The sequence below is a fragment of the Neobacillus mesonae genome (assembly GCF_001636315.1).
GTDB classification, from domain to species: domain Bacteria; phylum Bacillota; class Bacilli; order Bacillales; family Cytobacillaceae; genus Neobacillus; species Neobacillus mesonae.
On record NZ_KV440949.1, the window covers coordinates 1620761 to 1678431 of the forward strand.

The following is a 57671-nucleotide window of genomic DNA, read 5'->3' on the forward strand; positions in this document are numbered from 1 at the left end:
CGAACCATGGCACCTCCGCTACGTTGGCAAAAAAATCGCAGCAGACATTACAGACCGCGGCATTACCCTGGAGGAATACTATAGGGCAGTACCGGTAAATAAATAGTAGTAGTGACAGTGGTGTCAGGCACTATGTGAATTTTTCACATGGTGCCTGACACCACTTGAAAAGCCACCGCACAGCGGTGGCTTCTCTTTTTTATTATTTCCCTTTGATTTCTAACAGTTTCACTCGGAGTTCGTTTTCCATGGCGGCGAGGTCTTGTTCGGCGAGGCGGCGTTTGTTGCGGCCTTCTTCTTGGATTCGTAATGTTTCTTCTAATGTGCTGATTAGGTTTTCTTGTGTTTTCTTGAGGGTTTCAATGTCTACCAGACCGCGCTCGTTTTCTTTGGCGGTTTCAATGGTATTGGTTTTTAACATTTCCGCGTTTTTCAGCAGAAGTTCATTGGTTGTTTTCGAAACCTGTTTCTGTGCCTCTACTGCATGGCGCTGACGAATTAACGTTAACGCAATCGCCACTTGGTTTTTCCATAACGGAATGGCTGTGACAATGGACGATTGTATTTTTTCCACAAGCGCTTGGTTCGTATTTTGAATCAAGCGGATTTGCGGCGCACTTTGAATTGTGATTTCCCGGCTTAGTTTTAAATCATAAAGGCGTTTGTCCAAACGGTCGGCAAATTGAATCATGTCATTAACCTCTTGGAACTTCATCTGGTCTTTTGTTGCTTCCGCTTGTTTTTTCAGCTCAGGAATAATCTTTTCATGCATTTCTTCAAGCTTGATTTCCCCTGCTGCAATATACACATTAAGCGCATGGAAATATTCTTTGTTAGTTTCATAGAGCTGTTCGAGCAATTTGATATCAGACAGCAAAACATTTTTACTGCGGTCCAGTTTCACGCTGATGCGGTCGATTTGCGCACCAGTTTTTTGATATTTGGAAAGTGCTTCCTGAAGGGATCCGGAGATTTTTCCAAACATACGTGCAAACAAGGAAGGCTTGCCTTCCTTTAATTCATCCGGATTCACTTGATTGAGGTGCTTCATTAAATCGTTAATGATTTCACCGATTTCACCGACATCTTTTTTCTGAACGTGCTCAAGCATCGTACCAGAGAAAGTCAAAAGCTTCCCCTGAGCCTGCGTGCCGTATTGGATCATCGCTTGATGGTTCGTCGGGTCAATTTGCTCCGCAATTTGATAGGCCTTTGCCCGGTGCTCCTCCGGTATCACATCGATTAACTTTACAGGCTTTGCCTCTGCCGTCTGCGGTACGGGCTGCCTTTTCGGCTCGAGCTCAATTTGGTCGTCGCCAAAGGGATTGGCCAGAATATCGTTTAATAAATCACCGGACTGTTTATTTAACATTGGATTGTTTTCGCTCATTTTAACCACCTATTCTCTTCGGGAAATTTCGAGTCCTTTTGTTTTTTGATTGAATGCTTTGCAACGTCAATTTCAAAATTTAAATGCTCCATGTCATCGGATACAACACGATACAAATCCTGTTCTAGCACCTTTGTCATCTCATTCAGCGTCTGCCGTGTTTCGATGAGGGATTGATTAATCTCCATGCTTTTCTTCGGCTGGGAGGCTAAGAAGCTGTATTTTTCTGTAAGCTCGACGATGGAATCCAGATGTGAAAAATAAAACAGCTCCGCATGGTAAAATCGCTTCGGTTCTTTTATAGCCATTTTCTGTATTTTCTTAGTGACACGAAGAATGTCAATCCTTTGCTTTACTGTCGAAAGGTCACGGATTGAAAAAAGCGATTTATTGAGACGGCTGATTTTCTTGTTCGCCTCTGATAAATGCTTGCGAATGTATCGAAATTCCTTTCTAGTCAGCTGATGTTTTTTCAAAAAACTTCTGCCCATGGTGAAAGAAAGGATGAAATGGATGATTACACCGCCTGCTATAGCATACGCAATCGACGGCAGGAAGTTTTGCTCGAATATGAAAAAGCTGACAACCCCTGTTAACACCGTGACAGGCACAGCCACAAACGATCGAATAACTAACGATAAAATAGGGTTCATGGTTATCGTCTCCTAACTAACGTATGAAGTGCAACTTACTATATATACGAACCATTCAAACGAATGTTTCATTTTTTGGAACACTCTTAGCCCCATCACACAGTAATTTCCACTTATTACTTCAACAATACAATAAAAAACTCCTGCAAGCTATAGACTACAAACGGAAACATTTCTAGGACTTGAGACGTATTTTGGGGTTCGTGTCATTTTAACCCCATTTTAAACCATTTGGTGTCAGGCACCATGTGAAATTTTCACATGGTGCCTGACACCAAAACCAAACCGTTTTATAATGTTGAATATGAAATGAAGAAGAATTTGCGAGGTGAGGCAAATGCTGCCGCAGGAATTGGCTGTTATGAAGGTTTGTGAAAGCTTGAAGGCTGACCCGCTGGTGCAGGTTTAAAAGGTTCGATGGGACGAGGTGAGCATGATGAGTATTCGGATATTGATTTGTATTGTTTAGTTGCGAAGGATGAAGAAAAACTATTTTTACAGCAGCGCCTGGAGCATTTGGAGGCTTACCGGAGAGTGATTTTTTATGATGATTTTTTCATAATTGCACCACAGATGATTGCTGTTTATGACGACTTAATACATATTGACCTGTTTACGGTTACGGCAGATACATTTGTTGAAAAGGATTACTTTAAAGTGTTATATGATCCAAAATATTTACTAGATCCATATAAAGGCACGCAAAGCTTGGAGCTGTCTGAAGATGAGTTCCGTGATGATGTGAATGATGTTGCTTGGTTTCTTTTTCAATATAAGAAGGCGGCCGCAAGGGGAAATAGCATTTGGGCAGTAAAAATGTTAACAAACGTCCTGCATCATTTAACCAGGGTTCTTTTGTGCCGGCACGCACCACACCGCGCACAGCTGGGGTTGAAGACGGTACAGCGGAACCTTGATCATGATATCGTGTTGAAGATTGAAAACATCTTGGAGCACAACACACCGAGCGGGCATCCAATGGCCGCCCGGCTAATTTGCAGCCTCGTGTCTCCTGAGCTTAAGTGGATTTGTCAGCATGTAGCCGGAGCCGACCATATCAAACTATTTCTTGAAAAAATGGTGAAATCACTTTTAGAAGAAACCTCCTAACCATTTTAAAAGAGCGGGCCAGTGGCGGCTTATTGGCTCGCTCTTTTCGCAGTGTCCACCGGAGGCGTACAAATGTCCACGAGTGGTGCCTGACACCATTGCTTTTCTACGCCTAGTACTGGTAAAGCTCAATGGGCAGGCCATCGGGGTCGGCGAAGAAGGTGTATTTTTTGTTGGCGGTGGGGTCAATCCGGATGGGTTCTGGAGTTAATTGCTGTTTTTTTAAATAGGAAACGGCTGACTCTATATCTTCTACCTCAAAGGCAATATGTCTTAACCCCGCCGCTTCCGGGTAGCTTGCTCTTTCTGGCGGGTTTGGGAAGGAAAATAGTTCAATTTGGTACTGCCCTCCTACCTCCAAATCCAGCTTATAAGAGCCCCTCTCCTCCCGGTAAACCTCCCTGATAGGTTTCAATCCCAAAACACGGACATAAAAGTCCTTCGATACTTCATAGTTAGAACAGATAATGGCAACATGATGGATTTTCTTTAACTTCATCGAAATTGTCTCCTAGTCTTTGTTTTCATAATTTGAATCACTCTTCCACCCGAACAATGCCCCTTGTCCACTTAAGGACAAAAGGGGCATTGTCGGGGGCCATTCTTTCTACTTTTCAACCATAAAAACAGGCCAAACCAAATAAAGTAAAACTGTCCACCACACCTGTACAAATGTCCACGAGTGGTGCCTGACACTACAGCAGACATTACGTTAATACCTCCACTAGCCTTTAAAATCAACCGGTCTTTGGTCGAAGTGTCCAAAGTGGTAGAGGATGGCGTCAACGATTCGGCTAGAGGCGCAACCGTCGCCGTATGGGTTGGAGGCTTTGGCCATTTGGTCGTGGGCTGCTTGGTCTGACAACAACTCGTCCGCCAGTTCAAATATACGTTCTTCATCCGTGCCGGCAAGTTTCAATGTGCCCGCGGCAATTCCTTCCGGCCGTTCTGTCGTGTCGCGCAGCACCAGTACCGGTACACCGAGCGACGGCGCCTCCTCTTGAATTCCGCCTGAGTCGGTTAAAATCAAATAGGCCCTTTCGGCGAAATTATGAAAATCAATCACGTCTAAAGGTTCGATCAGATGAATCCGCCCATTGTCCCCCAGCACGCGGTCGGCGATTTCCCGCACGACCGGATTCATATGGACAGGGTAAACGACCTGCACATCTTCATGCTTTTCAACTATCCTTAGTATGGCACGGAACATATTTTCCATCGGTTCCCCTAGGTTTTCCCTTCGGTGCGCCGTCATTAAAACCAACCGGTCAGCGCCAAGCCGCTCTAATACAGAGTGTGAATACTGATCCCTGACGGTCGTTTTTAATGCATCAATTGCGGTATTTCCGGTTATAAAAATGGCATCCTCCTGCTTATTTTCCGCCAACAAATTTTCCTTAGCCTGAACTGTCGGCGCAAAATGCAGGTCAGCGAGAACTCCCGTTAGCTGCCGGTTCATTTCCTCAGGATACGGCGAAAACTTGTTATGCGTTCTGAGCCCCGCCTCAACATGACCTACGGGGATTTGCTGGTAATACGCTGCCAAGCTTGCCACAAAGGTTGTCGTCGTGTCACCGTGTACCAGCACGATATCCGGCTTTGCTTCCTCAAAAACCCGAGTCAGTCCCTCAAGACTGCGTGTGGTCACATCTACCAAGGATTGCCTTTCCTTCATAATATTCAAGTCAAAATCGGGAACGATTTCAAAAATATGCAGCACCTGGTCTAACATTTGACGGTGCTGTGCCGTCACGGTTACAATCGACTTAATTTTATCTGGAAATTTTTCTAATTCTTTTACCATCGGTGCCATTTTAATAGCTTCCGGCCGGGTTCCAAAAACCGTCATGACTTTTAACGGACTCTTTTTCATAAAAACCTCCAAGTGGTTCTGCTTCCGAAACATTATTTTTTCAAAAAAATATTCACTCAACACTTACATGATAACAAATTCATTGGTGATGGGAAAACCAATCTGCGGCTCCGGTTAAATGTGGTTAGAAAATCTGTTGTTTCTCCAAGGAAACATTTCCGAGAGTAGGCATATAAAAATACTATTAAATAAACACACTTATAAGGACGATTCCATTAAAGGAAGTGACATACAAATGACGGCGAATCTGCTATTTGCATTTGGTTTAACATTGTTCGCGGGGCTTGCGACGGGAATAGGGAGTCTGCTTGCGTTTTTTACCTCGCATACCAATACAAAATTCCTTTCCATAACCCTCGGATTTTCCGCTGGGGTCATGATTTATGTGTCAATGGTCGAAATTTTTGTTAAAGCAAAGGGTGCCCTTGTCCACGCTATGGGGGTCGTCCCCGGAAACTGGCTGACTGTCGCCGGCTTTTTCGCTGGAATGCTGCTGATTGCCTCTATTGATAAATTTATCCCAAAACAGAGCAACCCGCATGAGCTTCGTACCGTCGAGGATATGACGGCCCCTAGTGCTGAAAAACAGCCTGATTTATTAAAAATGGGGACATTTACGGCGCTGGCGATTGGGATTCATAACTTTCCTGAAGGGATTGCCACGTTTACCTCCGCACTGCAGGATCCGAAGCTTGGAATTGCTATCGCTGTGGCTATAGCGATTCACAACATTCCAGAAGGGATCGCCGTGTCCGTCCCGGTTTATTTTGCAACTGGTGATAAAAAAAGAGCTTTTAAACTTTCATTCTTGTCGGGGTTATCGGAACCGATCGGGGCGCTTGTAGCCTATTTATTCCTAATGCCTTTTCTAAATGAAGTAATGTTCGGGATTATTTTTGCCGCGGTCGCCGGCATTATGGTGTTTATTTCCCTTGATGAACTGTTACCCGCGGCGAAAAGATATGACGAGGCGCATCTATCCATTTATGGGCTCATCGGCGGGATGGCCGTCATGGCACTAAGTTTGCTGCTGTTTATTTAAAAATTGCGTGGGGCCTTAGGAGCGGTGAAGCAGGCTACAGGAATCTTTAGGCTGGTTGGTCGTCTTAGTGACCGCTATGGGACTCTCTTTTCGTTTGGCGGCACCCCGATTTGTCCCATAGAGCCTCGCTATGGGACTCTCTCGGCTTTACGGCACCCCGATTTGTCCCATAGAGCCTCGCTATGAGACTCTTTCGGCTTCCCGGCACCCCGATCTGTCCCATAGAACCTCGCTATGGGACTCTCTCGGCTTCGAGGCGCCCGGGTTTTTCTCATAGAACCCACCTATGGGATATTTTTACATAAAAGTCTGTATTTTCGTCCCATGGAAGAGGCCTTGATGCTATATTTAAATAAACATAGATTGGCAAAGGGGGTGGTCCTTATAGTTTGGTTGTATTTTGTCTGCTCCTATTTAATTGGCAGCATCATGTTCGGATACATTGTTACGAAAGCCTTTTATCAGCAGGATCTGCGGAAGCTTGGTAGCGGGAACGTTGGAGCCCGTAACGCGGGACGCCTTCACGGGAAAAAGGTCTTTGTCATGACCTTTCTTGGCGATGCCTTAAAAGGAACAGTTGTCGTTGCGGCAGCCCGCTGGGTTCATTTTTCAGATTCCTTCCAGCTTATTGGATTGATGCTTGCTTTAATTGGCCACTTAAAACCTATTACATTAAAATTCAAGGGCGGCAAAGGGATTTCCACCTTTATCGGCGGGATGATCACATTTCAGCCGCTGCTTTCTCTTGTTATTATGGCAGTCTTTATCATTTTATATCCTTTAACCAAAAGCTTTACTTTAGCTGGCCTGGGGGCTTTTCTCTTTATTCCCGTATTCCTATTAATCAGGCAATATGATTGGCTTACTTGTATTCTAGCGGCTGGCATCCTGATACTGATCCTCCTCGCACACTCTGAGAATATTAAAGAAAAAATAAGGCACAACTAACCAGAAGGAGCATCCTCCAAGGGTCTGCCTTAAAAAACCAAAATGTCCACCCCACGTGGACAAATCAGCGAATTTGTCCACGGATGGTGCCTGACACCGTAGATGACACCGGAGACACCGCCAATGAATTTAATTTAATCGCTTGCCAAAGGCTTGCGTCGGTGATTGCGTTTTCTCCTCGTAAATCGTTGATGGTGCGGGCGAGGCGGATGATTTTGATTTGGGTGCGGCTGCTCCAGCCTTTTTTGTAGAGATGCTGTTGGAGTGCATTTTGTTGCCCCTGGGTTAACGGAGTAGTTTTCATCAGCTCATTATATGGCACCCGGCCGTTACAAATTTCTCTGCCGTATCGGTCATATTGTCTCTTTCTCGCCTCTTCCACCCTCTGCCGGACTACACAGGACGACTCGTTCTCCACTCCATCTTCGCCCGCAGTCCTCAAATCAACCGACTTCAGGGATAGATGAATATCAAAGCGATCCCTTAAAGGGCCAGAAAGCTTATTTTGATAAGCAAGGATCTGTTTTTTGGAACATGTACAATAATGGGCATTGTCCCCTGCATACCCGCAGGGACAAGGGTTCATTGCCGCGACCATGATAAACGAAGCTGGATATGTAATGGTAGCGTGGGTACGGCTGATGGTAATCAAACCAGTTTCCAAAGGCTGCCGCAGCATATCCAACGTTTTTTTTGAAAATTCGCCGACTTCGTCCAAAAATAAAACACCGCGATGGGCTAAAGATATTTCCCCCGGCTTTGGATACTGACCGCCTCCAATAATAGATATCCCTGAGGCGGAATGATGCGGATTCCGAAATGGCGGGAAATATGTTTCAGGCTGAGATACATGAGCCAATTGATATAAACTCATAACCTCCAGCCGGAATTCCTTCGATAGCCCCGGCAAAATGGACGGGAAACTCCAGGCCAACAAGCTTTTGCCACACCCCGGCGGTCCGGTCATCAGGACATGATGTTCACCGGCCCCCGCCACTTCCAAAGCATATTTGGCACGAGAATGGCCGATGATTTGCTGGAAATCAGGATACTCTGTGCATCGAACCTCTTCCTGTTTCTTTTTAAAAAATGAAGGTGGTGACCACTGCCCTGATAAATGCCCGATAACGTCTTGAAGCGACTCGACATAAATTAACTCCAGACCTAAAACATCAAGTGACGGCAATTTTTCGTCGAAAGGCAAATAGAGTTTGCGGATGCCGATTTTTTTCGCCGCTAACACTGCCGCAAGCATGCCTTGAACAGATTGAATCGCACCATCCAGCGATAAGGCCCCGATAAAACCGGTATCCTCCGGGATTATTACTTCCAATTCGTGGAGACTCGATAAGACCCCGATCGCCATCGACAGATCAAACATCGAGCCAATCTTCTTCTGGTCGGATGGTGACAGGTTAATAATTATTTTTTGTCCGTTCATAACGTATCCCAGTGTACCAAGTGCTGCAATAATCCGCTCTCTTGCTTCTTTCACCGCGGCGTATGGCAGCCCGACAATTTTAAAAGAATCGGCTCCAACTCGGGTGCTGACCTCAACATTTAGGCGATAACCTTCCATGCCTTTTAAGCCAATGCTTGTTACTTTTGCCCACATGGTATTACCCCGTCTTTGACAGTGAAAAGTTTGCCATCTTTCCAGTAAAGCTTGTCCATCGGTGTGAGTTTCATAAATCGTTGGTAATGCTGGGAAGGCGGTTCAGGAAAATAGGATAGAATGCATTTGGGGTCAACTAGCGGGATTTTTCCGCCGTAGATGAAGGCGCGGTAACTGCTCCAAGGATAATCTTCCGGTGCTTTAACCATTCCTGCCTCAACAGGATTCAAATGAATGTATTTGCTGACATCAATCTCATATTCCGGAGAATTCAGCAATTCGGCTCCATAACGCTTCTCGAAGACATGTCCGGTAAATTCATACTTTTTGTTAATATACTTGGCATAATTGGTGTTAAGCTTCTTCATGATGGTACTGAGCGGGGTTTTCATTGTCTCAATCTGGAGATGAGTGTGGTTCGTCATCAAGCAAAAACTGTGGAGTTTAAATGGGTGTTTGTACATCGTCGCTTCCAGCAGGGAAAGATACTTTTGATAATCTTCATCATCAAAAAAAAGCGAACTACGTCTAATCCCCCTGCTGGTCACATGATACTTCGCCCCTTCAAACCAAATACGACCATTCCGAGCCATACTAATAACAACTCCTTTATTTATTGTTTTATCGGTGTCAGGCACCATGTGAATTTTTCACATGGTGCCTGACACCCGAGGGTCTGCCTGTTATTTATTATACATAGATTTTTCAACCAAATTGGCACTTCAAAGAATTGTAACAAAAAAGACAAAACTTTTTATAGTGACATATCGGGTCAAAAAAGCAACAAGCCCTTTAGCTTGTATGGGCGTATAAAAATTGCTAGGCGCTAATATTTATTACTATAGCTTTTAAAGAGGGGGAGTGTCTCTGAGAGGTATTAGAATAATACAAAGAATTGTTGGTGTTCTGTTTCTGGCCGGAGGTGTTTATCTTATTTTCGTTACCCAAGAGTTCTTCGGTACCATTTTAATTATATTAGCATTTTTAATTTTTCCGACTATTGAAAAGAAAAATAATTCTGATAATCCCGAACACGCATATCAACAAGAACGTTACAATGAATTTGCTAATGATAACGATCATTCCTTTGGAGGCGGAGGCTCAGATGGCGGTACTGATTCAGACGGTAGCGGTGACTAAGCGACGACCTGTAAAATTTCCGAAAGGATTTTTTGCAAAATGCAAAGCCCTTGCCTGCTTGAAAAAACAAGTAGACAAGGGCTTTTTCGGTTTAGCTGTTATTTTGCTTTAGTGAAAAAATACAGAAACCAGACTGCATGATTTTGTTCATCTATCGCTACTCTTCGGAAAGTTCCTTTAATTAACTGATCAGTTGCTGCGTCGGCAATTTCCATATAAAAGTCGACCGTTTTTTGTTCATCCTGCAGGGCAAATTCTAAGCCAGACAAATAACGCCCAGGGCACTCCTCTACTATTTTCGGCTGTGGAACCTTGCCCGTCAGCTCACGGTATATTTGGACAAACTGTTGATAATGCCTGATTTCGTCTTGACGAATTTCAAGGATTCTTTCCCGTTCCTTCTGATTTGGAGCTAAATTAGCCAGCTTGGCATAGCAATCAATAGCACTATACTCACCATTAATAGCTTTTTCAATATCATTGATAAATTTATTGGATTGCCTGTATATAGCATCATGGTAATTGGTAAAAGGATACATAAGGCAGCCCCCCCTGTTTTTCTCATTAATATCATACGTTAGGCGTGCTTCAGGGTGCTGAAATTTTAAAAATAACCTTTGCTTCATTACATTAAAGAAAATATTTTAAAATCCTTTCAAGAATAGCGAAATTTCCCGGGAAACACTCAATCTTCGACATACTTTGCACAAAAAGAAGCAACTCTCCCCCTACAGTAACATCCAGGGACTGCTGCTTCATCTCGTAAAACTGGTTTAATTTATTTTAAATTGCTCTTGCTTTTATCAATCACTTTCCAAAATTCCTTTGCAACAATCTGGTAACCTTCTAGACTTAAATGGATGTTAGCAGGGTTAGGCAGGTACGTCTTGTAATCTTTTGCGATGATATCATAGGTAGGGATAAAGGTATCTCCGTTTGTAGTCGCAGCCATTTTGATTTGATTATTCAATATATCTAACAACGGCAGCAGTACAGCTTGATGGTCCACCGGTAAATATGGGAAGGTATTGTAATACCCCATTACATATACCTTAGCCTTTGGATTTAAGTCATTGATGGTTGATAAAATGGTATTAAGATTTTTCGTAACACCAGCAATCGCGGCTGGCACAGTTGTTTCGCCTGTTGGGTCCACCTTTAATGCAGCTAGAATATCATTACCACCAATATCAATAGTGATAAATTCTGCTTCTTTAATTCCTGATCTCACCTTCTCGTTATAAAGAACATCCCCTACTAATTGTCCCGAAATATACCCTGGAACAGCAAAATTGTCATATCCCACCGTATACTGCGATTGTTCAAAGCGCTTTGTGAGATAATCTGGATACCCAAGACCCATTTGGTTATTAGGCGTAACCCCAGCTGCAAGGGAATCCCCCAGCGCAACATAATCAATAACTTTTTTTACAGGACCCTTGGCCAAAGCAGCTACCGGAAGTGAAACAAGCAACACACCCGTCAATACCAAACTCTTAATCTTTTTGCCAACCATCAAAAACACTCCCTCCTAAAACGTTATAATGAACAATTTAATCATAACAAAGCATATTACCGTTCGCAATTAGGAACAAAATGTTTTACAATGTACTTTTTCACTCAACTGTCCACCACAGGCGTACAAATGTCCACGAGTGGTGTCAGGCACCAAAAAGGCACTCAAAAAAGGACACCAAAAAAGAGCGCCAAGAAAAGTCATCAAAAGGACCGCCTTAAAAAGCTTCCTAAACCATGATTTATCTCACATACAGTTGTTGTTAAATAATTTAAAATATTCGTTAAAACTTTAGAAATCAGGTGGAGGAATGTTAGTGGTAGAAGAGTTTTCGAGAATCGGATTGGTATTTGAATCATTAAGCTTGCTTGGGGTGGAGTGTGTCTTTGGTTGTGATGATGAACGGCTATTGCCGCTGCCAATGGCCACAGAATGTGCAGCACTACGGTATTATCAACTAAAGCATGAGCAGGCGGCTGTTCATGCAGCGGACGGATATGCTCGTGCGACGGGAAAACCCGGTGTGGTTCTTGTTACCACCGCCGCGGGGGTCACAAACGCAATTACCGGAATGGCCACAGCGTACAGTGATTCTGTTCCAGTGGTAATGATCGCAGGTCCGCTGCTCCCTTCTAACCCGCTGCCGAAAGAAGCTATAAAGGAGCTGGATATAAGTGGTGTCACAATGCCAATTACAAAATATGCATGTAAAATTAATGCGCCGAACCAGTCTGATTTTTCCAAAACACTGCAAACGGCCTTATCGATTGCTGGCGAAGGAAGACCTGGTCCGGTTTTAGTAGAAGTAACCGAAGAGCCCGAAGGAGTTAAACAAGCGTCATCAGAGAAACTGATTAATAACAGCAACAGCCGCCATACCAGAACAATCGCAGCTAGACCCCTTATTGAAAAATCACTTGAACCAGCAAAAAAATTAATTGAAACTGCCAGAAAACCAGTATTGTTTATCGGCGGCGGGGTGATTGCCGCCAATGCCGCAGCCGTTTTACGGGAAATAGCCGAAAAAGCACACATTCCAGTTGTCAGTTCCCTTTTAGGCATCGGCGCGATGGATGCGGGAAATCCGCTTTTCCTGGGGATGCTAGGAATGCATGGAACGTTTGCGGCAAATAAAGCGGTCCACCATTGCGATCTTTTAATTAGTATTGGAGTCCGGTTCAGCGACCGTGTGACCGGGAAAATCAGCGGCTTTTCGCCTAAGTCAAAAAAAATCCATGTGGATATCGACCCGGCAGAAATTAATAAAGTAATTCCCGTCGATCTGCCGATAGTCTGCGATGCGAAGGAGTTCCTAGATACGATTAAAGGAGTGCTGGATTATCATAAAATTAGAGACAACTCAGAGGCATGGACAAATGAGGCGTTGGAGTGGAAACGGACTGTCCCAAGGTTTGAAAAATACAACAGCATTTTGAGCCCGCAGTCGGTTATCCAACTGCTGAACGAGTATACCGACAAAGATACAATTGTCGTAACCGATGTCGGCCAGCATCAAATTTGGACTGCACATCATTACAATTTTTCGAGGCCGCGGACACTCATTACCTCAGGCGGTTTAGGGACCATGGGGTATGGGCTCCCTGCAGCAATTGGAGCTGCGGGTGCGTATCCAGGGAAATCTGTTATTTGTGTATCGGGTGATGGCAGCTTCCAAATGAACCTGCAAGAATTAATGACCGCCGTCAAATACCAGCTGCCAATTAAAATTGCTATTTTGAATAATGGTTACTTAGGAATGGTACGTCAGTGGCAGGAGTTGTTTTACCAGGGGAGATATTCCGAGGTGAAAGTGTGTTCGCCAAACTTTGCCCAGCTGGCAGACGCTTACGGAGCGATGGGACTATCAGCGCACACCGATGAAGAAGCACAACATGTAATGAATAAGGCATTCAACTTCACCGGCCCAGTGGTATTGGAATTCGATGTCGTCGAAGAAGAAAACGTCTATCCAATGGTACCGCCAAACCACAACAACCATCAAACCATCCTTTCAAGATAATGGAAAACGGTGTCAGGCACCATGTGAAAAATTCACATGGTCCCTGACACCGCTCCTAAACTTCGCGATTACTACATTTCATTTTATCGCAACACGGCTTTGCTGAGCCACTGTTTCCCTTCAACTAAACGGGTGACCAATAGGGCGCAGACGGTGTTGCCGGTGGAGTTTAAGAGTGTGGCTGGTGCGTCAATGATGGTGGGTGCTGATGACAGCGATGATGGGCAGGGTTTCCGGTGGGAAGCCGTAGACACTGATGATCAGCATCTCGCCCATCTGTACATCAAGAAGCTAACAAAAACTTCAGCCGTTTTTTCAAGAAGAGCCCTTTGCCTTGTACCCCTTGCCCATCATCTCATGGACATTATGGACGGTAACATAGGCAAACTCGTCAATTTCTCGAATAATATGTTTCAACTGGACGATTTCCTGCTTGTTAATCACGAGGTACAATACCTGTTTGTCCTGACCAGTGTAACCGCCGTGTCCGTCTAATACAGTAAGGCCGCGTGACATTTTTTTCGTAATCGCGTTCAAGACCCGTTCTGGCTCATTGGAAATGATTAACACCGCAACACGTTCATCCAAGCCCTCAACAATAAAATCAATCGCCTTCGCACCGATATACACCACTAGAAGCGTGTACATAGCTTTTTCCAGCCCGATAATAAAGACTGAAGCGACAACGACGGCAACATCCAGAAGCAGCATAGCTTTAGCAATGCTCCAGCCAAAATATTGATTCGCCAGCTGTGCTAAAATCGTTGTCCCGCCCGATGTTCCGCCTGAGCGAAAAATCAGCCCCAGCCCTACTCCGACTAAAAAGCCGGCAAACACAGAAGCAAGGAGGGTGTCACCGGTTAATTGTTTCCCCACGTCCTCTGTTAAAAACATAAACAATGAGCAGGCCGCAATCGAAATCAGGGTGTACACAAACGCTCTTTTTTCGAAAAATTTATAGCCTACCACAATGAGCACCGCGTTTAAGACAAAGTTTACTACCCCTGGGGACCAGTCAAACAAATAGTGCGCAACGATGGTAATCCCTAAGATGCCGCCCTCTGACAGCATGTTTGGAATGGTAAAATAATTCACACCAAGGGCAAACACGAAAGCCCCCACAAAAATTAATAATAAATCCTTCAATATTCTTTTCATAATAAGCCATCCTGTGTATCATTTATTCTATTTTCATGATACAACAAGGGAACAATTCGGGGAATAACAAAAGTTTCATTATGATCCATCTTCTTGTTTTCGGAAAATTCAAACCCCTATATGTAAAAAAAAACGGCAAATGGTGTCAGGCACCACTGCCGTTTTTCGGAATAAATTTAAAGATTTCCTTTGATTCAAAGCTGTCAACCAGGCGGTTAAGCCAGTCATAGTATTCGAGTGCGGAGGTGAGTTTTTCGATATCTGCCTGGGCTTGGGCCTTTACCTGTTCTTCCACTTGATCATGTTCTATCAGAAATTGGAGTTCGGCAAGCGACTTTTCCATTGCTGAAACATTAATTGTAACGCCGGCACGCCACTTGATGGTGAAGAAATCGATAAAGGTTTGATACCAGTCAGGCTCGGCTTGGTAAAGATCCTTCCGTACGCCTTTGCGCCAGACTTTACCAACCATTTTCAAATCCACCAAATTCCTAACGGATGTGCTCATGCTCGTCTTGCTCATCCCGAGCTCTTCTTTCATTTCATCTAATGTCATTGGCTCCTCTTGGAAATATAAAGCGCCATATAAACGTCCAACGGATTCTGTTACTCCATATAAATGCATGTTTTGCGAAATCGCATCAATCACCCGTTCACGGGCTTGTTCAAGCCTTTTCTCTCCGTCCATTATTGCTTTTCACACCCATTTCCTATACGTGTCCTCTAATAGACTAAACATGTTTCCTCCAAAAGTAAAGGACTCAAATATGGAGGAATTGGGAGCAATTTGGAGCAATTATAAGAATTATTATAATTCATTACGTACAGTTTTTTCTGTACGTACTTTATGAACGAATATAACTGATTACCAACATTGCCAAACACATCCAATCAAACCTACAATAGGAAGGTCACAACTTTTGGTGTAGGCACACGAAAGTAAAAATTTCCATTTTATGTGTCCACGCCAGGCGGAATAGTGTCCACAGATAGTGTCAGGCACCAAAAAGACACCAAACTGGATCTATATAGATCTAAAAAGGATTTAAATAGGTTTAAAAAAAAGATCTAAATGGCACCAATATGGTACCTCGATAATGTACCAATAGAGAATATACCATTTAGTGAAGGAAGGTGAGTTTATGAAGAAAATTGAGGTTCGGAATGTGACGAAGGTGTTTGGGAAGTCGAAAAAGGCGATTCAGCTTTTGCGTGAAGGTGAGTCGAAGCAGAGTATTTTGAAGAAGACCGGGGCTACGGTCGGAGTGAACCAGGCTAATTTCTCGGTTGAGGCTGGTGAGATTTTCGTCATTATGGGCTTATCCGGGAGCGGTAAATCAACCTTGGTCCGAATGCTGAATCGGCTGATTGATCCTACTGCCGGCCAAGTACTCATTGACGGTGAGGATATCGTCAAGATGAATAAGGAACAATTAAGGCAAGTCCGGCGCAAAAAAATCAGTATGGTCTTCCAAAAGTTCGCACTCCTCCCCCATCGAACCGTGCTTGAAAACACCGAATACGGTTTAGAAATCCAAGGTGTAGCAAAGGATACCCGCACCAAGAAAGCAATGGATGCTCTTAAGGTCGTTGGACTCGAAGGCTATGAAAATCAATATCCTGGACAGCTAAGCGGCGGTATGCAGCAAAGGGTTGGTCTTGCCCGTGCGTTAGCCAATGACGCAGATATCCTGCTGATGGACGAAGCCTTCAGCGCTCTCGACCCATTAATTCGTAAGGACATGCAGGACGAACTGCTCGAGCTGCAAGAGAAAATGAAAAAAACAATCGTCTTCATCACTCATGACTTAGATGAAGCGCTGAGAATCGGTGACCGCATCGCTCTTATGAAGGATGGATCTATTGTCCAGATCGGAACAGCGGAAGAAATCCTGATGAACCCTTCGAACGACTATGTTGAGAGATTCGTAGAAGACGTTGACCTTTCCAAAGTATTAACTGCCGGTCATGTCATGAAACGGGCCGAATCCGTTTCAATCGAAAAAGGTCCTAGAGTTGCCTTGAAAAATATGAAAGAACTAGGAATTTCGAGTATTTATGTCGTGGATAAAAAGAAAACCCTGCTTGGAGCGATTACCGCTTCAGACGCCAATGACGCTCTTGAGCGGAAAGACAACCTGACAGGAATTTTACAGGCGGACGTTCCTACGGTTTCGCCGGATACGCTATTAACTGATCTATTTGATAAAGTTTCGACGGCCTCCATTCCAGTTGCTGTTGTTGACGAAAATAGAAGATTACTAGGAATTTTAGTCAGAGGAGCGGTGATTGGTGCGCTTGCCGGAAATAACATCGACTTAAATACGGAGGCGGGGACGAATGCAAAAACAGAAGCCGCCGCGGGAAAGCTTGATAGAATTGAGCGTAATGATGTTCCGAGCAGGTCGGATGAACCAGTGAAAGAGAAAGCACAAGACAATACCATCAAATTAAATTTTTCCGGCCGGACGAATTCAAATGGAAAGAACGACAAACTCAACGCTGACAGGGAGGTGAACTGATATGGAAAATTGGCTTCCAAAACTGCCCGTGGCGGATTGGGTGGACGTGTTTGTCACTTGGCTGACAACAAATCTCGATGTTGCTTTTAGCGGAATTACGAATGTTCTAGAAGCAGTTGTTGATGGAATGGTTGCAGGCTTCGGCTATATACCATCCTATATATTTATGATTCTGCTAACCTTAATTGCGTGGAAAATTGCCAATAAAACGATTGCCTTGTTTACCCTCATCGGTTTATTTCTCATCGCCAACCTTGGCTACTGGGACCCCATGCTTGAGACATTGGCACTTGTGTTAACTGCCGTTATTATTTCCATTTTATTAGGAATTCCTTTAGGTATTTGGGCATCACAAAAGCAATCTGTAAGACAGGTCGTCACCCCTATCCTAGACTTTATGCAAACGATGCCTGCCTTCGTTTACCTAATCCCGGCGATTTTCTTCTTTAATATTGGTGTTGTTCCTGGCGTCGTTGCATCGGTTATTTTTGCCATGCCGCCAACGATTCGGCTGACGATTCTTGGAATCCAACAGGTGCCGGCCGATATTATCGAAGCGACTGAGGCATTCGGCTCGACCACCAGCCAAAAATTATTGAAAGTCCAGCTGCCGCTGGCGATGCCAACAATCATGGCGGGAATTAATCAAAGTATCATGCTGGCTTTATCGATGGTCGTGATCGCCTCAATGGTTGGTGCCCCTGGACTTGGCGCTGATGTTTATCGCGCCGTTACGCAAATTCAAATTGGTAAAGGCTTCGAGGCTGGCCTGGCGATCGTTGTCATTGCTATTATTCTCGATCGTTTAACCCAGAACATCGGAAAAAGTAAAAAACATGGAGGGACTGTATAATGCTTAAGCTGAAGAAAAAATGGATGATGCCGCTGCTAGCTGGCTTTTTAACGATCGGGCTTGCTGCCTGCGGGTCTGATAAGGCCGGAAGTGATAAAAAAGGTTCTGGCTCAGGTGCTTCCACTGTTGGTGAAGCTGTAGACTATAAAATTATCGGGATTGATCCTGGGGCTGGGCTGATGAAGGCTACAGCTAAGGTGCTTGACGAATATAAGCTTGATGATTGGAAGCTTGTGGAAGGCTCCAGCGCTGCGATGACCGCTGCTTTGAAAAAAGCTTATGACAAACAGGAGCCAATTATTGTAACCGGCTGGACTCCGCACTGGATGTTCGCCAAATTTGATTTGAAATATCTGGAGGATCCAAAAGGTGTATACGGACCAGATGAAACGATCAACACGATTGCAAGAAAAGGGCTGAAAGATGAAGCTCCAGAAGCTTATAAAGTATTGGATCAGTTCAATTGGACGCCTGATGATATGGCCGCTGTGATGAGTTCGATTCAGAATGGCGAAAAGCCGGAGGATGCGGCTGCCCAATGGGTAAAGGATAATGGAGATAAAGTAGCGAAATGGACAGATGGCGTGAAAAAGGTTTCCGGAGATAAAATCACGCTTGGATATGTTGCATGGGATAGTGAAATTGCCAGTACGAATGTCGTTGGAAAGGTTCTTGAGGACCTTGGATTCAAGGTCACCCTTCGTCAAGTTGAAGCAGGACCAATGTGGACCGGTGTTGCTGACGGAAGCCTGGATGCAATCGTCGCCGCCTGGCTCCCATCCACGCACGAAGACTACTACAACAGATATAAAGACAAAATCGATGACCTCGGCGAAAACCTAAAAGGCACCAAACTCGGCCTTGTCGTCCCAGCCTACATGGACATCGACTCAATTGAAGATCTTAAGAAATAAAGATGTTTTTTGCTGTGGTGTCAGGCACCACAAAAAGACATTCATGGCAAATTGCCCGCCTCAGGCCGGCAATTTGCCATTTTTTGTGTCCATTCCAGGCGGAATCATGTCCACGGATGGTGTCAGGCACCAATTTAAAAGACCAATTTATTTGCAGTCACACTGCCGTTATTCGGTTAGGTTAATGGAATATTTGGCAAAGCCGCCGCTGGATGGGCCGATGTATCGGATGTCTTTGAAGCGGCTGACGTAGTTTTGTGCTTTTGGTGATGAGTCGAATACAATTGTCTGGCTGCTCGTGCTGCCTTTGAATTTTGCAATCGACCAGTTTTGATCAGCAGACGGATTGATGATTTTCTTCTTTTGAAGGTAGTTCATGAGTATCTGTCGGTTTTCGTCCGGAAATTTCACAATAATCTTGCTTTCCTTGACTCCGGGAAAGGTTGTGCTAGCAGCCCGGTAATTATTCGTTCCAACGATAAACATTTGCTCCAGCAGTACAGGCTTCCCTTGAAAGGTAAGATTTACAATGCGGCTAGTATCTGAATTCAAGACATTTCCGTTCACATCATATTTCGCCGGCTTTGTAACATCGATATAGTATTCAACCCCGTCAATCACATCAAAATTATAGAATCTAAAGTTAGGATTTATTAACTGCTGCTCCCCCGCATCATCCGGAATAATTTGATTAAATTGACCTGCGCTCATCTCGAGCCATTCCTTCAACTGCGCCCCGTTTACTAGCACTGCCTGAAGCGTATTCGGATACACATACAAATCAGCGACATTTTTAATCGCCAGCGTTCCTTTAGGAATATCGGTATAATAGTTTGGACCACCTCGCCCCCCTGCTTTAAACGGCGCCGCTGCTGATAAAATTGGAATTCCGGCATATTTGCTGTAAGCAGGATCCTTCAATACTTCAACTAAGTATTCTGTTTGGGCATTGTTCAATATTTGTACGGAAGGGTCATCCTTTACCAGTGAAAAATAGCTGAAAATTGGTGCTGAAGTTTCACCCACAGGTTTATTTACATACCCAATCGTTGCTTCATGGTCTGGTAAAATCGTCTTCATTAACGCCCTATCTGTTTCCACCAGGGAATTTCCTTTTTCATCGGCAATCGGCCAGAGTGAACTGCGGCTATCGACGACCTGCCATTTTCCTTTCCTCTTTTGCAATTGTAAGTCTATAACCCCAAGATGGCTGGCGAATGACCCTGGCATAACGACGGGCTTCCCATTGATTGTTCCCTTTTTCATGTTGACATTAGGCAAATTCCTATATACTGGTCCTGGAAAAGTATTATGCTGATGTCCTGTTAAAATCGCATCAATACCCTCAATTTCTGTTAAATAATAGGCCGCGTTTTCCATTCCCGGCTGGTATGGAGCAGCAGCGCTGATTCCTGTATGAGCAAGAGCAACAATGACGTCGACACCATTCTTTTTCATGATTGGAACCCATTTATGGGCTGATTCGACAATCGATTGTACGATTACTTTCCCTTCAAGATTGGCCTTGTCCCAGTCTATAATTTGCGGCGGAACGAAACCAATTACGCCCACATTAATCGTAAGCTTTTTCCCCTGCTCATCAACGACCTCCTTTTTAAATATGACATATGGTTGAAAGTAGGGATTATTTTTTCCATCGATGGCTTCTGCCTGATAGATGTTGGCATTGACAACCGGCATTTTCGCACCCTTTAACGCCTTGTTTAAAAAATCAAGACCGTAATTAAACTCGTGGTTGCCAAGAGTAATCGCGTCATATCCAAGTATATTAAACAGTCGGTAAACAGGGTGAACCTCACCTTCCTTCAGCCCTTTTACTTTGGCCAAATAATCGTCCATTGGATTTCCTTGAAGATGGTCTCCATTATCGAACAGCATGGAATTTCTCACTTCATCGCGGGCCTGCTTAATAAGTGTTGCTGTTTTCACCAAACCAACCTTATTATCCTCTTTTGTCTGATAATAATCGTAATTAGCTAAGAATATGTGAATATCCGACGTCTCCAGTAAACGGAGCTGCACCGTGCACTCACCACCTTTACCCAAAAATAGTATGATCATTTTATGGAAGAATATGTATTTCGGTGTCAGGCACCATGTGAAAAATTCACATAGTGCCCGACACAAATCTTTATTTACTGTTATTCCACATATTTCGTATATTTTTGTATCATAGTTCGGACGAGGGCGCTTGTTTCGGCTGGGAGGTTTGTGAGTTCAAAGAATTGGGCATCTAGTGTTTCAACGCCGTCGATGCGAATTTTTTTGTTTTTTATATCCGTTGTCCGATAGGCAATTGTGACCGGGTAGAATTCGTCGCCGTTTTCCAGCTTGACGAAGTACTTTTCTCCTGAAAAAACACCTACTAATTCGAGCGCACCGATTTCGATGCCGGTTTCCTCCCAGACCTCTCTTCTTCCGGCCTCCTCTGCAGACTCTGCTAATTCCAATAAACCGCCTGGAAGTCCCCACACCCCGCTTGGTCTTTTTTGCAGCAATATTCGATCCTGCTCATCCATTACGCCGACAACGGCCCCTACTAAAATGAGCGGCCGAGTTCCGACAATTTTTCGTAAATCTTCAATATATCCCATTGTGTACCTCCAAAATATAGGTTTTAAAGTTTTTATGTAATTCGGAGCCTAATGGAAAATCCTCCTATTAAAATAGCAATTTCGATTAGGTTCCCTTCAAGCTAATACTGAATTTGACCTTCTAAATTTTTGCCGTTATGTAAATAATTCTTTTCGAATAATAAAAACCCTCTTTACATTCTTAGAAAAAAACCAAACCTCTTTTTCCAAAAAAAGAGCCCTCCACAAAATGAGGGCCCAGCTCCTTCAATGTTTATAATCCCAAAGAATTTTCCACTCTCCCTTTTCCTCGACGACAAAAACATCCTGCTGCAAATCAAAGTTCCCATACTTTCCCTTGTAAGTTTGGATAACCGGAACTTTGTAGACATTTTCCAAAGCCTTCCCCGTCTTGGACATTTTCCAGCTGTTCAATTTTTCTGGCTTCCCGAGTGAATATGTAAACGTCTCAACGCCAAAATGGTTCATAAACACATGTGCCCGGTCCTGAATATAATTGCTTTTACTAAACCTTTTTTTCATGAAGGTGTGAAACAATTCCCATGAGTTTGAGAAATCCCCTTCCCGTTCAAAGCGATAAAATTCATCTACTGCCGCCTCAGCATTCCTGTCCGCCGAAAGGAATAACCATTTTCCTAATAAAAAAATTATGCCAATCACTAATACTGCTGCCACGATTAATGGAAGCGGCGTTCTTTTTCTCCTCATGGCGAATGTCCCCTTTTTGGTAAAGGTCTTTTATCAAAGAATATGAGGGATCATGTCCGAATAGAAGAAAAACCTTACTACTGATGGGAGTTATGGAGTTATTACGGGATTCGAACATTTTGTAAATTCCATTTATTTTACAAAAATAGCCCAATTCTTTTATATTTGTCGATTATCAGGGACAATCCTCCTCCATTTTTCAAGAAAAAGCTAGAAAACTAGGAATATTTGAAGGAAGCTTTTTTGAAATATAACAAATTTCAATAGAATATGACGTCTGCGACCGCAATTTGTCATCAAACTAGTAAACTGCTGAAATATTTCTGTAATACTCCTGTGTTATCTTATTATTTATAGAAAGGGGTTTTAACATGAAGAAATTCCTACTAACATTAGGTTTAGCAGGTTTAGTATTATTCGGAAGCCATGCGGCATCAGCATCTGCAGCATCTAATACATACACTGTTAAAAGCGGCGATTCACTTTATAAAATCGCTAAAAAATACAAAACTTCGGTGACCAATCTAAAAAAATGGAATCACCTTAAATCAGATATGATTCATCCAAAGCAGAAATTAGTTGTGTCTAGTTCTGTGAAGGCAGTAACTACAAAGAAAACTCCAGTGAAGAAAACAACTGTCAAATCAAAAGCACCAAAGGTTGTTAAAACACTGACCGTTACAGCTACTGCTTACACAGCCAATTGCAAACGCTGCTCAGGAATAACTGCAACTGGATTAAATCTTAAAAAAAATCCAAAGCTAAAAGTTATATCTGTTGACCCGAAAGTGATTAAATTAGGAACAAAGGTTTATGTTGAAGGCTACGGCTATGCGGTTGCCGGCGATACAGGCGGCGCCATGAGAGGCAACAAAATTGACGTCTTCATCCCATCCAAATCCCAAGCACTCAAATGGGGACGAAAAACGGTTAAAGTAAAAATACTAAAATAACAAATCCTTAACAAAATCCTAGGTAAACATGTTTTACTTGGGATTTTTTCTATTTAAATAAAGGGTGTTGGGTACCATGTGTGAAATCGCATGGTACCCAACACCCTTTTCCTTTTCTAGTATTCTTGCTTTTGATGCCAGTTCCAGGCGTCCGTGATGATTTGTTCTAGATTTCTTTCGGCTTTCCAGCCTAGTTCGTCATAGATTTTTTGGGAGGATGCGACGAGTCTTGCCGGGTCTCCCGGGCGGCGGTCTGCCATTTCCACGTTTGCCTTGATGCCTGTCACGTGCTCACAAGTCTCAATGACCTCTTTCACTGAAAATCCTAAACCATTACCTAAGTTGTAAATCTCCTCAGATTTTTTCCCTTTTAGCAGCGCATTAAGCGCCAAAATATGAGCAGATGCTAAGTCTGTCACATGAATATAGTCACGGATGCATGTACCGTCCTCTGTTTCATAATCCGAGCCATACACGGAAACCTTATCCCTTTGGCCCAAAAGATGCTGCAGAACAATTGGAATCAAATGCGTTTCTGGGTCATGGCTTTCGCCGATAGCCGCCGATTTATGAGCACCCGCCGCATTAAAGTAGCGCAGCACCACATAATTAAGCCCGTAGGACTTTGAAAAATCGGCCAAAATCTGCTCAACCATTAATTTTGACCGGCCGTACGGGTTAATCGGTGAAGTCGGGGTGGTTTCGTCGATGATATCTACATTTGGAATACCGTATGTTGCGGCTGTAGATGAAAAAATAAAGTTTTTCACTTTAAATCTCTGCATGACTTTTAAAAGCATGATCGTAGATGCAACGTTATTATTATAATATTTTAAAGGATCGACAACAGACTCTCCAACGAGGCTGTTTGCCGCAAAATGCATGACAGCTTTTATCGGATAGCTTCGAAACACCATAATTAAGTCGTCCACATTGCCAAGGTCACCTTTTACAAAAATAGCGCGGCTATCGACAGCTTCCCTATGGCCAGTCGATAGATTGTCCAGAACTACTACCTCTTCTGTTTCTACTAATTGTTTTACAAGATGGCTGCCAATGTAGCCTGCTCCGCCGACAACGAGAATCATAGTACATTGCTCCTTAGATAAATTTCTATTTTACCTTTTGTATTATAACATTTTTTGAAAAAATACGCTTGTTATAGGTTAATTCTATGTGAATGTTGACTAGGAAAATACTTCATATAAACACCCAACGAGGCATAAAGTATGACAGGTACCCGAGCGAAATCCGCCATTTCCCCATAAAATATTGGTGTAATGGAATTTACTGAATAGGAGGGGAATCAATGAAGCTATATTTAGATCCCGGTCATGGCGGGCAAGACCCCGGTGCGCAAGGTCATGGACTGAATGAAAAAGATGTTACGTTAGATATCGCCCTCAAACTGCGTACGATTTTACAAAATGACTATGAAAATGTTCAAGTGAAAATGAGCCGGACAAGTGACACCACCAAAAGCTTAAGCCAGCGCACTAGCGAAGCGAATGCTTGGGGGGCTGATTACTACTTGTCTATTCATATTAATTCAGCAACCAGCTCTGCCTCAGGGTATGAGGACTATATCTACATTGGTTTATCCAACTCCTTAACGGCAAAAAATCAAGGGATTATTCATGAAGAGGTCTTAAATGTGAACGAACTAAAAGACCGCGGCAAGAAAAAGGCCAACTTCCATGTCCTCCGTGAATCCTCAATGCCGGCCGTCCTTACGGAAAATGGCTTTATCACAAACGCCCACGATGCCGCCCTTATGAAGCAGGCGTCATGGCGCCAAAAGGTCGCGCAAGGGCATGCAAACGGCCTGGCAAAAATATTTCATCTTAAACGCAAATCACAGCCAGAACCGACGCCGCCAATCCCTTCCCCTGGAACACTCTATAAGGTCATTGCTACCTCCTTCAAATCAAGGGAAAACGCTGATGAATTAGTCACGCTGCTGCATGACAAAGGCTTCGAAGCATTCGTCAATTCAACCACCATCTCTGGAGAAACATGGTACCGCGTACAAGCTGGCGCCTTCTCCGACCGCAGTAACGCGGAAGAACGCCTTACCCAACTCCATAAAGCAAGTTTCAAGGACTCATTTCTGATCGCTGAATAAATAAAAGGGTGTCAGGCACCATGTGAAAAATTCACATGGTGCCTGACAACCTCCCCCTTCCCTATTTTCCAATTTCCCGCTATATAAATAATGAAAAGGTAATGTATTGGTTCTGGTAATGTATTGGTTCCGCGTCCTCTCCAGTTTTGGAACGATTTGTTTTTTTACCCATACGATAAATATGTGAAACCATTTTAGAGGAATGGAGGATACGAATAATGAAGCTTTATTTAGACCCTGGTCATGGCGGGCAGGATCCAGGTGCGCAGGGGAATGGGCTGAATGAAAAAGATATTACATTGGATATTGCGCTTAAATTGCGTAAAATCCTGCTTGATGACTTTGAAAATATTGATGTAAAAATGAGCCGTTCAAGCGATACCACAAAAGGTTTAAGTGAACGGACAACAGAGGCCAATAATTGGGGCGCTGACTTCTTTTTAGCGATTCACATCAATTCCGACAATCATACCGCCCAAGGTTACGAGGATTATATTTATCGCGATTTGTCCAACTCCTCCACCACAGCGAAATATCAAAATATCATCCATGCCGAAGTGTTAAAAATTAATCAGCTAATTGATCGTGGAAAGAAAAAAGCCAATTTCCACGTGCTCCGTGAATCAAAAATGCCGGCAATGTTAACAGAAAACGGTTTTATTGATAATACCCATGATGCTGCATTAATGAAACAATCCTCCTGGCGGCAGGATGTAGCACAAGGACATGCGAACGGACTTGCCAAAGCATTTGGACTTAAATTGAAAGCAAAGGTTCCACCAAAACCAACGCTAAAACCGGCACCGGCACCAGCACCACAGCCAGCAAAGCCGAGTACACCTGCAGCTCCAAGTAAGCCGGCGGATAGTTTGACTGGAACCGTCTATGAAGTAATGGTTGGATCTTTTACTTCTAGGGAAAATGCCGAGGACAGGGTTGCCGCTCTTAAGAAAATTGGCACGACGGGAACAATTGTCACGGCGAATATTTCAGGGAAAACCTGGTACCGCGTCCGTGTTGGTTCTTTTTCAAACCACTCCCAAGCTGAAGCACTTTTAAGCAAAATGGAAAAGGCAGGGTATAACGACTCGTTCATTGTAATTGAAAATCGTAATGTAATGGATAGCCCAAGCAAACCGGCTGAAACCGTATATGAAGTCATGGTTGGGTCGTTTACTTCAATAGAAAATGCCGAGGACAGAGTTGCCGCTCTCAAGAAAATTGGCACGACGGGAACGATTGTCACGGCGAATATTTCAGGAAAAACCTGGTACCGTGTCCGGGTGGGGGCTTTTTCGAGCCGTTCACAGGCCGATGCACTTTTAAGCAAAATGGAAAAAGCCGGTTATGACGACTCATTCATTGTGATTGAAAATACCAGCACCACAGACAATCAAACCAGCCCAAATAAGAGTACTAGCGGAACTCCGGAAAGATCCGGTTCAAGCGGAAATGCTATAGGCACGGGTGGAAACACAGGCGGCGGGACCAGCACCGGCAGTAGCACCGGTGGAAATTCAGGAACCGGCTCGGATCCGGGGAATAGGCCCGATATCGACCCAGTTCACGGCAACTCTGCTGGATTTACCATCTTAGGTCCCACCTTCCTGTCCCCGGAGCATATGAACCGTTTTGTTAAAAATATTAACCCTAAGGCACCGGAGCTCGGAAGTTTTTATCTAACCTTTGGGGAGTATTACGGAATTAGAGGGGATGTGGCTTTCGCACAAGCCATCCTTGAAACAGACTATTTTCGGTTTACTGGTGATGTTAGACCTGAACAAAATAACTTTTCAGGGTTAGGCGCAACAGGATCCAAAGCTCGCGGAGCAAGCTTTGCAACACCGGAAGAAGGAGTCCTTGCCCATCTTCAGCATCTATATGCCTACGCCACTACGATAAAGCTGCCAGGCCAATACCCGCTGGTCGATCCCCGCTTTGATTTAGTTGACAGAGGTTCAGCACCGACATGGATCGCCCTAAACGGAAAATGGGCTGTTCCCGGCAGTGATTACGGGCAAACCATTTTAGATATCTATGAAAGAATGATTCACTTGACCATCCAGCATCTAGAAACCACACGGCAAAATCTCAACCCATAACCTGTTGCGATTCCCTCCCTTCTTCCCAAAAAGGCCTTTCCATAGGTCTTTTTTATTTGGTGTATTTATTTGGTGTCAGGCACCAATTGGTAAAATTTATAAAATGTTTTTCGTATGTATAAGGGAAAAATATTATTTACTATTGAAATTTTAGCAGAAAACGAATATTATATTTATTGCTTTTATTATTGTTCGTGTTTACGGAGGACGATTATGTTTAAATTGAAAGAGAATAATACAAACGCCAAAACAGAGGTACTTGCGGGGTTCACCACTTTTTTTACCATGGTGTACATCATTGTGGTCAACCCGATCATTCTATCCCATGCTGGCGTTCCATTTGATCAAGTTTTTACCGCAACCATCATTGCTTCAGTTGTTGCCACCCTTTGGATGGCACTTTTCGCTAACTATCCAATTGCCATCGCACCTGGCATGGGGCTTAATGCTTATTTTGCCTATTCCGTCGTTGGCGGCTCGCACCAAATTAGCTATCAAACCGCCTTCGCAGCGGTATTTGTTGCCGGAATTATTTTTGTCATTTTATCTTTAACACCGCTAAGGGAAAAATTAATTGAAGCCATTCCGGAAAATCTAAAGTACGGAATTACAGCGGGAATCGGTCTGTTTATCGCGTTTATCAGCTTGCGTTTAACAAAAATCATTACTGCGGACCCTGACAACTTGGTTCGTCTCGGGAATCTCCATACTTATTCAGCTGTTTTGACCTTTATTGGTCTTGCAGTGACCCTTATCTTAATGTTGTTTAGGGTCAATGGTGCATTGTTTATCGGAATGATTATCACTGGATTGGTTGCCTTTTTTACTGGACAGCTTTCCTTTGAAAAGGGATTTGTCGGCCTTCCCTCCCTGCCAGAAGGGTTAATCATCGCCAATCCGATTACAGCCTTCGGTGATGTCATTCAGCATAGCTTGTATGCAGTGGTGTTTTCCTTCATTTTGGTCACAATTTTTGACACAACCGGAACAATGATTGGTGTTGCCAATCAAGCTGGATTAATGAAGGGAGACAAACTGCCGCGTGCCCGCCATGCGCTGTTATCTGATTCTTTAGGGACTGCGATAGGGGCAATGTTTGGGACCAGCCCTACTACAGCCTTTATTGAATCGACATCCGGGGTTGCTGCCGGCGGCCGGACAGGGTTAACCTCGCTGACAGTTGCCTTTTTATTTATCGGAGCAGCCTTCTTCGGCCCGCTTGTGAGCGCCGTATCAGGACTTTCCGCGATCACCGCACCCGCTTTAATTATCGTTGGAAGCCTAATGATGGGCAGCATCGCCAAAATCCGCTGGAACGAGCTTGATGAAGCCTTCCCGGCATTCTTGACCATTTTAAGCATGCCGCTGACATCGAGTATATCAACCGGAATCGCTCTTGGGTTTATCAGCTACCCTATTTTAAAAGTGGCTAAAGGAAAATGGCGGGAGGTCCATCCGCTGCTTTATGTGTTTGCAGTATTGTTTTTTATACAATTAGCTTTCTTACAATAATAGCTTTTTGAAAAACCGGCGGACAAGTTCTGCCGGTTTTTCTTTTTGCTGGCCTTTTTATAAAAATTCTCTACTTGATTGAAAAGATTCACTTCCCATTCGTTCGGGCTGCTAGCCATTGCTGCCTGACCAAAGTCCTTCCTTCCCACTCGTCAAAATTACCGCCCCTCCTGAATGAAATCATACCCAAATAGGCAATGCTAAATATGGGAGGTGAGGGAATTGTTGTCAGACCCAAACTATCGCGGCAATCCTTGGGATGAGGAGTGGAACAGCGCCGAGGTTCAAAACGAAGTACAATCCTCCGGAATTACCCGGGACGAATGGGAACAAATGAGAATTATGGACGATATAGATACAGAATTTGATGATGAATGGTAATTGACTAGGCCTAAAACTAGGCCTTTTTTTGTCGAGAAGCACAGGGACATTCTCTTCTGCCTCATTTCTTGTTTGAAGCAGAAGAACCTTCCCCATGCTCATATGAAGGAGGTTTTGGTAATGCGAGGATTTTTGATTGTAGTATGGGCTGCTGCGATTTTAATTTGTACATGTACTGCGAGCTTTAACGGTTTAATGGCAAATGGGGAGGTTAGCTTCCATTTGAATCCGGCTCCCAATTTTTCAGAGTTTATGGCGCGGCCTCCCGTGGAGATTGCAATCGGGTTTCTGGTACAAAAATTCGGCCATTTATTTGCATTTTTCATTTTTACTGTTTTACTCCAAATAAAATTTCAATCAAAGCGTGCGGTCTTTTTTTTATCGGCTTTTTATGCAGTTTTCACCGAGTTTCTTCAACTATATTTTACCCGGGACGGAAGGCTTTTTGATGTGGGAATTGATGCAGCAGGAATTCTTTTGGCAATAGGAATGGGAAGGATTTTCATGACGCACCATTTACGAGATACCAATCTCTGAAATGATGCGTCGTTTTTTTCAATCTTAGCTTTCAGACCACAAATGTCCACCCCAGACATACAAATGTCCACGAGTGGTGTCAGGCACCATTGAAGGAACCATTGAGGTACCACTGAGGGTACCGTCGAAGAAGCAACTGAATCTCCCCCCCTAAAGCGTAAACTTTAAGGTTTTTCCTTCTGCTGTTGTAAGTGTTAAGGTGTTGTTGGCGTATTCTATTTTGCGGTAGTAGCTGTTGGTTCTGGTAAGTTCATATTTTTCCTTGCCATTTTGTTTTATTTTGGAAATGACAAGGTATGGCTGGTCATTTATGTATTTTGTTTCCATCACAATGATCCAGCTGTTTACTGCACAAAAGATGTTGCCGTCTATTTTCGAAGCCACCGTAGTGTTTCGCCCATCTAAGGTAGTTTTGTAGATTGTATTTTTTGCTTCGTCTACGGTATAAAAGTAATTTCCGTCCCGATAAACGGATTTATTTTTTGTATAGAGATTAGAGATATTGGCATATTTCTCGCTGACTGCCTTCGTTTTTCCTGCATACCAACTGTAATGCGGCGCAATGGTGTAGAATCCCTTTCGTGTCTTTTTAAATTCTTTATCAGAAACTAAAAAATACATATACACTGTCGGCATCCTGCCATCTTGATCGTCCCAGGTTACATCCACATGGTAATATTGTCCGTCGACCTTTACCAAATTCCAAGCGTGGTTCATTGGGACACTTGTCACCATTTTGGATTCAATGTGTAATTTTGATAAAATTACATTCATCGCCTCCGTGTAGCCGTCGCAGACCGCCTTTTGATAAACTAATGCTCCTAAAGCCTTGTGAGAAAGGGAATACGCATTTGGATTCTTCAGCTCTGCCCAATCATAAGTAATATGATTAGCCAACGCGTCATGAACATACAATACCTTTTCAAATTGTGTTTTTTTCGCTTTGGCACCTTTTACAATTTTAGTAATCGTATCGTTGTAAACCTTTTTCTCCACACATTTTTTAATTTCGGTTGGCAGCGATTTGTACTTTATGTTTGAACTGGCTTTCAAATAGCGGTTGCTGCCAAGAAAATAATAATTTACGGTACCCGCTTTAACTTTTGCGTATACCAGCCTTTTGCTGCCCTTTTTTAAATAGCTTTTACTCTTTAGCAGTTTCCCATTAGCACCCTTGGTGTAAAGAGCCTCCTGTTTCTTTAAAGCCACGGCATTCCCCTTTACCTTCAAAGAAACAGCCTTCCCATCCCAAAGGACCTGATTGTTTTTAATGATACACCCCGCTGCTTCTGCAGGTTTACCATAAAAAGCAAAACCCAGCACAAATGCCGTAACCAATGAAAACATCAACCAAAACTTCTTCACACCAATTCCCCGCTTCCCACCTTATAAATCTTCGCATAAAAAACTAACTTGCAACTACAATCAATCAGTAAATGAATACCAAAAGTATATTCTATTTTTCAAACTAGTAAAATAGAATTCTACTTAAATAGAAAATAAATCCCCATAAAAAGCGCCTGTCCACCCCAGGAGGACAAATGTCCACGAGTGGTGTCAGGCACCAATTTACTTTAAATGTAAAATCCGATTTTCCCTAACTGCTGGGCGTTTTCCATGCGGTTGAGGGCTTCTTTGTATTGTTCGAGTGGGTAGATGCTGTCGATGACTGGTTTGATTTGGTGTTTGGTGATAAAGTCGAGCATTTCTTTGTATTCTTCTCCACTTCCCATGGTTGTGCCGAATAGGCGGAATTGGCCGTAGAAGAAATCGCGTAAATTCAACTCGACGACATCGCCCGCGGAAGCACCGAAAGTGACAACTGTTCCCCCTGGACGCAGCTGTTTCAGCGATTTGTTAAAGGTAGCGGCCCCGACACACTCAATCACAAGGTCGACCTTTTCCCCGCCAAGCTCCTGCTCCCAATCTCCATTGCTGTCAAATGCCTTGTCCGCACCGAGTTCCAGCGCCTTCTGACATTTTTCCGCCGAACGTGAGGTTACATAAACGGCCGCACCAGCCGCTTTGGCAAATTGCAATAAAAACGTAGCCACGCCGCTGCCGATCCCTGGAATCAGCACTTTCATGCCTTCACGCAACTGACCTTGGGTAAACAGCGCACGGTATGCCGTTAAAGCAGCCAATGATAAGACCCCTGCCTCTTCCCATGATAAATGCTCAGGTTTCGGAGCCACATTTACTGCAGAGATGACGACCTGCTCAGCAAAGGTTCCATGGAACGGCAGCCCAAGAATTTCAAATCCTTCCGGCGGGGCATCCGTTTTCTCTAGCCAGCCAAGACTCGGATTAATCACAACCTCATCGCCCACTAGGACACCGGTAACCCCTTCACCAACAGCATCCACCACTCCGGCCCCATCTGACCCGATAATAAGCGGCGGATCTGTTGGTTTATGACGCACAAGTACAAACAAATCCCGGTGATTCAAGCCGGCTGTTTTCAGTTTCACCCTAACCTCACCAGCTTTTGGCTGTAATACTTCCATTTCACGGACTGACAGCCCCTCCATCCCTGCTTGACCCACGTGAACGACTGCTTTCATATCTATCACTCCTTATCTTTTAAAACAATCACTATATCCATAATACTCTGAAAAAACGATTTTTTAAATTATATTACTCAAACTGTCCTTCTAAGCTGGACATATTTTCCACCGAGTTGGCACAGACTTTTCCCCGTGGTGTCAGGCACCATTTCCCGTGGATATTTCCCGCCACTTTGGTTAAAAATAGTATCTATCATTCGACAAAATTTGCGTTTGGTGTCAGGCACCATTAATGCACTATTGAAAGGAGCAGGCAGTGTCTTTTGTTATTTTTTCGACGATTAGTATTTTGGCGGTGATTTATTTTGCGGTGATGCCGAAGAACCTTAATGCTCTGGAGTTAGCGATGATAATGATTGTTGTTGTGTTTGTAGATAGTAATTTTATGGATATCGCTATCCTTAATCTGCATCTTTTTAAGCTGCCTGATAACCACGCTGATGTTTTCACTTTTTATCTGACCTTTACCATTTTATATCCAATAATTGTTACCTGGAGTATTGACCGTCTTAGTACCATTGCTAGAAAGCCGCTGAAGCTTGTTCCTCCCCTTTTCGCCGTGCTGGTGATTGCTGGCTTTGAAAGCCTGACTAAATACGTAAAAGCTGTTAAATATATTGACTGGAACTGGAAGCTGGATTTCGTTCAATGGTTTTCGATTTGGCTTGTTACGTATATCATCCATCTCTTATATCAAAAATTAATCGTGAAAGAGTTGAAACAGTAATGCTTGTCCAACCTTCAAAAATAGACAGTAACGAATGGTTTATTCTTATTTCTTTATTAATTACTTACGCTATTATTTTTCTTTTGCCGAAAAGATTTCCCCATTCCGTTACACTAATTATGCTGCTGTTCAGCATGACGTATGCCCATGTCATCGACCATATCCTAGCTGGCATCAGCATTGACTTATACGATATCAATGATGTGGAAAAATACGAATGGTTTGACCTTATCGCCTGGTTTTTATATCCGCCTTTTGGTTATATCTTTATTTATTTTTTCGATAGATGGTCAGTAAGGGGCACAAAAATATTTTGGTATATTCTCGTTTGGGCCGGGATTTCTTTGAGTGTAGAATTTATCTCTTTAAAATTTGACCTATTTACCTTTAAAGAGTGGAAGCTTGCCTATTCTTTCCCAGTCTACCTTATGACCTTAAGCATCTATCTTTTGTTCTTTATTTTTATTAAAAACAGCTTTAAACAGCAAAAAATGAAGCTGATAAGGGTGGAATAAAGCGATGCAGGATTTGGATTTGCATTACACGTTTGAGATTGGTCTTATATTAATTATGCTGGCAGCCGGCGTGACGGCGATCGCGAAAAAGTTTAAAAAGCCTTATCCCATTGCCCTTGTGATTGTTGGGGCGCTGATCGGACTTTTTAACATTCCTGTTTTAGAGCCTTTAAAGCTGTTTATCACGAAGGGCGAGATATTTAACTTTGTGGTTATCACCTTATTTTTACCTGCCTTATTGGGTGAGGCGGCCTTCAAACTGTCCTTCTCCCACTTGAAAAAGAACAAACGGCCTATCATAACGCTAGCGTTTGGTGCGACCTTGATCTCCTATATTGTGACAGGCTTTCTGTGTCTTTGGCTATTAAACTTTTCGATTCCGGCGGCATTTGTTTTTGCGGCATTAATGAGTGCAACTGACCCTGTAAGTGTTCTGTCGATGTTTAAAAGCCTCGGAGTGAATAAAAAATTGGCGATTGTTGTCGAGGGTGAAAGTTTATTTAATGACGGTCTCGCCGTTGTCTTCTTTAAAATATCGGCGTTTTCCCTGCTAACCTATATCGGTCTTGGGATTCAAGGGGCTGGCTTAGGTGTGTGGGAATTTATCAAGGTTATTTCCCTCGGTGTGATCGTCGGCGGTGCTTTAGGCTATGGATTTTCCATCTTAACAAAGTACTTTGATGACTATCCTTTAGAGATTATTTTTAGTCTTATCCTGTTTTACAGCGCTTTTTTGCTCGGTGAAAGCGTACATGCTTCCGGTGTCATTGCCGTGGTGACCGCCGCCCTGGTTTTAGGCAATTATGGAGCAAAAATCGGAATGAGTCCGACGACGAAATTAAATATCAATAACTTTTGGGAAGTCACGGCATTGCTGGCAAACTCCCTCGTGTTTTTAATGGTTGGATTAGAGATTACTCGCATTAATGTTGCCGAAAAATGGACGTTGATTTTTCTAGCGAATGTGATTGTCTTAGTTTCCAGAAGCCTGGCGGTTTATATCAGCTTATTATTTACGAAAAATTTCCCCACGTCCTGGAAACATATTATCAACTGGGGCGGGTTGAAGGGATCTCTATCGATTGCCTTGGCGCTGAGCCTGCCGCGGGATTTCGCCGGCCGTGAGGATATCTTGATCGTTGCCTTTAGTGTGGTGTTATTTTCCTTGCTGGTGCAAGGCCTTTCCATCAAACCCCTGTTATCCCTATTAGGAGTGAATAGAAAAACAGAGAGCTACAAGGAATATGAGGAGCTCATCGCCCGCAGCCACCGTTTGGAATCGGCCATCGAGGAAGTCCATAAGGTGAAGAAAAACCTATTCATTTCAGAACCCGTTTCACAAGAATTAATCGGGCAATATCAGCGTGAATTGGCAGAATTACAGGATGCAATGCTCCTGCTTTATGAAAAACATCCTAATCTAAAAGCACAACAACAAATCATCCTGAAAAAACATTCCTTATACGCCCAGCACGACGCCATCGAAACCTTAGCAAAAGAAGAAATCATCTCAAACGAAACAGCCGACAAAGAACAAGAATTGATCACAAACCAGCTGGTGAAGCTGGAGTAATAGTAAAGCATGGCGGCGGTTCTCTTTTTTCATATGAACCGTCTTCATGTTTCGTTCGACACTGGAATTATTATGAATTTTCTGCTAAAGTGGAACCATCCAGAACAAGTACAGGGGGATTGAAAATGAGGAAGACGCTAATTTGGACTGCTATTGTTTTGGTGGTTTTATTTGGAGGAAAGTACGGCTATCAAAAGATAAAAGACAACAAGATTCATACTGAAAATAAGCAGGCTGCTGCCGTTCAAGATACTGCCACTGATAAAACAAATAACCAAAAGAAAGCAAAAACCAAAGAGAAAGAGCAGACAGCCAAAATTGGCGGTGTTCAATATGAGATTGAGATTGGTGCAGATAGTATCCAGGATGCCGTAATCGATGTGATGCACAAGATGACCCATCAAAAGGTAAAAGCGAAGGAAAAATGGGGCGCTGTGCCAATGATTCCCGATACAATTCAGCAAGTTTACGAGATTGTCAGTAAGAGCCATTTTGACAAAAAAGAGGATTTACTAGCCATTCTTGAAAAATGGCAAAAAGGGCAATTTGATGAGGTGGACCAGGACCATAATTATTTCTGGCGGTACCAAGATGGTACAATTGGAAAAGCCTATGGAATCCTATCCAAGGAGGAAGAACAAAAATTCATGGCCAATAATTTCGGTGAAGATTTTGTAAAGGAAGTAAGCTCCCAGGAATAATGGGGGCTTTTTTAATAGAGGAAACAATCTGGAAAATAATACATAACAACCAGATTAAAGACAAAACTAGCTTGCTAGAAGAGGATTTTGTCTTTAATAAGCTGTCTTGAAGACATTTTCACCTCACTTGATGAGGTTTTTGTCTTCAATTAGCCATATTGAGGACATTTTCACCTCACTTGATGGGGTTTTTGTCTTCAATAAGCCATATTGAGGACATTTTCACCTCACTTGATGGGTTTTTTGTCTTCAATAAGCCGCCTGGAGGAAAAAATCATCCAGTTTAAAGGAACAATTATCTAAAGGAAATACCTCTGCTTTTACATTTTCCAATCCCCCCAAAATGTCGAAAACAAATTCCACCATTCAGACAAGTTGCACCAATTTTCTTCTCTCCTTTTTGCTATTCTATTAAAAATACTCAACTATTATCATCCCGTCATGATTCCTTATACTTTAAAAAAAATCGAAATTAACGAACAGCCTTCAATGAATGGGAGTGGGTTCCATGGATGAACAAGGAAATTTCCTAACCGGACTGATATGGGGTACATCGCTAAGCATTCCACTATGGCTCGCCTTTTTGGGTTGGATTAAAATGATTAGTCACTTTTTCTATCGTTGATTCAATAACAAAAATCCCCGCCTTGGTTGAAAGGCGGGAATCTCTTATCTGGTCTCGTATCTAATAAAATACTAAACCCTTATTATTTTGTTTCAGTAGTTCCTTCAACTACAACAGTGCTGTCTTCAGCTTTTTCAGTTTCAACAGCAGCTTCTGGTGCTTCTGTAGTTTCTTCAGTAACTACTGGAGTACCTTCTTCTACCTTTTCGCTATCAACAACAGCTTCTGTAGTTTCTTCAGTGTCAGTAGTTACAGCAGTTTCTTCTGCCACTTTATTTTCAACAGTTGTTTCTTCAGCTGTTTTTGCACCTGCTAGGACAGCTGAATTTGCTGCTGCATGAGCTTTTGCTGTTTCACTTGCGTGTGCGCTTGCTTGAGACTTAGCTTTGTTAGCTGCAGATGGGTTTACTTTTTGTGTTTCTTCTGCTTTGTCTTCAGTCTCAGCTTTTTCAGTTTCTTGATCTTCAATTACAACTTCCGGTACTTTTTCAGCAGATTCTTCATTTACTGCCTCAGTACCGTTTTCAACTGCTGCTTCTGTAGTTTCTTCAGTAACTACTGGAGTACCTTCTTCTACCTTTTCGCTTTCAACAGCAGCTTCTGTAGTTTCTTTAGTGTCAGCAGTTACAGCAGTTTCTTCTACTGCTTTATTTTCAACTGTTGTTTCTTCAGCTGTTTTTGTACCTGCTAGGACAGCAGAGTTGGCTGCTGCATGAGCTTTTGCTGTTTCACTTGCGTGTGCGCTTGCTTGAGACTTAGCTTTGTTAGCTGCAGATGGGTTTACTTTTTGTGTTTCTTCTGCTTTGTCTTCAGCATCAGCTTTTTCAGTTTCTTGATCTTCACTTACAACTTCCGGTGCTTTTTCAGCAGATTCTTCCTTTACTGCCTCAGTACCGTTTTCAACTGCTGCTTCTGTAGTTTCTTCAGTAACTACTGGAGTACCTTCTTCTACCTTTTCGCTTTCAACAGCTGCTTCTGTAGTTTCTTCAGTGTCAGCAGTTACAGCAGTTTCTTCTACTGCTTTATTTTCAACTGTTGTTTCTTCAGCTGTTTTTGTACCTGCTAGGACAGCAGAGTTGGCTGCTGCATGAGCTTTTGCTGTTTCACTTGCGTGTGCGCTTGCTTGAGACTTAGCTTTGTTGGCTGCAGATGGGTTTACTTTTTGAGTTTCTTCTGCTTTGTCTTCAGCATCAACTTTTTCAGTTTCTTCTACCTTGTCTTCAGTCTCAGCTTTTTCAGCATCGTCATCTTTATTGTCGTCAAGAACGGCATGATCATCTTCATCATCGTTTGTTTTCACGATGATTGGATGAGTTTCGAAGTTAACTTTTGCTGAATCAGAATCTTCATCCTCGTCTTCTTTTTCTTCCGTTTTAACAGTGGAATCTGCTTCAACGTTTGCAGCTTTTTCATCATCTTTTACAGAATCATGGTCTTCACCTTGATCATCTTCTTTTACTGAATCGTGGTCTTCACCTTGATCATCTTCTTTTACTGCTGCATCAGAATCAACATCTTCACCTTGTTCATCTTTCACAGCATCCTGTTGATCTTCTGGCTTAACAGTTTCTTCAGCCTTTTCCGGTTCAGTAACCGCATTAGTGTCAGGATTTTTCACTTCTTCTTCAGGAGCTTTTTCTGCCTTTTCTCCTTTACCATGAACAGCTGAATTTGGTGCTGCATGCAGTTTTGCCGTTTCACTGGCATGAATGCTTGCTTGGGATTTGTCAGCCTTCATTTCCTTTGAGGTCTCTTTTTCCCCTTTACTATGAACAGCTGAATTTGATGCTGCATGTAGCTTTGCTGTTTCGCTGGCATGAACACTTGCCTGTGATTTGCTGGCTTTCTTGACCTTAGCCTGCTCTTTTTCTTTAGCTTCTGCTTTGTTCTCTTCTTTAGCTTCCACTTTCACATGTGCTTTAACTTTAACCTCTGTGTGATGCTTTGCTTTTTCATTGTGCTTTACATGAACAGTATATTGCACCTTCACATGATTTTCCGTTTTACTATGTTCACTATGCTTTGCTTTTGCTTGATCCGGACCTGCTGCATCCGTCAGATGACCTCCAGCGAAAACACCGATTGATAAAGCCCCTGCTAAAACAAAAGATTTCACGACTGTATTTGGATTTAGATAATGTTTCATTTTTAAATTCGCTCCTTTTTTATTATGTTCCGTGACTATTAACTACGGGAAACATTTTTAAAAATAGGAGCATGTTGCGGCGGCGGTGACGGCGGTGCGTTCACCCATTGATTTGTCAACAAAGCAAGCCGGGAAATATAAGGCTGAATGAGTTGAACTTCAAAGCTTAGGCCCCAATTAAACCATTTATCCACCGCGCTAAATGTACCCGAGCCATTACCCACCCGATCGTTTGCCGACCCGCTCGAACTGTTTGTGCGCTGCGTTTGGTTCAACGATTGATTAACATCGGGAATCTTCCCGGTCTTATCAGGGATCTTTTCTATAGGCAGCGGTTTCTTAATAAACGGCTTTTTTTGGATAACCTTTTTCTTAGTTGTTGATACAAGCGACTTTTGCTTAAAAGTCTTTTCAGCCGTATTTATCAACTGCGCTTTTTTATCCGCTTTAACTTCTTCATGATGAAAGGTTTGTCCCGCAGAGATGTTTGTTTCTTTATACTCCCGCTTGTCTTCAGGTTTACTATTATTCGGAACAGCTGCAGCTTTTTTAGCATTTGAATTTCTTACAGCCTTTTCAGCTTTATTGAGAGCTGACTGCACTCTTCCTTTCGCATGTTCCGGTACCTTTTTTAAAGACTTAGCTGCCTTTTTGGATCCTTCCTTGTTAAAAGAAGAAACCTTTGGCGAGCGCTTTTGTTGTCCTTGGGTTTTCCCTGTAGTCTTCGATGTTGCAACAGAAGCTATTTTATTAGTTGCGGCTTTCGATTTTGCAGTAGAAGCCTTTTCCTTAGTTGCATCCTTCGATACTGCAGCAGGAGACTTTTCCTTAGCCGTGACCTTCCCAGCCTGGACCGGAAGCTCCGTTTTAATGGAAGCTTGTACCGCTGCATTTGAGGAATTAGGTGTACTTTTTACGTCATTCTTCGCCGCAAAAGCATGGCTCTGCAAAAACATCGCACCACAGGCCACTAAACCAGAAATAATAATATGTCGGAAGTGCACTATTTCACCTCCTTTCAAAATATTTCTTCTTTCAGTGACAAGATTCGATGAGGAAAAAGTATTTTTGACCGTTTTCGACACCCTTCAAAAAAAACCATTCTTTTTACCTAATTGCCTATGAATCTAATTTCACATAAACCCGTGTTTGTTTCGAAACAAAAAAGGCCACTCCCTCCATTATCAGGAAGGAATGACCTATTTTAAAACCTTAAAATCTATGAAGCTGCCTTAACCGTATGCTCTTTTTTCACCAATGAAGGCTCTTTGGAACCGAGCAGATTAACAACAATGACACCGACAATAGCAATCGTGCCGCCGATAATAGAAATATAGCTTGGCAGTTCATGTAACCATATCCACGCAATTAAAATGGAAAACACCGGTTCAATGTATAAAAAACTAGTAACAGAGCTTGCTTTTCCCGTGCGCAAAGCCAGTGCCCATGTAACATAGCCAATCAGGGTTGGAAAAATGGCGATATAAAGGGCTGAAAAATTAGCCTCCAGTGTTGCATGTTGAACAGTTGACAATAGCCTTGGGAAGAAGATCACAAATGGAATTGTACCGGCCCATGCAAAATAAGCGTTTAATTCCATAGGCGAATAACGGCTGAGCAGCGACTTTTGGAAAGTAAATAACACTGCTGTCGCTACCGAAGCTAAAAGTAATAACACGATCCCTTTTACATTTTGAATCGATGCGCCCGATGTCCCAAATGTAATGATACCGATTCCGATAAAGCCTAAGGCTAAGCCAATCCAGCCGTACAATCCCATCCGTTCTTTTAAAATGAAAACGGCGATTAACGCAGAGAAAATCGGCGTTGATGCCACAATCATTGCGGCCGTTCCAGCAGAAACCGATTGTTGGCCGAAGGTAACACAAATATGATACATGCTGATTCCAATCCAGCCAAGAGCAACAATTTTTAGCAGGTCCTGTTTTCTAGGGAGCCGGAATTTAACCCCTGGCCACATTGCATATACTGCAAAAGCAGCAGATGCGATTAAATAACGGCTTAGTACCAAATGGCCTGCAGAATATCCTCCATGCAATCCAGCTTGAATGGCCGGAAATGATGATCCCCATATCATAACAGTGATAAATGCTAGGAAAAACGCTTTGGTGTTCAATTCTTATCACCTCTATACAAATTAACAACCCTTCAAGATTATCACGCTAGATTAATAGTTGCAATAGTTTGAAATAGGGAGATTGTATTTTCTTGCTTTAAAGTAATTCAGTGCATAAAAAACTCCCCAAGATGGGGAGTTTTTGCTGGTGCCTGGCACCAATTATTGCTCGGTTGCCCGTACAATTTCTTTTAGATATTCCATGACTTCTTCACGCAATTCTTCATTTTGCAGGGCGAAGTCGATGGTTGTTTTGACGAAGCCGATTTTTTCACCGACATCAAAGCGTTTGCCCTCGAAATCGTAAGCGAAAACGCGTTGAATTTGGTTTAGGGCTTGAATTGCGTCAGTTAACTGAATTTCTCCGCCTGCACCGGTTTGCTGTTTATCAAGGAACATAAAAATTTCCGGGGTCAGTACATAGCGGCCCATAATCGCCAAATCAGATGGGGCAGTCCCCTGTGCTGGCTTTTCAACCAAATTGTTCACTTGGTACCTGCGGCCATTTTGCTGGGAAGGATCAATGATGCCGTAACGATTAGTTTCTTCCATCGGTACCTTTTGAACACCGATGACCGATGAATGCGTTTCTTCATATATATTGATTAGCTGTTTTAAGCATGGAGTCTCACTTTGGACAATATCATCCCCTAAAAGAACCGCAAACGGCTCATCCCCAATGAAATTGCGGGCACACCAAACCGCGTGGCCGAGTCCTTTAGGTTCTTTTTGACGGATATAATGGATATCCGCAAGGTTTGTCGAATAACGAACCTTATCTAATAAATCGGTTTTACCTTTTTCTAATAGGTTTTGTTCGAGCTCTGGCGCGAAGTCAAAATGGTCCTCGATTGCCCGCTTGCCTTTACCAGTAACAATAATGATATCCTCGATGCCTGAAGCAATCGCTTCCTCGACAATATATTGAATCGTCGGCTTATCGACAATTGGCAGCATTTCCTTAGGCATCGCCTTTGTCGCCGGAAGGAATCTTGTCCCAAGACCCGCCGCCGGGATAATCGCTTTTCTTACTTTTTTCATTAATATCACCTTACCCTTGTCATCAATATAAATAGACGGAAGCTGTCCCATCTGAATTGGTATATGATTCCCGAGTTCCCACTTTATTCTATCACTTATTCCAAATAAAACCGAATAATCTCTTTTTTAAATAACCGCAGTCTATTGTACCATATTTTAGTCAAATGTTATAAGTGTGAAGATTTTTCGCCCTGACTCCGGGCTCTCGGGGGGAAATATACTCACACTTCAGTGATAAGGTGCCTCCGAATAAGTAAGGACACTTTTTCATATAGTTAGGAATATGGTGACCAGAAAATTTTTAGGTCACGCTGCACGAAGGGGGGAGTTGATCGTGAAATTTTTTTCTTTTAAAAAGAAAAAGCCGGAAAAAACGGACAACACAAACTCCCTTCTGTTAGCGAAATTAGACAGGTTGATTGAGCTCTTGGAAAAGCAGCAAAAGGATACCGAGGGGAAAAATATTCATCTTGAGCATGTCCAAATCGATCATCTCGAAAACATTGTCTTTCGCTTAGACAATATCGAGATTGACCAATTAAGCGGAAAGCTTTTGATTGGAACAAATATCAGCGCCTCCGAGGAATTTGCTGAATCACTAATTGAAAAGGTTGATAAGGAGAGCTTGAAAAAAGAAGTAACCTCCAAAACAAATCCGCCTGAAGAGTCATCTTCTGAATCAAAGATGACCAAGACCTCGAAAGGATATCGGTTTCGGAATTGAGCAGTATCTATAGAAGTTATTAAGCACTCCCTCACTCCACCTTATTAACATTGGCAATTTTAATATCCTGATCCTCCATAATGGCATCCAGCACATCCTGGTCATTATTTATATTGTAATTACCTAAAGAAATATTTCCATTTCCGTAGATACTTCCATGAGGTTCATTAGACTTTTCATTAGCATCCATCCCCGTGACATGTCCTTCCCCAACAGAAACGAGGGAATTTTGCTGCATCGAATTGACAATGACGCTCTCAACCGTGAAATTCGATGTTTTTTCCTTCCCTTCGTTTTCAATCGACATATGGATATCTCGATCATCAATCGGTGTATCAATCAAATCTGGATCATTTAAGATCAATACGTTTTCATAGAGCAAATTAGACTTGCCGCTGATTCCTCCAATTACGTTATTTGCTTTTCCATGGGCGCTCCAACCAACTGCACTGTTTCTCTCCCCAATAAAGATGCCCGCTTGCCGGTCCATTGAGTGGACATGAATATTCCCTGTAAATTTAAATTCAAACGAATGGGGCATTCCTTCTCACCACCCTGCAATTTATTATTACTACAGATTATGTTTTGGCCTTCGTCATTGTGTTATCTGCCCAGAAGAAGCACGTAATTTGTGTCATTCGCCTAGTTTTTGAATAGGATGTTCAAAAAGGGGGCACACAGCGATGAAACTTTCACTCGGAGATATAACAATTTCAAGCATAGGCAAATCCTCAGCCGTTTTTCTTGGAAAAAAAAATACCCTGAGACAATTTCAAAACGAGTCCTTTGTTAACGAGGTAATCGGTTCGGTGTCAGGCACCGAAAATACCTTAAAACAAGGAATTATGATAAAAAATAAGGTAAAGGAAGGATGAATCCATTGTGGCCTCTCCTATACTTTCTCCAACTTTTCATATCGGTTCGATTAAAATAGGCACTATTGAAAGTGCGTCCTGCTTTAGTATCGGTAATAATTTTATTGAAGATTTTAAAAGCAACAAGAAAACAAACCAAGGATTGGGCAACATCCATGGCAGCCATAACGATTTTTCCCATATGAGTGCGGCATTAACAAATTATGAAGAAGAGAAAAAGAACACGGCGGAACCTTTACCCGAAGATCAGCAAACCCTTGATTAAAAGGGTTTTTATTTTTGGGGAAAATGGTGATTTATTAAACGCTATTATACGTCCTGTAATGGTTAATAAAAAGATGAAAATCGCAATTTTTTCTCAAATTAAAGAAAAGCCTTAGCAGCAGTTCTATAAGTAAATGAGTTCTTTAGGCTATGAGCTTTTGAGTCAAAATAAAATTATTTACATAACATAGGTTACAAGAAGTGAATGGGAATGGGAGGAAAATAATATGCCCTCAATAATAAATTTAGGTTCTTTAAATGTAAATTCCCCCCAGCCAAGCTCGGCCATTAACGTTGGTGAAACGGTGATTAATGGGATGGATGCCAACAGAAAATATAATTTAAATATCGGTGGTATTTATGGTTTTGCTAATGCAATTGCTGGTAATTTGAATACTAATTTTGATAATTTTGAAATGATTGATGGGGTCATATTTGACCAAGATATCAAACCGAATATTGGTGGTGGCGGAAATATCTAGTGAATCAGATCCTAATTAATAATTTGGAAAACCTTGTAATTTATTTTAAATTAGTAAAACATTTGCTTGCATTAAATCCTTTTTTAAGGGGATGAGAATGTTTTCTTCTCATCCCCTCAAATTTTCAAAATCCTTTTTATTATTCACATTTTACTCTCCAATTTCCCGACAATCTTCGTCCCGTGTGCCTCCGTTACATTTAGCTCGTTCACAATATGAGTTAAGTTCTCGTCCGTAATTCCACCGCCTGGTAGGATTGTGAGTTTCCCCTTAGAAAAATCAACCAACTCCTTTAACCGCGGCAGATTGTTTTCAATTTTACTGCCGGCCGGTCCGCCATGTGTCAAAATCCTTGTAACACCATGTTCCGCAAGCCATGTAATTGCGTCAAATTGTAATTCAGGCTTTATTTCGTCAAATGCCATATGAAAAGTTACCTCGAGCCCCTTCGCTTCTTCCAGCAGGCTGAGCATAACCTCTTCGTCAATCCAGCAGCTTTCATTTAAAGCACCGAACACTACTCCATCAGTCCCAAGCTGCTTTAGGTGGGCAATATCTCCCTTCATCATTTCAATTTCTGCTTGATTATAAATAAAATTTCCTCCCCTTGGTCTAATCATCGACATCACTTTAATATTATTTTGATGACAGTATGCAATGGTTTGAATTGCAACACCATGACTGACCGTCGTGCCGCCGACTGCCAGGTTATCACAAAGCTCTACTCGGGCCGCACCGCGTTCGGCTGCTTCCGGAATGACAGTGAAATTCTCCACACAAACTTCTTTTAACATAAATTGTTCATCCTTTTTATTTTTATAATTTTCTTCCGCTGCACAATCTAGGACTCTGCCAAAATTAAGGGTCTAACTTCAGCATTAAAATTATGGTATATTATCTTAGTATAATCATTTTGAAAGGAACTAACTATGACACAGGAAAAATCAAAATCCATAGGCCTGCCGCTTATAGTCTCAATCATAGCGATTTCTTTTTCATCCATCTTTGTAAAATGGTCGGACGCTCCGGCCTCCATTATGGCGATGTATCGGATGTTATTTGCTAGTTTATTATTAACCCCCATGGTTTGGAAAAATCGGCAAGAGCTTAAGAAAATAAATAAAAAAACAGCACTCTTTTTATTTTTCTCCGGAGTGTTTTTAGCATTGCATTTTGTTCTTTGGTTCGGCTCTTTGAAATTCACAACCGTTGCAAGCTCAACGATTATTTTAGCCTTACAGCCTATTATATCGCTGATCGGCGGCTTTTTCCTTTTTAAAGAGGGGACCACCGGATCTGCACTAATGACGATGGGCATCGCCATTATCGGTGCGTTCATGGTTGGTTGGGGTGACTTCGGTTTGAGTCAAGAGGCAATGTTGGGGGACCTTCTCTCCTTCTTTAGCGTGATTGCGGTTGTAGGTTACCTATTTATTGGGCAAACAATTGTTAAACATCTATCGCACTGGATTTATAGCTTTTGCGTGTTTTCATGTGCATCGATTGTTCTTGTGATTTATAATTTTTCAACGAACGTGACGTTTAGCGGCTATCTGGCCAAGGAGTGGGGCATTTTCGTACTGCTCGCCATCGTGCCGACGGTCAGCCACGTCATCAACAACTGGCTGATGAACTATGTCAATGCCACAACCATTTCCATGAGTATTTTAGGTGAACCGGTCGGCTCTACCGTCCTTGCATATTTTATTTTAGGAGAAGGGCTTTCATTTTGGCAAATGGCCGGCGGTGTACTTGTTCTCATCGGTGTCTTCCTATTCTTAGGCCAGAAACAAAAAAAACCTATAGTACAAGAACCGTTTCAATTGGAAAAAGCAACCCCGTAGACATCGTCTATGGGGATTTCTTTTTTTAGAAGGGCTGTTTTGGATTCCGCGGGGCTTTTAGATTATTTCGCGGGTTTCTTTGATTATTTCGCCGACTTCATAAATTATTTCGCGGACTTTTGAATTTATTTCGCCGAACCGACCAACCTCACTTGAAATTTGGGAGGCAGTTCTAGCAATTCCGCTGATCTTTGAATTTATTTCGCGGGTTTCATTGACTATTTCGTCGACTTTATAAATTATTTCGCGGACTTTTGAATTTATTTCGCCGACTTCCCCGAAAATTTTGCGGGATTCACAAATTATTTCGCGAAACAAACTTCACTCCACTATTTTTACAAACTCCTCCAGTGTCGTCGAATATTTCACATAAATTCGCGGCAGATAATAGAGCTCGTCCTTGATGCCTTTTTCGTAAAACAACTCCGGCGTAGTCGTAATGCCAAATTTATAATACTTCTTCGTTTCCTCCACTACTTTTTTATTAAAATTCCCGTATGGATAGCTGAGCACAATTACCGGTTTGCCGGTAATACGTTCAATATTCATCTTAGAGTCCTTGAGCTCATGGTTAAAATCAGTGATTGTTGTTAAATCCGGGTGAGTGGCAGTATGCGACTGGATGGAAAAATAACCTGTTTCCGCAAGCCGCTTTAAATCAGCTGCCGTCAAACGATTGGAGCGGCCGATAAAGTCAGATATGACAAAAAGCGTACCTGATGGTTTAAATTGAGGCGTGCTCAATCTTTGAAAGACCTCAAATACATTCAGGTTATTTTTGTAGCCGTCATCAAAGGTTAAAAAAATCGGTTTGTGGACTCTTGTCCTATCTTCCCAGCGTTCAAATGTTAATAATGTAAAACCGTGGTCTCGTAAATACGTCATTTGTTTTTCAAAATTTTCTGGGGTAACATACAGTTCCTTCGAAGGCCCGCTGCCTTTGTATTCAGCGATCGAATGGTACACCAAAATCGGTATTTTCTGCTGTGCCGCGGCTGCTAGCGGGAATGACCAAAATAGGAATAACAATAAAAGATACTTTTTCATTGAAATCCTCGCTTTAAAAGTTTTTTTCTTTTTATTATTCCGCCAAGTTTTACAAACATTCCGCAGGATTTTGAACTAATTCCGCCGATTCTGCCGATTATTCCGCCGATTTTAGCAATTATTCCGCGGAAATTCGCAATTATTCCGCCAACACCAGGTGTCCGGCACCAAAAAAGAAAAAAAAACGACCCCTTCACCATGGAAGGAGCCGTTCCACATCATCTAAATTTGATTTTTTGTCCAGGTCTAATCAAAGATAGCAACGGCAGATCCTCCGCCGTTACCTGGCCGATGACATTTACTCGTTCGTCAGCAGGTAAATCACACAAGGTAATTTGGATTTCTCCGCGGTAGCGGCCGTAGCGGTCGTTATCCATTGTGACGGACCCTTTAACCCGCTTGACGGTATTATCAGCTGGAACCGGCTCACTTCTCCGAGTATCCATTAACCGCAGAACATCACGGGCAAAATCGGGCCGCAATCGGAATTCCCCTTGCAGTTCACCATTAATCCGAAGCGGAATCACACGATCCTGGTCATAAGCAATTAGCTGTTCAAGCAGCCCTTCGCTTACTTCAGGGTCGCCGACATACACATCCACGACACCAGACCCATATAACTCAAGCGCAGCAGCAAATGGATCCGCGCCGCGATGCTTTTCCAACGTAGGCAGCCCTTCAAACAGCGGTCCGCGCTTCTCACCGTCACCGGGAATATAAGCCCAAACCGGGATGCCGAACCGTTTAAATAAACTATTCTGCTCAGCAAAAAACTCATCACTAAGTCCTGTCTCACACCGCGGATAAAAATTATGCCAGGCAATCAGCTGCTCAGGCTGAAGCCCGCCCTCAAGCAGCCGCAATAAATCCTCCTCGAATAGGATGCTGGCATTTAAAGCAAGCTTAAACTCCTTTGCCAAACCCAAAATCAACTCGTGGTCGAAAAAATCATCGAGCCGAAGTCCGTTTACACCTAACGACTTCAAAGAAAATAAGTTCTCTACTCCTAAATGAGCAGGTGTCCGCAGCGAAACATCTGCATACACTTCAATTCCTGCATCCTTCGCCGTCTTAAGCAGCTTTTTGGCACAAGCCGCCAATTCGCCGGATTCTTCCGGGATGTGAAGCGAGGTAAACGCCCGCTTCACACCATGACGGCCAGCAAACATAATCCGTTCTTCAGCCTTTGGGTCATTCAAGTAAAAGGAAATGCCGATCAATCAAATTCACCAGCCATCTCATCTTTAAAGCCAAACAGGTAAGTGAACAAGAAACCTGCTCCGTAGGCGATTAACACCCCGACAAGGTACAGGAGAACCTGACCTGGAACAACAATAAAGGCAAGCGGCAGACCGGAAACACCGATCGCAACAGTAGCAATATTAAATGCTGCCTGGAACGCACCGCCGACACCGGCACCAAGACATGCGGTTAAGAATGGACGGCCAAGCGGAAGGGTAACCCCGAAAATCAACGGCTCGCCAATTCCCAAGATACCAGATGGAAGAGCACCGCCAATCGCATTTTTCAAACGCTTTTTCTTTGTTTTAAAATAAATCGCAAATGCAGCTCCGACCTGTCCTGCACCGCCCATCGCCAGAATTGGCAGAAGCGGGTCATTGCCAATAGAGTTGATCAGCTCTAAGTGAATAGGCGTTAAACCTTGGTGCAAGCCGGTAACAACAAGCGGCAGGAAGGTTGCACCGAGAACAAAGCCAGCGACAACGCCACCCATATCAAGTACAGAGGTTAATCCTTTTGTAATCACATCTGAAATAAAACCACCAAGCGGCATAAAAACAAGATAAGTTACAATACCAGTAATCAATAAGGCAACCGTTGGGGTGATAATAATATCAAGTGCTTGCGGCACATAGCGACGTACTCTTTTTTCAACTAAAGCGATAAAAATAGCAGCAAACAGAACACCAATTAAACCACCGCGGCCAGGAAGCAATTCCATGCCGAAAAGCTTAATCCCCGCTGCCGCCGGGTTGATGATTAAAATACCAGCAAGGGCACCAAGTGCAGGCGATCCGCCGAATTCCTTTGCCGCGTTAATACCTACTAAGATACCGAGATAGCCAAACAGCCCGCCGCCGATAACGGTTAGAATCATCGCGATTTGCGAATCTGCCGCTAACCAGCCAGCCTGGATAACCGCCTTGGAAATACCAGTAATTAATCCGGAAGCGACAAGCGCCGGGATTAAAGGAATGAAAATGCTTGCAATTTTTCGTAAAAATAATTTGAACGGCGTCGCATTCTTTTTGTTAATTTCCGCTTTGTTTTCAGCTGCCTTTGCTTTCAAATCAATCCCGCCGGCAGCGTCTACTAATCTACCAAACTCTTCGGTCACGCGGTTTACTTTTCCAGGGCCAATAATAATTTGCAGGGTTTCTTCCTCTACAAGGCCAAGGACTCCATCAATTTTCTTTAGTGCGGCTTTGTTCACCTGCGACTCATCGTTCGGTGTAACCCGAAGTCTTGTCATACAATGAGTGTAATTGGCAATGTTTTTAGCGCCGCCTAACTGCTCAAGAATCTTTTCCGCTAAAACTTTGTTCTCTCCAGCCATTGTTTTTCCCCTCTTCTCTGTTGTATTTTTTAAAAAAAGAGCACTTAAAAGGTTTTGGCATCACCTCCCAAAGCGTCTATTTTCCTTGCTTTAAAAACCGGATGGCTTCCCTTGTTTTATCAATATACTCAACGGTTTGCTCATATTCCGCCGTTGCAATCGCTAAAAATAAAATATCGATGATATATAGCTGAGCAAGCCGGGATGAGGTGGCCGCACTTCGAAATGGAGCTTCCCCAGAACTGGCGATAAACAGTTTGATATCGGCAAGAGATGATACTGAAGTCTGCCCGTATTTCGTTAAGCTGATTGTTTTAACTCCCTGCTCTTTTGCCAATGCCATTACCTTAACAACTTCCGACGTCTCCCCGGAATAGGAAATTCCAAACACCACGTCATCTTTGCCGGCATTGGCAATCAATGTTGCAACCAGATGGGCATCAGAGAAAGCGGTTGCCCCTTTATGAATTCGCAGCAGCTTTTGCTGTGCATCTATGGCGATGATATTGGAAGCGCCAATGCCAAAAAAGTGAACGTTTTTCGCTTGAAGCAAGGTTTGAACTGCTCGCTCCAATTCCCCATAGTTAATCATTTCTTCCGAATCCCGCAGGCTTTGAATACTGTTGCTTGTTGTCTTCTGAACAATGGAGTACAACGATTCCTCCGGCTCGATATCACGGTAGCCCTGTTCAACAGGTTTGACCAAATCGCCCGCAACTCTCACCTTTAAGTCCTGAAACCCGTTTAAGCCTAAAGATTTACAAAGCCTGATGACGGCGGCCCCGCTTGTATTCGCTTGGATGCCGATATCATTGACAGTACTATTTAAAACCGATTGCGGGTTCTCGAGGATATATTCGGCAATTTTTCGTTCCGATGTTGGAAGCTGTTCGAGCATATTTTGAATCATTTTTAGACCGCCTGCTGCCATTCACAACACCTCCTTTAGTTTGAGACCCGTAGCTTGTTCTTATTTTTCAACAGCCTCAATCGCTTTTTTTACATTACCATTCGTATCGGCTAATAACTTTTCCGCTACTAGCTTTGTTTTGCCTGTTTTAATCATGACAATCGCTGTTTTTGCTTGAAGGTCGGCGTTTTCTAATGCCTCCAAGGCCGTTTCATAGGTCACGCCGGTGATTTTTTGAATAATACCGATTGCCCGTTCCTTCAATTTTTCGTTGCTGACATGAACATCAACCATCAGATTTTCATAGGCTTTACCAAGTAAAATCATGGACGAAGTGGAAATCATATTCAGCACCATTTTATGGGCCGTACCCGCTTTCAGCCTTGTGGAGCCGGTCAACACCTCAGGTCCGACGATAACTTCAATGCGTTGATCGGCTTCTTTACTGATAGCTGCATCTTTGTTGCATGAAAGCGCAACTGTTTTTGCGCCAATGCTTCGGGCGTATTTCAGCGCGCCGATGACATATGGTGTCCGTCCGCTTGCCGCAATGCCAATGACCGTATCATCTTTTGTCAGGCCGATTTGTTTTAAATCTTCCACTCCAAGCTCTGGGCTGTCCTCGGCACCTTCCACTGCTTTTAAAAATGCTCCTGCTCCGCCGGCGATTAGCCCTTGGACCATTTCCGGGTCGGTACTGAAAGTTGGCGGGCATTCCACCGCATCAAGCACACCTAATCTGCCGCTTGTTCCGGCACCCATGTAAATTAGCCTGCCGCCTTTTTGAAACGATTGGAATACGAATTTTACCGTTGCTTCTATTTCCGGCAAGACCTCCTTAACAGCCAGTGCCACCTTTTGATCCTCTTCGTTCATGATTCTTAAGATTTCCATCGGCTCTGCTGTATCAATTTCCATCGACTGTTCGTTGCGCGATTCAGTCGTTAATAAACCAAGATTTTCTTTCATCAGCCTGTGTCCTCCTGTTAGTTTTCAGAGATGTAAGCGATTACCTATGTCTTTATTATATTCTTCTTGAAATATGATTTCAATATTTTTATGAAAATATTGAAATGTTATTTTAAAATATTATAACAGGAGGTATTTTCTTATGGCCTTTGCGACTCCTGCTTCATTATTGGTATCGGTGACAGCATTGGCGGTTTGTTTTACCTCTTCCGGTGCATTGCCCATCACAATCCCAAACCCTGCCGTTTCAAGCATTAGCGAGTCATTAAAGTTATCGCCAATCGCTGCCGTTTGTGATATTGGAATACCAAGCAGCTGGGTAACTTTTATTAGCGCAGATGCCTTTGAAATTCCGCTCGGTGTAATTTCCAGATTGCGAAAACCAAAACTGCTGCTAATTTCAAGCTCAGACTCGAGACCTGCAAAGCGAGTAGAAAAATCTTGGAGCTTCTCTCCTTTATCAAATACCGCTATTTTGGTGATGGTAGGCTGCTTTTCCTTTATATATTGATAGAAATGATCAATGACTTTAACCTCGCATTTTTTCCGCAAACCTTCACACGTTTCCCTCTTCCCGCCGGATTTTTCTAATAACGGAATATTATTTTCAATCCAGTTTTGATTCCATTCATTGACGGCTGGAACCAATAATGTATCTCTTTCGTAAAACTGGGCATAGAGCCCGGCCGCCTCACATAGTTCCCAAAAGGTTAATAGCGTATCATGCTGAAACACAGATTGCTCATGGATTTCCCCATGTTGATCGAGAATCACTGCCCCATTGTAGGCGATGATTGGGGCTCCATCTATTCCAATCGTCTCGGCGACCCATCTGGTCGACATCGGCGAACGGCCGCTGGAGATTACCACCTTGCCGCCTTTTTCTCGGTATTCATGAATAGCTTCTATTGTTTCCGCTTGAATCTCTTTTTCATCCGTAAATAATGTGCCATCAAGATCGACAGCCAATAATGGATACTTCAAATCTTCCCTCTCCTTTGTCATCTTTTTTTAATCCGATTATATTTTTTCTAAATTCAAATTTCAAAGATAGTATTCCCTATTTGTTTGTTGGTTTCGATATAATTGGTGTCAGGCACCAAGAAAAGCGGAAGCGCCTGGGTTAGGCGCTGGAGCTGGACATGTGAATTTTTCACATGGTGCCTGACACCAAAGGAGGTGCGCCGTATGCTATTGCCTGAGCTGGCGGAGAAAATTGTCAGGGAAGTTCGGAAATTAATTGATGAAGAGATTATTGTTGTGAATACGGAGGGTGTGATTATTGCCAGTACTCGTCTGGAGCGGGTTGGGGCTTTTCATGAAGGGGCGTTGATTGCTGCGGCAGGGAAACGGAAGCTTGTGATTAGTGAAGGTGATACCTCCCGCTTGAAGGGCGTGAAGGCTGGAATCAACCTGCCAATCTTTTTTCAGCAGGAAGTCATCGGGGTGATCGGGATTACTGGCAACCCGGAAACGGTCACACCGTTTGCGGAAATTCTCCGCAAAATGACTGAGCTTCTGATCAGCGAGAACTACTATGCCGAGCAGTTTGACTGGCATTCACGGGCAATGGAGACATTTGTGATGGAATGGATTCAGTCAAAGGAGATTAGTGATACTTTGCAGGAACGGGCGCGGATGCTGGGGGTTGATTTGGAACGGGGACGGAAAGCGGTAATTGTTGAATTTATCGGTAATGATCCTTTGTCGCGGGATGTTTGGGCCGCTATTTTTCAATCCCTTTCGAAACATAAAAATGATGTTGCCGCCAGATCCGGAAATGAACGGGTAATTTGGTTATTGGATGGTTCCGAGAGTGGAGATGTAAAGAAGCGGCTGGAGCAGTTTTTACAATTTTTAATAGTAAGCTTCGGAATTACGGCGGCAGCCGGTGTTGGGCAGCAGTTTGCGGCACGGGAGGTGTACCGTTCATATGGGCAGGCCGAACGGGCATTGAAAATTGCCAAACGCAACGGAATGATTGTTTTTGATAAAGAGTTAACACTGGAAATGATTAGCGGTGAGATAAGCACTGCAGTGAAATCAGAATTCATCGAGCGGACGATTGGACCAATTTTGCTGGAAAAAGAATTGCTGGAGACGATGCAGGAATTGTTCCGGCAAAATCATTCATTGAAAAAGTCGGCGGAGAGCCTGCATATTCATATTAATACGCTGCATTATCGGTTAAAAAAAGTGGAAGATCTAACTGGCTTGAACCCGGGCAGCATTCATGATTTGCTTTGTTTATATATGGCGGTTTTGTTTTTGGAGGAGTGAACGGCGCTGTATTCACTCACCTGTTTGACGGTATAACCAGCAGCTAATGAGTGAAGAGTTAGCACAATTCTTGCTAGGGTTGCGTTTTTTCGCAGACATCCATTATTAAAATAAAATATTTCAATCCTGTGATAAATATTAAAAAAGAATGCATAAAGTTTCCTTTTCACAAAATTTACTTTATAATGCGCACTAGATAATTTTTTATAGGAAAAATTATACTTCTAGCTTAAGGAAGGTAATCGATTATGAAAAAAATGATGTTTATACTACTAACCGGTCTAATGGCAGTTGTTTTGGCAGCATGCGGAGGAAATGAAAAAAGTAAAGAAGCGAAAAATGATGATAAAGCAAAAACAGCGGAAACCGATCAGCAGAAGGAACCGCAAAAAAAGATGAGTGAAATGCAAAAGAACTTAGAAGCGCAGCAAATAGATGAAAACAAAACTGTAGCCATTGTGAATGATAAAAAAATTTTAGGAAGCGACTATAATAGCGTTTTAGCATCTATACAAGGACAAATGCAGCAAATGGGACAAGATCCGACTTCCAAAGAAGGCGCAGAGCAAGCGAAAAACCAATCAATTGACAGCTTAGTCGGACAAACCCTTCTTCTTCAGGAGGCAGATAAAAAAGGCTATAAAGCTTCAGAGGCAGCTATTAAGAAGCAGCTGGACGAAATGAAAAAGCAGTTTAAAACAGAAAAGGAATTCCAAGCCGCTCTTAAAAAATTCGGAATGGACGTTAAAACACTTGAAACCCAAATAGCTGACGATATCAAACTTAAACAGTATGTTGAGAAAGAAGTGCCGGCTGCTAAAGTAACCGATGAAGAAATTCAAAAAACGTATGATCAATATGCGGAACAGGGAAAGAGTACTGGAAAAGAAGTTCCAAAGCTAGAAGAAGTAAAACCGCAAATCGAACAATCTCTTCAGCAGCAAAAGCAACAGGAAAAACTCGCTCTGCAGGTAGAAGAGTTAAAGAAAAATGCAAAAATTGATATTAAGATCTAGAACTCGAAGTTAAAGTATTGTTGCATGGTGGTCAGCTTATTTAGCACTGTATAAAAAACTAAATTTATAAATATTTTAACCTCATTTTTTGTATATTCATCCATAGCAGGCGCCCGCCTGTTTTTTTTATACTTAAAATAGCTATTAATCTATGGATGGGGGAAATAGGATGCTCTCACATGAAGTAAAAGAAAAGCTGATTGCGATCGTAACGAAAAATAATTTTGAGGACTCGAAAACAGAGCGGCTTGTCTATTCTTATGATGCGACGCCAAATTTTCAGTCGCTTCCGGATGCAGTCATCAGCCCGCGAAATACGCAAGAAGTTGCGGAAGTTTTAAAGGTTTGCAATGAATATAAGATACCAATCGTGCCGCGCGGTTCGGGCACCAACCTTTGTGCCGGTACTTGCCCGACAGAGGGTGGAATTGTTCTTCTTTTTAAACACATGAACAAAATCCTGGAGATTGATGAGGAAAACTTGACTGTTACCGTCCAGCCGGGCGTGATTACCCTTGATATGACCAACGCCGTTGAGGAGCGGGGATTGTTTTATCCGCCCGACCCTAGCTCGATGAAAATCTCGACTATTGGCGGCAATATCAATGAAAATTCCGGCGGGTTGCGCGGACTGAAATATGGAGTTACCCGCGACTACGTGATTGCGCTAGAGGTTGTGATGCCGAATGGGGATATCATGAGAACTGGCGGCAAGCTTGCCAAGGATGTAGCCGGCTACGATTTAACCCGGCTGATGGTCGGCTCAGAAGGAACGCTTGGCATCATCACGGAAGCCACCTTAAAGCTGATTCCGATGCCGGAAACGAAAAAAACGATGCTGGCGCTGTATCAAGATCTATCAGCCGCGGCCCGGTCGGTTTCGAAAATCATTGCGAATAAAATCATTCCAGCCACGCTCGAATTTTTAGACCAGCCGACATTAAAAGTGGTCGAGGATTTTGCGCAAATTGGGCTCCCGACAGATGTTCAGGCAGTTTTGTTAATCGAACAGGATGGTCCAGCAGAAGTGGTGGAACGGGATCTGAAAAAAATGGCGGAGATGTGCCGTGTGGAGCAAGCTGTTTCAATTCAGCTAGCAGCATCTGAAGAAGAAGCGGAAGCATTGCGTACTGCCCGCCGCGCCGCGTTATCGGCGATTGCCCGCTTAAAGCCGACGACCATTTTAGAGGATGCCACAGTGCCAAGATCGGAAATTGCCAATATGGTGCAGGCAATTAATGAAATCGCTGACAAATACAAGCTTGATATTTGTACCTTTGGCCATGCCGGAGATGGAAATCTCCATCCAACCTGTGCAACCGATGCCCGCAATCATGAAGAGATGGAGCGGGTGGAAAAAGCCTTTGCGGAGATTTTTGAAAAAGCAATTGACTTAGGCGGCACGATTACCGGCGAACACGGTGTCGGCGCGATGAAAGCGCCGTACCTTGAATGGAAGCTGAAAAAGGAAGGAATCGCTGTGATGAAGGCGATTAAGCTTGCCCTAGATCCAAATAACATTCTGAACCCGGGGAAAGTTTTTGCCAAAGACAGTAGGAAGCGCGTGGTGGTGAAAAGATGACAACGGTGAAGGAACAAGAAGTGATTCAACAGCAATTTAAAGAACGGATGGACGAGAATGAACTGCTCAACTGCATGCGCTGCGGCTTTTGCCTCCCCACCTGTCCGACTTATATTGAATCTGGCTTCAAGGAATCGCATTCACCGCGCGGCCGGATTGCGTTAATGAAGGCGGTTGTTGACGGAGTGATTGAGCCGGATGAAGATTTTGAACGCTCACTCGATTTATGCCTGGGCTGCCGGGCGTGTGAGCCAGTCTGCCCATCCGGTGTCAATTATGGGCACTTGCTCGAAGAAGCACGCGATATTATTAACCAGAATAAGCGGTTTTCTTTGCCGGTACGAGCGATTCGCGGGGCTGTTTTTCAAGGGTTATTCCCACATCCTGAACGGATGCGCCGAACAGTCGGACTGCTTGGCTTTTATCAGCGCTCCGGCCTGCAAACGATTGCACGGAAGATTGGCTTTCTTGGGCTGCTGCCGGATAGTTTAAAGATGATGGAAAAAGTGCTGCCGCAGGTGCCGATGATGAAGGAAATGAAAAATCGACCGGATCACTTGCCGGCAATCGGCCCCAAAGTTCATAAGGTAGCCTTTTTCAGCGGCTGTTTGATGGATACGATGTTTTTAAAAACAAATGACGCTACGATGAGGCTACTGCAATTGGCGGGTTGTGAGGTTGTTATACCGCCTGAACAGGTTTGCTGCGGGGCACTTCATGGTCACGGCGGTGAAAAAGCTACCGGCAAGGAGCTGGCGAAGCGGAATATCCAGGCGTTTGAAGATTTGGGTGTTGATTTTATTATCACGAACGCCGGTGGCTGCGGAGCGTTTTTAATTGAATATGACCATTTGCTGAAGGACGAACCAGAATGGTATGAGCGTGCGAAAGGCTTCGTTGCAAAAATAAAGGACATTTCCGAAGTGCTGGCAGCAGTTGATTTTCATAAAAAGGTGAAATTGGCGCTCCCGCCGCAGGTAATCACGTACCAGGATTCCTGCCATTTGCGAAATGTGATGAAAACCGCTTCGGCGCCGCGTGTACTGCTGCAGGCGATCGAAGGCGTAAAATATCAGGAAATGAAGGATGCAGACCGCTGCTGCGGATCCGCTGGGATTTACAATATAGTCGAATCGGAATCCTCGATGGTGATGCTCGATTATAAAATGACACAAGCGGTGGCGACACACGCGACCACGATTGTGACGGCGAACCCAGGATGCCTGCTTCAAATGCAGCTGGGCATTGAACGAGAAGGTTTGTCCTCTAAGATGCGGGGCGTGCATATTGTAGATTTGTTGATGGAAGCTGTGCAGGAATAGGTTTTTGCTTGGTAGACTATGATAAGATTTGCCCCATGGACATAAATCTATGGGGGCTT

Annotated in this window: 57 protein-coding genes and 1 pseudogene (1 of these 58 cut by a window edge); 28 read left to right on the plus strand and 30 right to left on the minus strand. The window is 43.1% G+C overall.

The window, feature by feature from the left end:
- A protein-coding gene (locus A6749_RS07940) for a M15 family metallopeptidase (RefSeq protein WP_066387626.1) crosses the window boundary here: on the plus strand, positions 1-106 show its 3' portion. Its footprint begins 647 nt before the window's first position; 106 of the gene's 753 nt are visible here — the last part of the coding sequence; its start codon lies beyond the left edge, outside the window; its stop codon occupies positions 104-106.
- A gap of 96 nt (positions 107-202) precedes the next feature.
- Here the strand turns inward: A6749_RS07940 and A6749_RS07945 are convergent, their stop codons facing one another.
- Together A6749_RS07945 and A6749_RS07950 are read right to left on the minus strand one after the other, a co-directional pair.
- Positions 203-1390 (minus strand): toxic anion resistance protein, encoded by a 1188-nt coding sequence (locus A6749_RS07945; protein ID WP_066387629.1) that lies wholly within the window; start codon positions 1388-1390, stop codon positions 203-205.
- Positions 1387-2043 (minus strand): 5-bromo-4-chloroindolyl phosphate hydrolysis family protein, encoded by a 657-nt coding sequence (locus A6749_RS07950; protein ID WP_066387631.1) that lies wholly within the window; start codon positions 2041-2043, stop codon positions 1387-1389. The genes A6749_RS07945 and A6749_RS07950 overlap by 4 nt, the downstream gene beginning before the upstream one ends.
- 417 nt (positions 2044-2460) lie before the next feature.
- On the opposite strand from A6749_RS07950, the gene A6749_RS07955 reads away from it, so the two are divergent.
- Positions 2461-3153, plus strand: a complete 693-nt coding sequence (locus A6749_RS07955; protein ID WP_236719634.1) for a nucleotidyltransferase domain-containing protein — start codon at positions 2461-2463, stop codon at positions 3151-3153.
- A gap of 112 nt (positions 3154-3265) precedes the next feature.
- On the opposite strand, the gene gloA2 is transcribed toward A6749_RS07955, so the two are convergent.
- Positions 3266-3652: an SMU1112c/YaeR family gloxylase I-like metalloprotein gene (gene gloA2 / locus A6749_RS07960; RefSeq protein WP_066387633.1), complete on the minus strand. Its 387-nt coding sequence runs from the start codon at positions 3650-3652 to the stop codon at positions 3266-3268.
- 225 nt (positions 3653-3877) lie between these two features.
- On the minus strand, positions 3878-5026 hold the full coding sequence (gene wecB, locus A6749_RS07965) for a non-hydrolyzing UDP-N-acetylglucosamine 2-epimerase (RefSeq protein WP_066387636.1): 1149 nt from the start codon (positions 5024-5026) through the stop codon (positions 3878-3880).
- Positions 5027-5261: 235 nt separating this feature from the next.
- Here wecB and zupT point away from each other — a divergent pair, with 235 nt between their 5' ends.
- Positions 5262-6068: a zinc transporter ZupT gene (zupT, locus tag A6749_RS07970; RefSeq protein ID WP_066387639.1), complete on the plus strand. Its 807-nt coding sequence runs from the start codon at positions 5262-5264 to the stop codon at positions 6066-6068.
- A gap of 339 nt (positions 6069-6407) precedes the next feature.
- Positions 6408-7016: a glycerol-3-phosphate acyltransferase gene (locus A6749_RS07975; protein WP_066387642.1), complete on the plus strand. Its 609-nt coding sequence runs from the start codon at positions 6408-6410 to the stop codon at positions 7014-7016.
- Between the two features lie 64 nt (positions 7017-7080).
- Here the strand turns inward: A6749_RS07975 and A6749_RS07980 are convergent, their stop codons facing one another.
- On the minus strand, positions 7081-8631 hold the full coding sequence (locus A6749_RS07980; protein WP_066387649.1) for a YifB family Mg chelatase-like AAA ATPase: 1551 nt from the start codon (positions 8629-8631) through the stop codon (positions 7081-7083).
- A complete protein-coding gene (locus A6749_RS07985) occupies positions 8616-9224 on the minus strand; it encodes a transposase (RefSeq protein ID WP_066387652.1) in 609 nt (202 codons plus the stop codon). The genes A6749_RS07980 and A6749_RS07985 overlap by 16 nt, the downstream gene beginning before the upstream one ends.
- Positions 9225-9492: 268 nt before the next feature.
- Between A6749_RS07985 and A6749_RS07990 the strand changes: the two genes are divergently transcribed.
- Positions 9493-9771: a hypothetical protein gene (locus A6749_RS07990; RefSeq protein ID WP_066387655.1), complete on the plus strand. Its 279-nt coding sequence runs from the start codon at positions 9493-9495 to the stop codon at positions 9769-9771.
- A gap of 98 nt (positions 9772-9869) precedes the next feature.
- On the opposite strand, the gene A6749_RS07995 is transcribed toward A6749_RS07990, so the two are convergent.
- Entirely contained in the window at positions 9870-10310 is a 441-nt protein-coding gene (locus tag A6749_RS07995) for a ferritin-like domain-containing protein (RefSeq protein WP_066387661.1), read from the minus strand.
- A 239-nt stretch (positions 10311-10549) separates the two neighbouring features.
- Positions 10550-11287, minus strand: coding sequence for a GDSL-type esterase/lipase family protein (locus A6749_RS08000; protein ID WP_236719770.1), 738 nt, complete (start codon positions 11285-11287; stop codon positions 10550-10552).
- 310 nt (positions 11288-11597) lie between these two features.
- Between A6749_RS08000 and ilvB the strand changes: the two genes are divergently transcribed.
- Positions 11598-13307, plus strand: coding sequence for a biosynthetic-type acetolactate synthase large subunit (gene ilvB, locus A6749_RS08005; protein WP_066387669.1), 1710 nt, complete (start codon positions 11598-11600; stop codon positions 13305-13307).
- A gap of 83 nt (positions 13308-13390) precedes the next feature.
- Here ilvB and A6749_RS28835 read toward each other — a convergent pair.
- The 3 genes and pseudogenes from A6749_RS28835 to cudC all read right to left on the minus strand — a co-directional run.
- Positions 13391-13583, minus strand: a pseudogene (locus A6749_RS28835) (dicarboxylate/amino acid:cation symporter); the annotation flags it as partial.
- A gap of 39 nt (positions 13584-13622) precedes the next feature.
- A complete protein-coding gene (locus A6749_RS08010; RefSeq protein ID WP_066387671.1) occupies positions 13623-14468 on the minus strand; it encodes a YitT family protein in 846 nt (281 codons plus the stop codon).
- Positions 14469-14610: 142 nt separating this feature from the next.
- Positions 14611-15153 carry a choline uptake/conversion transcriptional regulator CudC gene (gene cudC / locus A6749_RS08015; RefSeq protein ID WP_066387684.1) on the minus strand — a complete coding sequence of 181 codons (543 nt, stop codon included), beginning with the start codon at positions 15151-15153 and terminating at the stop codon, positions 14611-14613.
- A gap of 454 nt (positions 15154-15607) precedes the next feature.
- Between cudC and A6749_RS08020 the strand changes: the two genes are divergently transcribed.
- From A6749_RS08020 to A6749_RS08030, 3 genes are read left to right on the plus strand one after another with little or no spacing between them, the layout of a single operon-like run.
- A complete protein-coding gene (locus A6749_RS08020) occupies positions 15608-16987 on the plus strand; it encodes a quaternary amine ABC transporter ATP-binding protein (RefSeq protein WP_084797704.1) in 1380 nt (459 codons plus the stop codon).
- Between the two features lies 1 nt (position 16988).
- On the plus strand, positions 16989-17840 hold the full coding sequence (locus A6749_RS08025; protein WP_066387689.1) for an ABC transporter permease: 852 nt from the start codon (positions 16989-16991) through the stop codon (positions 17838-17840).
- The gene (locus A6749_RS08030) at positions 17840-18754 is read left to right on the plus strand and encodes a glycine betaine ABC transporter substrate-binding protein (protein WP_066387692.1); all 915 of its coding nucleotides are present in this window, start codon (positions 17840-17842) and stop codon (positions 18752-18754) included. Before A6749_RS08025 ends, A6749_RS08030 begins: the two co-directional genes overlap by 1 nt.
- Before the next feature lie 168 nt (positions 18755-18922).
- Here A6749_RS08030 and A6749_RS08035 read toward each other — a convergent pair whose 3' ends face one another.
- The 3 genes from A6749_RS08035 to A6749_RS08045 all read right to left on the minus strand — a co-directional run bounded on the left by A6749_RS08035 (position 18923) and on the right by A6749_RS08045 (position 22077).
- Positions 18923-20836: a bifunctional 2',3'-cyclic-nucleotide 2'-phosphodiesterase/3'-nucleotidase gene (locus tag A6749_RS08035; RefSeq protein WP_084797706.1), complete on the minus strand. Its 1914-nt coding sequence runs from the start codon at positions 20834-20836 to the stop codon at positions 18923-18925.
- 80 nt (positions 20837-20916) lie between these two features.
- Positions 20917-21369, minus strand: coding sequence for an NUDIX hydrolase (locus A6749_RS08040; protein WP_066387723.1), 453 nt, complete (start codon positions 21367-21369; stop codon positions 20917-20919).
- 246 nt (positions 21370-21615) lie between these two features.
- Complete coding sequence (locus tag A6749_RS08045) at positions 21616-22077, minus strand: hypothetical protein (protein ID WP_066387728.1); 462 nt, start codon at positions 22075-22077, stop codon at positions 21616-21618.
- 371 nt (positions 22078-22448) lie between these two features.
- Between A6749_RS08045 and A6749_RS08050 the strand changes: the two genes are divergently transcribed.
- On the plus strand, positions 22449-23030 hold the full coding sequence (locus A6749_RS08050) for a 3D domain-containing protein (RefSeq protein ID WP_066387740.1): 582 nt from the start codon (positions 22449-22451) through the stop codon (positions 23028-23030).
- 116 nt (positions 23031-23146) lie between these two features.
- Here the strand turns inward: A6749_RS08050 and galE are convergent, their stop codons facing one another.
- Positions 23147-24118: a UDP-glucose 4-epimerase GalE gene (gene galE / locus A6749_RS08055; RefSeq protein ID WP_066387744.1), complete on the minus strand. Its 972-nt coding sequence runs from the start codon at positions 24116-24118 to the stop codon at positions 23147-23149.
- Positions 24119-24339: 221 nt separating this feature from the next.
- Between galE and A6749_RS08060 the strand changes: the two genes are divergently transcribed.
- From A6749_RS08060 to A6749_RS08075, 5 genes are all read left to right on the plus strand, one after another.
- Positions 24340-25155: an N-acetylmuramoyl-L-alanine amidase gene (locus tag A6749_RS08060; protein ID WP_066387758.1), complete on the plus strand. Its 816-nt coding sequence runs from the start codon at positions 24340-24342 to the stop codon at positions 25153-25155.
- 218 nt (positions 25156-25373) lie between these two features.
- On the plus strand, positions 25374-27257 hold the full coding sequence (locus tag A6749_RS28335) for an N-acetylmuramoyl-L-alanine amidase (protein WP_066387760.1): 1884 nt from the start codon (positions 25374-25376) through the stop codon (positions 27255-27257).
- 213 nt (positions 27258-27470) lie between these two features.
- Positions 27471-28769, plus strand: a complete 1299-nt coding sequence (locus A6749_RS08070; RefSeq protein WP_066387763.1) for an NCS2 family permease — start codon at positions 27471-27473, stop codon at positions 28767-28769.
- A 222-nt stretch (positions 28770-28991) separates the two neighbouring features.
- Complete coding sequence (locus A6749_RS28340; RefSeq protein ID WP_161487122.1) at positions 28992-29150, plus strand: hypothetical protein; 159 nt, start codon at positions 28992-28994, stop codon at positions 29148-29150.
- 120 nt (positions 29151-29270) lie between these two features.
- The gene (locus A6749_RS08075; protein WP_066387767.1) at positions 29271-29687 is read left to right on the plus strand and encodes a VanZ family protein; all 417 of its coding nucleotides are present in this window, start codon (positions 29271-29273) and stop codon (positions 29685-29687) included.
- A gap of 150 nt (positions 29688-29837) precedes the next feature.
- Here A6749_RS08075 and A6749_RS08080 read toward each other — a convergent pair whose 3' ends face one another.
- Both A6749_RS08080 and A6749_RS08085 read right to left on the minus strand, forming a co-directional pair.
- Positions 29838-31052, minus strand: a complete 1215-nt coding sequence (locus A6749_RS08080; RefSeq protein WP_153043012.1) for a transglutaminase domain-containing protein — start codon at positions 31050-31052, stop codon at positions 29838-29840.
- 209 nt (positions 31053-31261) lie between these two features.
- A complete protein-coding gene (locus A6749_RS08085; protein WP_066387779.1) occupies positions 31262-32251 on the minus strand; it encodes a zinc-binding dehydrogenase in 990 nt (329 codons plus the stop codon).
- A gap of 259 nt (positions 32252-32510) precedes the next feature.
- Here A6749_RS08085 and A6749_RS08090 point away from each other — a divergent pair, with 259 nt between their 5' ends.
- The 4 genes from A6749_RS08090 (at position 32511) to A6749_RS08105 (ending at position 35770) form a co-directional block, all read left to right on the plus strand.
- On the plus strand, positions 32511-32981 hold the full coding sequence (locus A6749_RS08090; protein WP_066387781.1) for a hypothetical protein: 471 nt from the start codon (positions 32511-32513) through the stop codon (positions 32979-32981).
- Positions 32981-33496, plus strand: coding sequence for a hypothetical protein (locus A6749_RS08095; protein ID WP_066387787.1), 516 nt, complete (start codon positions 32981-32983; stop codon positions 33494-33496). Before A6749_RS08090 ends, A6749_RS08095 begins: the two co-directional genes overlap by 1 nt.
- 4 nt (positions 33497-33500) lie before the next feature.
- Entirely contained in the window at positions 33501-35069 is a 1569-nt protein-coding gene (locus tag A6749_RS08100) for a Na+/H+ antiporter (RefSeq protein WP_066387790.1), read from the plus strand.
- Positions 35070-35194: 125 nt separating this feature from the next.
- A complete protein-coding gene (locus A6749_RS08105) occupies positions 35195-35770 on the plus strand; it encodes a DUF6241 domain-containing protein (RefSeq protein ID WP_066387794.1) in 576 nt (191 codons plus the stop codon).
- Positions 35771-36477: 707 nt separating this feature from the next.
- On the opposite strand, the gene A6749_RS08110 is transcribed toward A6749_RS08105, so the two are convergent.
- From A6749_RS08110 to galU, 4 genes are all read right to left on the minus strand, one after another.
- On the minus strand, positions 36478-38541 hold the full coding sequence (locus tag A6749_RS08110) for a hypothetical protein (protein WP_066387796.1): 2064 nt from the start codon (positions 38539-38541) through the stop codon (positions 36478-36480).
- 38 nt (positions 38542-38579) lie between these two features.
- Positions 38580-39545 carry a hypothetical protein gene (locus A6749_RS08115; protein WP_066387799.1) on the minus strand — a complete coding sequence of 322 codons (966 nt, stop codon included), beginning with the start codon at positions 39543-39545 and terminating at the stop codon, positions 38580-38582.
- 215 nt (positions 39546-39760) lie between these two features.
- Entirely contained in the window at positions 39761-40678 is a 918-nt protein-coding gene (locus A6749_RS08120; RefSeq protein WP_066387802.1) for a DMT family transporter, read from the minus strand.
- 162 nt (positions 40679-40840) lie between these two features.
- Positions 40841-41719 (minus strand): UTP--glucose-1-phosphate uridylyltransferase GalU, encoded by an 879-nt coding sequence (gene galU / locus A6749_RS08125; RefSeq protein ID WP_066400879.1) that lies wholly within the window; start codon positions 41717-41719, stop codon positions 40841-40843.
- 334 nt (positions 41720-42053) lie between these two features.
- Between galU and A6749_RS08130 the strand changes: the two genes are divergently transcribed.
- Complete coding sequence (locus A6749_RS08130) at positions 42054-42443, plus strand: hypothetical protein (protein ID WP_066387810.1); 390 nt, start codon at positions 42054-42056, stop codon at positions 42441-42443.
- A gap of 31 nt (positions 42444-42474) precedes the next feature.
- On the opposite strand, the gene A6749_RS27595 is transcribed toward A6749_RS08130, so the two are convergent.
- Positions 42475-42984, minus strand: a complete 510-nt coding sequence (locus A6749_RS27595; RefSeq protein WP_084797710.1) for a hypothetical protein — start codon at positions 42982-42984, stop codon at positions 42475-42477.
- Between the two features lie 142 nt (positions 42985-43126).
- Here A6749_RS27595 and A6749_RS08140 point away from each other — a divergent pair, with 142 nt between their 5' ends.
- From A6749_RS08140 to A6749_RS08150, 3 genes are all read left to right on the plus strand, one after another.
- Entirely contained in the window at positions 43127-43318 is a 192-nt protein-coding gene (locus A6749_RS08140) for a hypothetical protein (protein ID WP_066387816.1), read from the plus strand.
- 7 nt (positions 43319-43325) lie between these two features.
- On the plus strand, positions 43326-43583 hold the full coding sequence (locus A6749_RS08145; RefSeq protein ID WP_084797712.1) for a hypothetical protein: 258 nt from the start codon (positions 43326-43328) through the stop codon (positions 43581-43583).
- A gap of 226 nt (positions 43584-43809) precedes the next feature.
- Entirely contained in the window at positions 43810-44064 is a 255-nt protein-coding gene (locus A6749_RS08150) for a hypothetical protein (protein ID WP_066387824.1), read from the plus strand.
- Between the two features lie 143 nt (positions 44065-44207).
- Here A6749_RS08150 and A6749_RS08155 read toward each other — a convergent pair whose 3' ends face one another.
- Positions 44208-44858, minus strand: coding sequence for a copper homeostasis protein CutC (locus tag A6749_RS08155; protein ID WP_066387827.1), 651 nt, complete (start codon positions 44856-44858; stop codon positions 44208-44210).
- Positions 44859-44993: 135 nt separating this feature from the next.
- On the opposite strand from A6749_RS08155, the gene A6749_RS08160 reads away from it, so the two are divergent.
- Entirely contained in the window at positions 44994-45908 is a 915-nt protein-coding gene (locus A6749_RS08160; protein WP_066387829.1) for a DMT family transporter, read from the plus strand.
- A 57-nt stretch (positions 45909-45965) separates the two neighbouring features.
- On the opposite strand, the gene A6749_RS08165 is transcribed toward A6749_RS08160, so the two are convergent.
- The 7 genes from A6749_RS08165 to A6749_RS08200 all read right to left on the minus strand — a co-directional run bounded on the left by A6749_RS08165 (position 45966) and on the right by A6749_RS08200 (position 52396).
- Positions 45966-46226, minus strand: a complete 261-nt coding sequence (locus A6749_RS08165; protein ID WP_066387831.1) for a hypothetical protein — start codon at positions 46224-46226, stop codon at positions 45966-45968.
- A 3-nt stretch (positions 46227-46229) separates the two neighbouring features.
- A complete protein-coding gene (locus A6749_RS08170) occupies positions 46230-46955 on the minus strand; it encodes a polysaccharide deacetylase family protein (protein ID WP_066387837.1) in 726 nt (241 codons plus the stop codon).
- A gap of 218 nt (positions 46956-47173) precedes the next feature.
- Positions 47174-48175: a MupG family TIM beta-alpha barrel fold protein gene (locus tag A6749_RS08180; protein ID WP_066387846.1), complete on the minus strand. Its 1002-nt coding sequence runs from the start codon at positions 48173-48175 to the stop codon at positions 47174-47176.
- Positions 48172-49533 (minus strand): PTS transporter subunit EIIC, encoded by a 1362-nt coding sequence (locus A6749_RS08185; RefSeq protein ID WP_066387848.1) that lies wholly within the window; start codon positions 49531-49533, stop codon positions 48172-48174. The genes A6749_RS08180 and A6749_RS08185 overlap by 4 nt, the downstream gene beginning before the upstream one ends.
- A 76-nt stretch (positions 49534-49609) precedes the next feature.
- Positions 49610-50464 carry a MurR/RpiR family transcriptional regulator gene (locus A6749_RS08190; RefSeq protein WP_066387850.1) on the minus strand — a complete coding sequence of 285 codons (855 nt, stop codon included), beginning with the start codon at positions 50462-50464 and terminating at the stop codon, positions 49610-49612.
- 39 nt (positions 50465-50503) lie between these two features.
- Positions 50504-51412 (minus strand): N-acetylmuramic acid 6-phosphate etherase, encoded by a 909-nt coding sequence (gene murQ / locus A6749_RS08195; RefSeq protein WP_066387851.1) that lies wholly within the window; start codon positions 51410-51412, stop codon positions 50504-50506.
- A 120-nt stretch (positions 51413-51532) separates the two neighbouring features.
- Positions 51533-52396 carry a Cof-type HAD-IIB family hydrolase gene (locus A6749_RS08200; RefSeq protein ID WP_066387858.1) on the minus strand — a complete coding sequence of 288 codons (864 nt, stop codon included), beginning with the start codon at positions 52394-52396 and terminating at the stop codon, positions 51533-51535.
- Positions 52397-52600: 204 nt separating this feature from the next.
- On the opposite strand from A6749_RS08200, the gene A6749_RS08205 reads away from it, so the two are divergent.
- The 4 genes from A6749_RS08205 to A6749_RS08220 all read left to right on the plus strand — a co-directional run bounded on the left by A6749_RS08205 (position 52601) and on the right by A6749_RS08220 (position 57612).
- Positions 52601-53692 (plus strand): CdaR family transcriptional regulator, encoded by a 1092-nt coding sequence (locus A6749_RS08205; protein WP_066387859.1) that lies wholly within the window; start codon positions 52601-52603, stop codon positions 53690-53692.
- Positions 53693-53940: 248 nt separating this feature from the next.
- Positions 53941-54708: a SurA N-terminal domain-containing protein gene (locus A6749_RS08210; RefSeq protein WP_066387862.1), complete on the plus strand. Its 768-nt coding sequence runs from the start codon at positions 53941-53943 to the stop codon at positions 54706-54708.
- A 169-nt stretch (positions 54709-54877) separates the two neighbouring features.
- On the plus strand, positions 54878-56290 hold the full coding sequence (gene glcD, locus A6749_RS08215; RefSeq protein ID WP_066387864.1) for a glycolate oxidase subunit GlcD: 1413 nt from the start codon (positions 54878-54880) through the stop codon (positions 56288-56290).
- The gene (locus A6749_RS08220; RefSeq protein WP_066387867.1) at positions 56287-57612 is read left to right on the plus strand and encodes a (Fe-S)-binding protein; all 1326 of its coding nucleotides are present in this window, start codon (positions 56287-56289) and stop codon (positions 57610-57612) included. The genes glcD and A6749_RS08220 overlap by 4 nt, the downstream gene beginning before the upstream one ends.
- Positions 57613-57671 lie beyond the last annotated feature (59 nt).

Coding starts and splice junctions, on each gene's coding strand:
- A6749_RS07945 (WP_066387629.1), bottom strand. CDS start 1,390: ATGAGCGAAAACAATCCAATGTTAAATAAACAGTCCGGTGATTTATTA.
- A6749_RS07950 (WP_066387631.1), bottom strand. CDS start 2,043: ATGAACCCTATTTTATCGTTAGTTATTCGATCGTTTGTGGCTGTGCCT.
- A6749_RS07955 (WP_236719634.1), top strand. CDS start 2,461: ATGGGACGAGGTGAGCATGATGAGTATTCGGATATTGATTTGTATTGT.
- gloA2 (WP_066387633.1), bottom strand. CDS start 3,652: ATGAAGTTAAAGAAAATCCATCATGTTGCCATTATCTGTTCTAACTAT.
- wecB (WP_066387636.1), bottom strand. CDS start 5,026: ATGAAAAAGAGTCCGTTAAAAGTCATGACGGTTTTTGGAACCCGGCCG.
- zupT (WP_066387639.1), top strand. CDS start 5,262: ATGACGGCGAATCTGCTATTTGCATTTGGTTTAACATTGTTCGCGGGG.
- A6749_RS07975 (WP_066387642.1), top strand. CDS start 6,408: ATGCTATATTTAAATAAACATAGATTGGCAAAGGGGGTGGTCCTTATA.
- A6749_RS07980 (WP_066387649.1), bottom strand. CDS start 8,631: ATGTGGGCAAAAGTAACAAGCATTGGCTTAAAAGGCATGGAAGGTTAT.
- A6749_RS07985 (WP_066387652.1), bottom strand. CDS start 9,224: ATGGCTCGGAATGGTCGTATTTGGTTTGAAGGGGCGAAGTATCATGTG.
- A6749_RS07995 (WP_066387661.1), bottom strand. CDS start 10,310: ATGTATCCTTTTACCAATTACCATGATGCTATATACAGGCAATCCAAT.
- A6749_RS08000 (WP_236719770.1), bottom strand. CDS start 11,287: ATGGTTGGCAAAAAGATTAAGAGTTTGGTATTGACGGGTGTGTTGCTT.
- ilvB (WP_066387669.1), top strand. CDS start 11,598: ATGTTAGTGGTAGAAGAGTTTTCGAGAATCGGATTGGTATTTGAATCA.
- cudC (WP_066387684.1), bottom strand. CDS start 15,153: ATGGACGGAGAGAAAAGGCTTGAACAAGCCCGTGAACGGGTGATTGAT.
- A6749_RS08020 (WP_084797704.1), top strand. CDS start 15,608: ATGAAGAAAATTGAGGTTCGGAATGTGACGAAGGTGTTTGGGAAGTCG.
- A6749_RS08025 (WP_066387689.1), top strand. CDS start 16,989: ATGGAAAATTGGCTTCCAAAACTGCCCGTGGCGGATTGGGTGGACGTG.
- A6749_RS08030 (WP_066387692.1), top strand. CDS start 17,840: ATGCTTAAGCTGAAGAAAAAATGGATGATGCCGCTGCTAGCTGGCTTT.
- A6749_RS08035 (WP_084797706.1), bottom strand. CDS start 20,836: ATGATCATACTATTTTTGGGTAAAGGTGGTGAGTGCACGGTGCAGCTC.
- A6749_RS08040 (WP_066387723.1), bottom strand. CDS start 21,369: ATGGGATATATTGAAGATTTACGAAAAATTGTCGGAACTCGGCCGCTC.
- A6749_RS08045 (WP_066387728.1), bottom strand. CDS start 22,077: ATGAGGAGAAAAAGAACGCCGCTTCCATTAATCGTGGCAGCAGTATTA.
- A6749_RS08050 (WP_066387740.1), top strand. CDS start 22,449: ATGAAGAAATTCCTACTAACATTAGGTTTAGCAGGTTTAGTATTATTC.
- galE (WP_066387744.1), bottom strand. CDS start 24,118: ATGATTCTCGTTGTCGGCGGAGCAGGCTACATTGGCAGCCATCTTGTA.
- A6749_RS08060 (WP_066387758.1), top strand. CDS start 24,340: ATGAAGCTATATTTAGATCCCGGTCATGGCGGGCAAGACCCCGGTGCG.
- A6749_RS28335 (WP_066387760.1), top strand. CDS start 25,374: ATGAAGCTTTATTTAGACCCTGGTCATGGCGGGCAGGATCCAGGTGCG.
- A6749_RS08070 (WP_066387763.1), top strand. CDS start 27,471: ATGTTTAAATTGAAAGAGAATAATACAAACGCCAAAACAGAGGTACTT.
- A6749_RS08075 (WP_066387767.1), top strand. CDS start 29,271: ATGCGAGGATTTTTGATTGTAGTATGGGCTGCTGCGATTTTAATTTGT.
- A6749_RS08085 (WP_066387779.1), bottom strand. CDS start 32,251: ATGAAAGCAGTCGTTCACGTGGGTCAAGCAGGGATGGAGGGGCTGTCA.
- A6749_RS08095 (WP_066387787.1), top strand. CDS start 32,981: ATGCTTGTCCAACCTTCAAAAATAGACAGTAACGAATGGTTTATTCTT.
- A6749_RS08100 (WP_066387790.1), top strand. CDS start 33,501: ATGCAGGATTTGGATTTGCATTACACGTTTGAGATTGGTCTTATATTA.
- A6749_RS08105 (WP_066387794.1), top strand. CDS start 35,195: ATGAGGAAGACGCTAATTTGGACTGCTATTGTTTTGGTGGTTTTATTT.
- A6749_RS08110 (WP_066387796.1), bottom strand. CDS start 38,541: ATGAAACATTATCTAAATCCAAATACAGTCGTGAAATCTTTTGTTTTA.
- galU (WP_066400879.1), bottom strand. CDS start 41,719: ATGAAAAAAGTAAGAAAAGCGATTATCCCGGCGGCGGGTCTTGGGACA.
- A6749_RS27595 (WP_084797710.1), bottom strand. CDS start 42,984: ATGCCCCATTCGTTTGAATTTAAATTTACAGGGAATATTCATGTCCAC.
- A6749_RS08140 (WP_066387816.1), top strand. CDS start 43,127: ATGAAACTTTCACTCGGAGATATAACAATTTCAAGCATAGGCAAATCC.
- A6749_RS08150 (WP_066387824.1), top strand. CDS start 43,810: ATGCCCTCAATAATAAATTTAGGTTCTTTAAATGTAAATTCCCCCCAG.
- A6749_RS08155 (WP_066387827.1), bottom strand. CDS start 44,858: ATGTTAAAAGAAGTTTGTGTGGAGAATTTCACTGTCATTCCGGAAGCA.
- A6749_RS08160 (WP_066387829.1), top strand. CDS start 44,994: ATGACACAGGAAAAATCAAAATCCATAGGCCTGCCGCTTATAGTCTCA.
- A6749_RS08170 (WP_066387837.1), bottom strand. CDS start 46,955: ATGAAAAAGTATCTTTTATTGTTATTCCTATTTTGGTCATTCCCGCTA.
- A6749_RS08185 (WP_066387848.1), bottom strand. CDS start 49,533: ATGGCTGGAGAGAACAAAGTTTTAGCGGAAAAGATTCTTGAGCAGTTA.
- A6749_RS08190 (WP_066387850.1), bottom strand. CDS start 50,464: ATGGCAGCAGGCGGTCTAAAAATGATTCAAAATATGCTCGAACAGCTT.
- murQ (WP_066387851.1), bottom strand. CDS start 51,412: ATGAAAGAAAATCTTGGTTTATTAACGACTGAATCGCGCAACGAACAG.
- A6749_RS08205 (WP_066387859.1), top strand. CDS start 52,601: ATGCTATTGCCTGAGCTGGCGGAGAAAATTGTCAGGGAAGTTCGGAAA.
- A6749_RS08210 (WP_066387862.1), top strand. CDS start 53,941: ATGAAAAAAATGATGTTTATACTACTAACCGGTCTAATGGCAGTTGTT.
- glcD (WP_066387864.1), top strand. CDS start 54,878: ATGCTCTCACATGAAGTAAAAGAAAAGCTGATTGCGATCGTAACGAAA.
- A6749_RS08220 (WP_066387867.1), top strand. CDS start 56,287: ATGACAACGGTGAAGGAACAAGAAGTGATTCAACAGCAATTTAAAGAA.